72 protein-coding genes (1 of these 72 running past the window's edge) are annotated in these 57,671 nt (G+C 33.5%); 66 read left to right on the top strand and 6 right to left on the bottom strand.

The window, feature by feature from the left end; all coding sequences use genetic code 11:
- Both CM54_RS06715 and CM54_RS06710 read left to right on the top strand, forming a co-directional pair.
- Positions 1–292, top strand: partial view of a DNA topoisomerase III gene (locus CM54_RS06715; protein ID WP_037549984.1) — the end only. It extends 1,844 nt beyond the left edge of the window; only the last 292 of its 2,136 coding nucleotides appear in the window; its start codon lies beyond the left edge, outside the window; the stop codon is at positions 290–292.
- Between the two features lie 111 nt (positions 293–403).
- A complete protein-coding gene (locus CM54_RS06710) occupies positions 404–1,738 on the top strand; it encodes an NCS2 family permease (RefSeq protein WP_002432350.1) in 1,335 nt (444 codons plus the stop codon).
- Between the two features lie 55 nt (positions 1,739–1,793).
- On the opposite strand, the gene CM54_RS06705 is transcribed toward CM54_RS06710, so the two are convergent.
- Positions 1,794–2,201 carry a hypothetical protein gene (locus CM54_RS06705; protein ID WP_002432654.1) on the bottom strand — a complete coding sequence of 136 codons (408 nt, stop codon included), beginning with the start codon at positions 2,199–2,201 and terminating at the stop codon, positions 1,794–1,796.
- Between the two features lie 353 nt (positions 2,202–2,554).
- Here CM54_RS06705 and rpsJ point away from each other — a divergent pair, with 353 nt between their 5' ends.
- From rpsJ to rpsI, 35 genes are all read left to right on the top strand, one after another.
- The gene (gene rpsJ / locus CM54_RS06700) at positions 2,555–2,863 is read left to right on the top strand and encodes a 30S ribosomal protein S10 (RefSeq protein ID WP_001118667.1); all 309 of its coding nucleotides are present in this window, start codon (positions 2,555–2,557) and stop codon (positions 2,861–2,863) included.
- Between the two features lie 27 nt (positions 2,864–2,890).
- Positions 2,891–3,553, top strand: coding sequence for a 50S ribosomal protein L3 (gene rplC, locus CM54_RS06695; protein WP_002453788.1), 663 nt, complete (start codon positions 2,891–2,893; stop codon positions 3,551–3,553).
- Positions 3,554–3,582: 29 nt separating this feature from the next.
- Positions 3,583–4,206 (top strand): 50S ribosomal protein L4, encoded by a 624-nt coding sequence (rplD, locus tag CM54_RS06690; protein ID WP_002432772.1) that lies wholly within the window; start codon positions 3,583–3,585, stop codon positions 4,204–4,206.
- Complete coding sequence (gene rplW, locus CM54_RS06685; protein ID WP_002432715.1) at positions 4,206–4,481, top strand: 50S ribosomal protein L23; 276 nt, start codon at positions 4,206–4,208, stop codon at positions 4,479–4,481. The genes rplD and rplW overlap by 1 nt, the downstream gene beginning before the upstream one ends.
- Positions 4,482–4,512: 31 nt before the next feature.
- Positions 4,513–5,346, top strand: a complete 834-nt coding sequence (gene rplB, locus CM54_RS06680; RefSeq protein ID WP_002432890.1) for a 50S ribosomal protein L2 — start codon at positions 4,513–4,515, stop codon at positions 5,344–5,346.
- 67 nt (positions 5,347–5,413) lie between these two features.
- Positions 5,414–5,692 carry a 30S ribosomal protein S19 gene (rpsS, locus tag CM54_RS06675; RefSeq protein WP_001829710.1) on the top strand — a complete coding sequence of 93 codons (279 nt, stop codon included), beginning with the start codon at positions 5,414–5,416 and terminating at the stop codon, positions 5,690–5,692.
- Positions 5,693–5,719: 27 nt separating this feature from the next.
- On the top strand, positions 5,720–6,073 hold the full coding sequence (gene rplV / locus CM54_RS06670; RefSeq protein ID WP_002432623.1) for a 50S ribosomal protein L22: 354 nt from the start codon (positions 5,720–5,722) through the stop codon (positions 6,071–6,073).
- Positions 6,074–6,096: 23 nt separating this feature from the next.
- A complete protein-coding gene (rpsC, locus tag CM54_RS06665; RefSeq protein WP_002432339.1) occupies positions 6,097–6,750 on the top strand; it encodes a 30S ribosomal protein S3 in 654 nt (217 codons plus the stop codon).
- Positions 6,751–6,752: 2 nt separating this feature from the next.
- Positions 6,753–7,187, top strand: a complete 435-nt coding sequence (gene rplP, locus CM54_RS06660; RefSeq protein WP_002432945.1) for a 50S ribosomal protein L16 — start codon at positions 6,753–6,755, stop codon at positions 7,185–7,187.
- Positions 7,177–7,386 carry a 50S ribosomal protein L29 gene (rpmC, locus tag CM54_RS06655; RefSeq protein WP_000644737.1) on the top strand — a complete coding sequence of 70 codons (210 nt, stop codon included), beginning with the start codon at positions 7,177–7,179 and terminating at the stop codon, positions 7,384–7,386. The genes rplP and rpmC overlap by 11 nt, the downstream gene beginning before the upstream one ends.
- A 24-nt stretch (positions 7,387–7,410) precedes the next feature.
- Positions 7,411–7,674: a 30S ribosomal protein S17 gene (rpsQ, locus tag CM54_RS06650; protein ID WP_002432741.1), complete on the top strand. Its 264-nt coding sequence runs from the start codon at positions 7,411–7,413 to the stop codon at positions 7,672–7,674.
- Between the two features lie 30 nt (positions 7,675–7,704).
- Positions 7,705–8,073, top strand: coding sequence for a 50S ribosomal protein L14 (gene rplN / locus CM54_RS06645; protein ID WP_002432661.1), 369 nt, complete (start codon positions 7,705–7,707; stop codon positions 8,071–8,073).
- Positions 8,074–8,113: 40 nt separating this feature from the next.
- Positions 8,114–8,431: a 50S ribosomal protein L24 gene (rplX, locus tag CM54_RS06640; protein WP_002432326.1), complete on the top strand. Its 318-nt coding sequence runs from the start codon at positions 8,114–8,116 to the stop codon at positions 8,429–8,431.
- 25 nt (positions 8,432–8,456) lie between these two features.
- Positions 8,457–8,996, top strand: coding sequence for a 50S ribosomal protein L5 (gene rplE, locus CM54_RS06635; RefSeq protein WP_002432757.1), 540 nt, complete (start codon positions 8,457–8,459; stop codon positions 8,994–8,996).
- A gap of 23 nt (positions 8,997–9,019) precedes the next feature.
- A complete protein-coding gene (locus CM54_RS06630) occupies positions 9,020–9,205 on the top strand; it encodes a type Z 30S ribosomal protein S14 (protein WP_001829713.1) in 186 nt (61 codons plus the stop codon).
- 31 nt (positions 9,206–9,236) lie between these two features.
- Entirely contained in the window at positions 9,237–9,635 is a 399-nt protein-coding gene (gene rpsH, locus CM54_RS06625) for a 30S ribosomal protein S8 (RefSeq protein ID WP_002432853.1), read from the top strand.
- A gap of 25 nt (positions 9,636–9,660) precedes the next feature.
- Positions 9,661–10,197 carry a 50S ribosomal protein L6 gene (gene rplF / locus CM54_RS06620; RefSeq protein ID WP_002432506.1) on the top strand — a complete coding sequence of 179 codons (537 nt, stop codon included), beginning with the start codon at positions 9,661–9,663 and terminating at the stop codon, positions 10,195–10,197.
- Between the two features lie 31 nt (positions 10,198–10,228).
- The gene (rplR, locus tag CM54_RS06615; protein ID WP_002432656.1) at positions 10,229–10,591 is read left to right on the top strand and encodes a 50S ribosomal protein L18; all 363 of its coding nucleotides are present in this window, start codon (positions 10,229–10,231) and stop codon (positions 10,589–10,591) included.
- Positions 10,592–10,611: 20 nt separating this feature from the next.
- Positions 10,612–11,112, top strand: coding sequence for a 30S ribosomal protein S5 (rpsE, locus tag CM54_RS06610; RefSeq protein WP_002432477.1), 501 nt, complete (start codon positions 10,612–10,614; stop codon positions 11,110–11,112).
- Positions 11,113–11,128: 16 nt separating this feature from the next.
- Entirely contained in the window at positions 11,129–11,308 is a 180-nt protein-coding gene (gene rpmD, locus CM54_RS06605; RefSeq protein WP_002432330.1) for a 50S ribosomal protein L30, read from the top strand.
- A gap of 16 nt (positions 11,309–11,324) precedes the next feature.
- Positions 11,325–11,765: a 50S ribosomal protein L15 gene (gene rplO / locus CM54_RS06600; protein ID WP_001829796.1), complete on the top strand. Its 441-nt coding sequence runs from the start codon at positions 11,325–11,327 to the stop codon at positions 11,763–11,765.
- A complete protein-coding gene (gene secY, locus CM54_RS06595) occupies positions 11,765–13,057 on the top strand; it encodes a preprotein translocase subunit SecY (RefSeq protein ID WP_002432720.1) in 1,293 nt (430 codons plus the stop codon). The genes rplO and secY overlap by 1 nt, the downstream gene beginning before the upstream one ends.
- A 17-nt stretch (positions 13,058–13,074) precedes the next feature.
- On the top strand, positions 13,075–13,722 hold the full coding sequence (locus tag CM54_RS06590; RefSeq protein ID WP_002432905.1) for an adenylate kinase: 648 nt from the start codon (positions 13,075–13,077) through the stop codon (positions 13,720–13,722).
- Between the two features lie 188 nt (positions 13,723–13,910).
- Complete coding sequence (infA, locus tag CM54_RS06585; protein ID WP_001829792.1) at positions 13,911–14,129, top strand: translation initiation factor IF-1; 219 nt, start codon at positions 13,911–13,913, stop codon at positions 14,127–14,129.
- Between the two features lie 31 nt (positions 14,130–14,160).
- Entirely contained in the window at positions 14,161–14,274 is a 114-nt protein-coding gene (gene rpmJ, locus CM54_RS06580; protein ID WP_001829709.1) for a 50S ribosomal protein L36, read from the top strand.
- A gap of 22 nt (positions 14,275–14,296) precedes the next feature.
- Positions 14,297–14,662 (top strand): 30S ribosomal protein S13, encoded by a 366-nt coding sequence (gene rpsM / locus CM54_RS06575; RefSeq protein WP_002432712.1) that lies wholly within the window; start codon positions 14,297–14,299, stop codon positions 14,660–14,662.
- 22 nt (positions 14,663–14,684) lie between these two features.
- Positions 14,685–15,074, top strand: a complete 390-nt coding sequence (gene rpsK, locus CM54_RS06570) for a 30S ribosomal protein S11 (RefSeq protein WP_000101625.1) — start codon at positions 14,685–14,687, stop codon at positions 15,072–15,074.
- Between the two features lie 76 nt (positions 15,075–15,150).
- Positions 15,151–16,095: a DNA-directed RNA polymerase subunit alpha gene (locus tag CM54_RS06565; RefSeq protein ID WP_002453783.1), complete on the top strand. Its 945-nt coding sequence runs from the start codon at positions 15,151–15,153 to the stop codon at positions 16,093–16,095.
- A gap of 16 nt (positions 16,096–16,111) precedes the next feature.
- Positions 16,112–16,480: a 50S ribosomal protein L17 gene (gene rplQ / locus CM54_RS06560; RefSeq protein ID WP_002432926.1), complete on the top strand. Its 369-nt coding sequence runs from the start codon at positions 16,112–16,114 to the stop codon at positions 16,478–16,480.
- A 490-nt stretch (positions 16,481–16,970) separates the two neighbouring features.
- Positions 16,971–17,780, top strand: a complete 810-nt coding sequence (locus CM54_RS06555) for an energy-coupling factor transporter ATPase (protein ID WP_023351309.1) — start codon at positions 16,971–16,973, stop codon at positions 17,778–17,780.
- Positions 17,777–18,637: an energy-coupling factor transporter ATPase gene (locus tag CM54_RS06550; protein WP_037549975.1), complete on the top strand. Its 861-nt coding sequence runs from the start codon at positions 17,777–17,779 to the stop codon at positions 18,635–18,637. The genes CM54_RS06555 and CM54_RS06550 overlap by 4 nt, the downstream gene beginning before the upstream one ends.
- On the top strand, positions 18,627–19,433 hold the full coding sequence (locus CM54_RS06545; protein ID WP_037549973.1) for an energy-coupling factor transporter transmembrane component T family protein: 807 nt from the start codon (positions 18,627–18,629) through the stop codon (positions 19,431–19,433). The genes CM54_RS06550 and CM54_RS06545 overlap by 11 nt, the downstream gene beginning before the upstream one ends.
- 3 nt (positions 19,434–19,436) lie before the next feature.
- Positions 19,437–20,240 (top strand): tRNA pseudouridine(38-40) synthase TruA, encoded by an 804-nt coding sequence (gene truA / locus CM54_RS06540; protein WP_002432901.1) that lies wholly within the window; start codon positions 19,437–19,439, stop codon positions 20,238–20,240.
- A 259-nt stretch (positions 20,241–20,499) separates the two neighbouring features.
- Entirely contained in the window at positions 20,500–20,937 is a 438-nt protein-coding gene (gene rplM / locus CM54_RS06535) for a 50S ribosomal protein L13 (protein WP_002432528.1), read from the top strand.
- A 19-nt stretch (positions 20,938–20,956) separates the two neighbouring features.
- Positions 20,957–21,349 carry a 30S ribosomal protein S9 gene (gene rpsI / locus CM54_RS06530; RefSeq protein ID WP_002443706.1) on the top strand — a complete coding sequence of 131 codons (393 nt, stop codon included), beginning with the start codon at positions 20,957–20,959 and terminating at the stop codon, positions 21,347–21,349.
- Positions 21,350–21,567: 218 nt separating this feature from the next.
- On the opposite strand, the gene CM54_RS06525 is transcribed toward rpsI, so the two are convergent.
- Positions 21,568–22,299 (bottom strand): NAD-dependent protein deacylase, encoded by a 732-nt coding sequence (locus CM54_RS06525; protein WP_023351310.1) that lies wholly within the window; start codon positions 22,297–22,299, stop codon positions 21,568–21,570.
- 253 nt (positions 22,300–22,552) lie between these two features.
- On the opposite strand from CM54_RS06525, the gene CM54_RS06520 reads away from it, so the two are divergent.
- The 9 genes from CM54_RS06520 to CM54_RS06480 all read left to right on the top strand — a co-directional run bounded on the left by CM54_RS06520 (position 22,553) and on the right by CM54_RS06480 (position 31,007).
- Positions 22,553–23,308: a DeoR/GlpR family DNA-binding transcription regulator gene (locus CM54_RS06520; protein ID WP_037549967.1), complete on the top strand. Its 756-nt coding sequence runs from the start codon at positions 22,553–22,555 to the stop codon at positions 23,306–23,308.
- Positions 23,309–23,594: 286 nt separating this feature from the next.
- A complete protein-coding gene (gene lacA, locus CM54_RS06515; protein ID WP_037549964.1) occupies positions 23,595–24,023 on the top strand; it encodes a galactose-6-phosphate isomerase subunit LacA in 429 nt (142 codons plus the stop codon).
- A 14-nt stretch (positions 24,024–24,037) separates the two neighbouring features.
- The gene (gene lacB / locus CM54_RS06510) at positions 24,038–24,553 is read left to right on the top strand and encodes a galactose-6-phosphate isomerase subunit LacB (protein WP_002432294.1); all 516 of its coding nucleotides are present in this window, start codon (positions 24,038–24,040) and stop codon (positions 24,551–24,553) included.
- Positions 24,554–24,564: 11 nt separating this feature from the next.
- The gene (locus tag CM54_RS06505; RefSeq protein ID WP_037549959.1) at positions 24,565–25,497 is read left to right on the top strand and encodes a tagatose-6-phosphate kinase; all 933 of its coding nucleotides are present in this window, start codon (positions 24,565–24,567) and stop codon (positions 25,495–25,497) included.
- A gap of 3 nt (positions 25,498–25,500) precedes the next feature.
- On the top strand, positions 25,501–26,481 hold the full coding sequence (gene lacD, locus CM54_RS06500; protein WP_023351312.1) for a tagatose-bisphosphate aldolase: 981 nt from the start codon (positions 25,501–25,503) through the stop codon (positions 26,479–26,481).
- A 24-nt stretch (positions 26,482–26,505) separates the two neighbouring features.
- Positions 26,506–26,820, top strand: coding sequence for a PTS lactose transporter subunit IIA (gene lacF, locus CM54_RS06495; protein WP_002432608.1), 315 nt, complete (start codon positions 26,506–26,508; stop codon positions 26,818–26,820).
- A 5-nt stretch (positions 26,821–26,825) separates the two neighbouring features.
- The gene (locus tag CM54_RS06490) at positions 26,826–28,571 is read left to right on the top strand and encodes a lactose-specific PTS transporter subunit EIIC (protein ID WP_037549956.1); all 1,746 of its coding nucleotides are present in this window, start codon (positions 26,826–26,828) and stop codon (positions 28,569–28,571) included.
- A 15-nt stretch (positions 28,572–28,586) separates the two neighbouring features.
- Complete coding sequence (lacG, locus tag CM54_RS06485) at positions 28,587–29,999, top strand: 6-phospho-beta-galactosidase (RefSeq protein ID WP_037549953.1); 1,413 nt, start codon at positions 28,587–28,589, stop codon at positions 29,997–29,999.
- Positions 30,000–30,140: 141 nt separating this feature from the next.
- Entirely contained in the window at positions 30,141–31,007 is an 867-nt protein-coding gene (locus CM54_RS06480; protein WP_037549949.1) for an alpha/beta hydrolase, read from the top strand.
- Positions 31,008–31,201: 194 nt separating this feature from the next.
- On the opposite strand, the gene CM54_RS06475 is transcribed toward CM54_RS06480, so the two are convergent.
- Entirely contained in the window at positions 31,202–32,386 is a 1,185-nt protein-coding gene (locus CM54_RS06475) for an LLM class flavin-dependent oxidoreductase (RefSeq protein WP_037549946.1), read from the bottom strand.
- 147 nt (positions 32,387–32,533) lie between these two features.
- On the opposite strand from CM54_RS06475, the gene CM54_RS06470 reads away from it, so the two are divergent.
- From CM54_RS06470 to CM54_RS06445, 6 genes are all read left to right on the top strand, one after another.
- Positions 32,534–33,538, top strand: coding sequence for an NADP-dependent oxidoreductase (locus tag CM54_RS06470; RefSeq protein WP_037549944.1), 1,005 nt, complete (start codon positions 32,534–32,536; stop codon positions 33,536–33,538).
- Positions 33,539–33,626: 88 nt separating this feature from the next.
- A complete protein-coding gene (locus tag CM54_RS06465) occupies positions 33,627–34,640 on the top strand; it encodes a zinc-binding alcohol dehydrogenase family protein (RefSeq protein WP_037549941.1) in 1,014 nt (337 codons plus the stop codon).
- A gap of 211 nt (positions 34,641–34,851) precedes the next feature.
- Positions 34,852–36,426, top strand: a complete 1,575-nt coding sequence (locus tag CM54_RS06460; protein WP_030058570.1) for a BCCT family transporter — start codon at positions 34,852–34,854, stop codon at positions 36,424–36,426.
- Between the two features lie 183 nt (positions 36,427–36,609).
- Positions 36,610–37,146 carry an alkaline shock response membrane anchor protein AmaP gene (gene amaP / locus CM54_RS06455; protein ID WP_002432799.1) on the top strand — a complete coding sequence of 179 codons (537 nt, stop codon included), beginning with the start codon at positions 36,610–36,612 and terminating at the stop codon, positions 37,144–37,146.
- A 12-nt stretch (positions 37,147–37,158) separates the two neighbouring features.
- Positions 37,159–37,398: a DUF2273 domain-containing protein gene (locus tag CM54_RS06450; RefSeq protein ID WP_002432747.1), complete on the top strand. Its 240-nt coding sequence runs from the start codon at positions 37,159–37,161 to the stop codon at positions 37,396–37,398.
- Between the two features lie 73 nt (positions 37,399–37,471).
- A complete protein-coding gene (locus tag CM54_RS06445) occupies positions 37,472–37,984 on the top strand; it encodes an Asp23/Gls24 family envelope stress response protein (protein ID WP_002432778.1) in 513 nt (170 codons plus the stop codon).
- Positions 37,985–38,184: 200 nt separating this feature from the next.
- On the opposite strand, the gene CM54_RS06440 is transcribed toward CM54_RS06445, so the two are convergent.
- Complete coding sequence (locus CM54_RS06440) at positions 38,185–40,131, bottom strand: IucA/IucC family protein (protein WP_037549936.1); 1,947 nt, start codon at positions 40,129–40,131, stop codon at positions 38,185–38,187.
- A gap of 104 nt (positions 40,132–40,235) precedes the next feature.
- On the opposite strand from CM54_RS06440, the gene CM54_RS06435 reads away from it, so the two are divergent.
- The 7 genes from CM54_RS06435 (at position 40,236) to CM54_RS06405 (ending at position 49,120) form a co-directional block, all read left to right on the top strand.
- Complete coding sequence (locus CM54_RS06435; protein WP_002432777.1) at positions 40,236–41,417, top strand: MFS transporter; 1,182 nt, start codon at positions 40,236–40,238, stop codon at positions 41,415–41,417.
- Positions 41,407–43,164 (top strand): IucA/IucC family protein, encoded by a 1,758-nt coding sequence (locus CM54_RS06430; protein WP_037549933.1) that lies wholly within the window; start codon positions 41,407–41,409, stop codon positions 43,162–43,164. Before CM54_RS06435 ends, CM54_RS06430 begins: the two co-directional genes overlap by 11 nt.
- A gap of 3 nt (positions 43,165–43,167) precedes the next feature.
- Positions 43,168–44,223 (top strand): alanine/ornithine racemase family PLP-dependent enzyme, encoded by a 1,056-nt coding sequence (locus tag CM54_RS06425; RefSeq protein WP_037549930.1) that lies wholly within the window; start codon positions 43,168–43,170, stop codon positions 44,221–44,223.
- 289 nt (positions 44,224–44,512) lie between these two features.
- Positions 44,513–45,511, top strand: a complete 999-nt coding sequence (locus CM54_RS06420) for an ABC transporter substrate-binding protein (protein ID WP_037549927.1) — start codon at positions 44,513–44,515, stop codon at positions 45,509–45,511.
- Positions 45,512–45,522: 11 nt separating this feature from the next.
- Complete coding sequence (locus CM54_RS06415) at positions 45,523–46,554, top strand: FecCD family ABC transporter permease (RefSeq protein WP_002432915.1); 1,032 nt, start codon at positions 45,523–45,525, stop codon at positions 46,552–46,554.
- A complete protein-coding gene (locus CM54_RS06410) occupies positions 46,551–47,519 on the top strand; it encodes a FecCD family ABC transporter permease (RefSeq protein WP_023351324.1) in 969 nt (322 codons plus the stop codon). Before CM54_RS06415 ends, CM54_RS06410 begins: the two co-directional genes overlap by 4 nt.
- Positions 47,520–47,746: 227 nt before the next feature.
- Positions 47,747–49,120, top strand: a complete 1,374-nt coding sequence (locus CM54_RS06405; RefSeq protein WP_037549920.1) for a YjiH family protein — start codon at positions 47,747–47,749, stop codon at positions 49,118–49,120.
- 52 nt (positions 49,121–49,172) lie between these two features.
- Here CM54_RS06405 and CM54_RS06400 read toward each other — a convergent pair whose 3' ends face one another.
- Together CM54_RS06400 and CM54_RS06395 are read right to left on the bottom strand one after the other, a co-directional pair.
- Positions 49,173–49,484 (bottom strand): heme oxygenase, encoded by a 312-nt coding sequence (locus tag CM54_RS06400; RefSeq protein ID WP_002453758.1) that lies wholly within the window; start codon positions 49,482–49,484, stop codon positions 49,173–49,175.
- 148 nt (positions 49,485–49,632) lie between these two features.
- A complete protein-coding gene (locus tag CM54_RS06395; protein WP_002432344.1) occupies positions 49,633–49,893 on the bottom strand; it encodes a SunI/YnzG family protein in 261 nt (86 codons plus the stop codon).
- 177 nt (positions 49,894–50,070) lie between these two features.
- Between CM54_RS06395 and CM54_RS06390 the strand changes: the two genes are divergently transcribed.
- The 7 genes from CM54_RS06390 (at position 50,071) to CM54_RS06360 (ending at position 57,311) form a co-directional block, all read left to right on the top strand.
- Positions 50,071–50,577 (top strand): metal-dependent hydrolase, encoded by a 507-nt coding sequence (locus CM54_RS06390; RefSeq protein ID WP_037549917.1) that lies wholly within the window; start codon positions 50,071–50,073, stop codon positions 50,575–50,577.
- 34 nt (positions 50,578–50,611) lie between these two features.
- Positions 50,612–51,799 (top strand): UTP--glucose-1-phosphate uridylyltransferase, encoded by a 1,188-nt coding sequence (locus CM54_RS06385; protein WP_037549914.1) that lies wholly within the window; start codon positions 50,612–50,614, stop codon positions 51,797–51,799.
- 19 nt (positions 51,800–51,818) lie between these two features.
- Entirely contained in the window at positions 51,819–52,502 is a 684-nt protein-coding gene (trhA, locus tag CM54_RS06380; protein ID WP_002432569.1) for a PAQR family membrane homeostasis protein TrhA, read from the top strand.
- A gap of 143 nt (positions 52,503–52,645) precedes the next feature.
- On the top strand, positions 52,646–53,992 hold the full coding sequence (gene sdrM / locus CM54_RS06375; RefSeq protein ID WP_037549911.1) for a multidrug efflux MFS transporter SdrM: 1,347 nt from the start codon (positions 52,646–52,648) through the stop codon (positions 53,990–53,992).
- A gap of 117 nt (positions 53,993–54,109) precedes the next feature.
- Entirely contained in the window at positions 54,110–54,577 is a 468-nt protein-coding gene (locus CM54_RS06370; RefSeq protein WP_037549908.1) for a SepA family multidrug efflux transporter, read from the top strand.
- An 83-nt stretch (positions 54,578–54,660) separates the two neighbouring features.
- Positions 54,661–56,103 (top strand): MDR family MFS transporter, encoded by a 1,443-nt coding sequence (locus tag CM54_RS06365; RefSeq protein ID WP_037549905.1) that lies wholly within the window; start codon positions 54,661–54,663, stop codon positions 56,101–56,103.
- Between the two features lie 143 nt (positions 56,104–56,246).
- A complete protein-coding gene (locus tag CM54_RS06360; RefSeq protein ID WP_037549902.1) occupies positions 56,247–57,311 on the top strand; it encodes an Mrp/NBP35 family ATP-binding protein in 1,065 nt (354 codons plus the stop codon).
- Positions 57,312–57,671 lie beyond the last annotated feature (360 nt).

Raw genomic sequence — 57,671 nt, 5'->3', positions numbered from 1 at the left:
TCAAATGCTTGTATGCCAAGATCCTTCTTGTAAAACTAAGAAAAATGTTCAACGTAAAACGAATGCGCGTTGTCCTAATTGTAAGAAGAAAATGACTTTATTTGGAAGAGGGAAAGAGGCAGTATACAGATGTGTTTGTGGTCATTCTGAAACACAAGCTCAAATGAATAAGCGTATGAAAGAGAAAACTAACGGTAAAGTTTCACGTAAAGAAATGAAGAAATATATGAATAATACAGAAGAGATAGATAATAATCCATTTAAAGACGCTTTAAAAAATTTAAAACTTTAAAAAATAGCGAACGAAAAAAAATAAATATAGTTAAAGGTTCGCTTTTGGTATTGTTTTTTGTGAATTTAGGTATTAAAATATTAAAGTATTTCAAATAAAGGAGCATTTACCGTGAAAAAATACTTTCAGTTCGATAAGCATGGAACAAATTATAGAAATGAAATTTTAGGTGGTATCACGACGTTTTTATCTATGGCTTATATCCTTGCCGTAAATCCTCAAGTTTTAAGTTTGGCTGGGGTAAAAGGTGTTTCTAGCGATATGAAAATGGACCAAGGAGCAATTTTTGTTGCCACTGCATTAGCTGCTTTCGTTGGTTCTTTATTTATGGGACTTATCGCTAAATATCCAATAGCCTTAGCGCCAGGAATGGGATTAAATGCTTTCTTCGCATTTACTGTTGTGCTCACAATGGGAATTCCATGGAAAGTAGGTTTAACCGGCGTACTTTTCTCTGGGGTGTTCTTTGCTATCTTAACTGCCACAGGATTAAGGGAAATCATTATTAATGCTATACCTTATCAGATGAAAATGGCTGTTTCAGCAGGTATAGGATTGTTTATCACCTTTGTAGGACTTCAAAGTTCTGGAATCATTATTAAAAATGATTCAACACTTGTTACACTTGGTCACTTAACTAAAGCGCCAGTATTATTAGCGATATTTGGAATTATAATTACTGTTATTTTATACGCTAAAAAAGTACCAGGTTCTATATTTATAGGGATGATTATTACAGCGATTGTAGGTATGATTACAGGTCAAATCCATACTCCATCAGGAATTGTAGGTCATATTCCTAGTATTAAACCAACTTTTGGTGTAGCGTTTGAATCATTTAAAGATCCTGGTCAATTATTCACAGTTCAATTTTTAATCGTCATTTTAACATTTTTATTCATTGACTTCTTTGATACGGCAGGTACACTTGTAGCTGTTGCAACACAAGCTGGTATCATGAAAGATAATAAATTACCTAGAGCAGGAAGAGCGCTTTTCTCAGATTCACTTGCTACGATTGTGGGAGCAATTTTTGGTACAACAACAACTACTTCATACATAGAATCTACATCAGGTGTAGCGGTAGGTGCCCGTACAGGTTTTGCTAGTATTGTAACTGGTATTTGTTTCTTACTTGCACTATTCTTTAGTCCACTTATCGAAGTGGTTACAAGTGCTGTGACTACACCTGCTTTAGTAGTTGTAGGTGTGTTAATGGCTTCTAACTTTGCTGAAATCAATTGGAAACGATTTGAAGTTGCGGTTCCTGCATTTATTACCATTATTATGATGCCTTTATCATATTCTATTGCTACAGGTATTGCGTGTGGATTTATATTCTATCCACTTACAATGGTTATTACAAAAAGACATAAAGAAGTACATCCTATTATGTATGTACTCATGGCATTATTTATACTTTACTTTGTGTTTGTTCATAAATAATAAAAAAGGTCGACCCATATATGGGCCGACCTTTTTCTACTATTATAAGTGATATTTATCTATGAATTTCTTCTTTTTCTCTATTATCGTTCTTATATTGAGTGTAGATTACTCGAGCATCTTTATTTGGTAGATAAGTTGGAGCAGATAAAACAATGAATACAAAAAATATCATTAAGAAGAATAAAATCCAATGTACTACCATACCAACCACTGGGATAAATGCAATAAATGATCCTACGATACCTAAAATCGGTATAATAACCATTGGTTTAATAGAATTTTGAGTATCTACAAGTAAAATAATTGTAATAATAAGATAGAGGAATGCATTAAGTAATAATGGTTGCCAACCAAAACTTAAAATGACACTACCACCTAAAAAAGGAATCCCATAGAAAAATTCACAAATGATAAGGAAAACCCCTAAAATTGCTAAAGTCATTTTAACTCCGTTTTTCATCTAATCACTCCTATTCTCTTCCTATTATATTAAAGCTAACGTTATAAATATATTAATATGTTTCCATTTAGGAAATGAACTAAAATAAAAGTAAAAAATTTCAATAAAACGGTTGAACAAGCTCTTTATTTCAAGTACAATAATCAAGTATGTGTTAGACAGATATATAGAAAGTTACTGAAAAACCTTGATTTATCGGTGTTTTTCATGTAACATATCTAATGTTGGACTTTATGAAAAGCGATGAAGCGAAAGGTTACTGACACACCCGGCCGCTTTGCCATGGCGTTGTGTGAGATAGTTTTCGTGGAGAAGTCTATCACTTAAATGTAGACGAACAAGGAGGGAAAATTATGGCAAAACAAAAAATCAGAATCAGATTAAAAGCTTATGATCACCGTGTGATTGATCAATCAGCAGAGAAAATTGTTGAAACTGCAAAACGTTCTGGTGCAGATGTTTCTGGACCAATTCCGTTACCAACTGAAAAATCAGTTTATACAATCATTCGTGCCGTGCATAAGTACAAAGATTCTCGTGAACAATTCGAACAACGTACTCACAAACGTTTAATCGATATTGTTAACCCAACACCTAAAACAGTTGATGCTCTTATGGGCTTAAACTTACCTTCAGGTGTAGACATCGAAATTAAATTATAATAGAAATTTTTAGGAGGTGGACTTTCGATGACCAAAGGAATCTTAGGAAGAAAAATCGGGATGACACAAGTTTTCGGTGAAAACGGTGAATTAATCCCAGTAACAGTAGTAGAAGCAAGCCAAAACGTTGTATTACAAAAGAAAACTGAAGAAGTTGACGGTTACAACGCAATCCAAGTTGGATTTGAAGACAAACAAGCATATAAAAAAGGTTCTAAATCTAATAAATATGCAAATAAGCCAGCTGAAGGTCACGCTAAAAAAGCTGACACAGCACCTAAGCGCTTCATTCGTGAATTCCGCAACGTTAACGTTGACGAATACGAAGTAGGTCAAGAAGTCTCAGTTGATACATTTGAAACTGGTGACATCATTGATGTTACAGGTGTTTCAAAAGGTAAAGGTTTCCAAGGTGCTATCAAACGTCATGGTCAAGCACGTGGACCAATGGGTCACGGTTCTCATTTCCACAGAGCGCCAGGTTCTGTAGGTATGGCTTCAGACGCTTCAAGAGTATTTAAAGGACAAAAAATGCCAGGTCGCATGGGTGGAAACACTGTAACTGTTCAAAACTTAGAAGTCGTTCAAGTAGACACTGACAATAGCGTAATTTTAGTTAAAGGTAACGTACCTGGACCTAAAAAAGGCTTAGTAGAAATCACAACTTCAATTAAAAAAGGTAATAAATAATTCAAGAAGCGAAAGGAGGAAATTGCATAATGGCTAATTATGATGTTTTAAAAGTAGACGGATCTAAATCTGGTTCAGTTGAATTAAGCGATTCAGTATTCGCTATTGAACCTAATAATAGCGTTCTTTTCGAAGCTATTAACTTACAACGTGCGTCATTACGCCAAGGTACACACGCTGTTAAAAATCGTTCAGCTGTACGTGGTGGCGGACGTAAACCATGGAGACAAAAAGGAACAGGTCGTGCACGTCAAGGTACAATCCGTGCTCCACAATGGCGCGGTGGTGGTATCGTATTCGGACCAACTCCAAGAAGTTATTCATACAAAATGCCTAAGAAAATGCGTCGTTTAGCTTTACGTTCTGCATTATCTTTCAAAGTTCAAGAAAATGGATTTACAGTTGTTGATTCTTTCGGTTTTGACGCTCCAAAAACAAAAGAATTCAAAAATGTTTTATCTACTCTTGAACAACCTAAAAAAGTTTTAGTTGTTACTGAAGACGAAGATGTAAATGTTGAATTATCAGCACGCAACATCCCTGGAGTACAAGTTTCAACTGCACAAGGATTAAACGTTTTAGATATTACAAGCGCTGACAGTGTAGTAATCACTGAAGCTGCTGCTAAAAAAGTTGAGGAGGTGCTCGGATAATGGAAGCAAGAGATATTCTTAAGCGCCCCGTAATCACTGAGAAATCTTCAGAAGCTATGGCAGAAGATAAATATACTTTCGACGTTGATACTCGTGTTAATAAAACACAAGTCAAAATTGCTGTAGAAGAAATCTTCGATGTAAAAGTTGAAAGTGTTAATATCATGAACTATAAACCTAAGAAAAAACGTATGGGCCGTTATCAAGGCTATACAAATAAAAGAAGAAAAGCGATTGTTAAATTAAAAGAAGGTTCAATCGACTTATTTAACTAAAAATAAATTACCAATAAGGAGGTAAGCGACAATGGCTCTTAAAAAATATAAGCCAATAACAAATGGTCGTCGTAATATGACTACTTTGGATTTCGCAGAAATCACAAAGACAACACCTGAAAAGTCATTATTACAACCGCTACCGAAAAGAGCGGGACGTAACAACCAAGGTAAATTGACTGTTCGCCATCATGGTGGAGGACATAAACGTCAATACCGTGTTATCGATTTCAAACGTAATAAAGATGGAATCACTGCTAAAGTAGATTCAATTCAATATGATCCAAACCGTTCAGCAAACATCGCTTTATTAGTATATGCTGATGGTGAAAAACGCTATATCATCGCACCTAAAGGATTACAAGTAGGTCAAACTGTTGAAAGTGGTTCAGAAGCTGATATTAAAGTAGGTAATGCTTTACCACTACAAGACATTCCAGTTGGTACTGTAATTCATAACATTGAGTTAAAACCAGGAAAAGGTGGACAACTTGCTCGTTCAGCTGGTGCTAGCTCACAAGTATTAGGTAAAGAAGGTAAATATGTATTAATCAGATTAAGATCTGGTGAAGTACGTATGATCTTATCTACTTGCCGTGCTACTATCGGTCAAGTTGGTAACTTACAACATGAACTTGTTAACGTTGGTAAAGCTGGACGTTCTAGATGGAAAGGCGTTCGCCCAACAGTTCGTGGTTCTGTTATGAACCCTAACGATCACCCACACGGTGGTGGTGAAGGTCGTGCACCAATCGGTAGACCATCTCCAATGTCACCATGGGGTAAACCAACTCTTGGTAAGAAAACACGTCGTGGTAAAAAATCATCAGACAAACTTATCGTTCGTGGACGTAAGAGAAAATAATAATAACAACTTATTTGGGTGTGCGGCTTAAAAGCTGCACGCACACAATAAGAAGGGAGGCGCCCAAATGGCTCGTAGTATTAAAAAAGGACCTTTCGTCGATGATCACTTAATGAAAAAAGTAGAAGCACAAGACGGAAGTGAAAAGAAACAAGTAATTAAAACATGGTCTCGTCGTTCTACAATTTTCCCTAACTTCATCGGTCATACTTTTGCAGTATACGATGGACGTAAACATGTACCTGTATATGTAACAGAAGATATGGTAGGTCACAAATTAGGTGAATTTGCTCCTACTCGTACATTTAAAGGACATGCTGCAGACGACAAGAAAACTAGAAGATAATTTTAATAAGTAGAGGAGGAAATCCTAATGGAAGCAAAAGCGGTTGCTAGAACAATAAGAATCGCACCTCGTAAAGTAAGATTAGTTCTTGACTTAATCAGAGGTAAAAATGCTGCTGAAGCTATTGCTATTTTAAAATTAACTAACAAAGCTTCATCACCAGTAATCGAAAAAGTATTAATGTCCGCTTTAGCAAATGCAGAGCATAACTATGACATGAACACTGATGAATTAGTTATCAAAGAGGCATATGCAAATGAAGGACCAACTTTAAAACGTTTCCGCCCACGTGCACAAGGTCGTGCAAGTGCAATTAATAAACGTACAAGCCACATTACAATCGTCGTAAGTGACGGTAAAGAAGAAGCTAAAGAAGCTTAATAACTTTCTAAGGAGGGAATACTGTGGGTCAAAAAATTAATCCAATCGGACTTCGTGTCGGAGTTATCCGTGACTGGGAAGCGAAATGGTATGCTGAAAAAGACTTCGCTTCATTATTACACGAAGATTTAAAAATCCGTAAATTTATTGATAAAGAACTTAAAGAAGCATCAGTTTCTCATGTAGACATTGAACGTGCTGCTAACCGTATCAACATTGCTATTCACACTGGTAAACCAGGTATGGTAATTGGTAAAGGCGGTTCAGAAATTGAAAAACTTCGTAATAAATTAAACGCTTTAACAGATAAAAAAGTACACATTAACGTAATTGAAATCAAAAAAGTTGATATTGATGCTCGTTTAGTAGCTGAAAATATCGCACGTCAATTAGAAAATCGTGCTTCATTCCGTCGTGTACAAAAACAAGCTATAACAAGAGCTATGAAACTTGGTGCTAAAGGTATCAAAACTCAAGTATCAGGTCGTTTAGGCGGAGCTGACATCGCTCGTGCTGAACAATATTCAGAAGGAACTGTTCCACTTCATACTTTACGTGCTGACATCGATTACGCACACGCTGAAGCCGACACTACTTATGGTAAATTAGGCGTTAAAGTATGGATTTATCGTGGAGAAGTTCTTCCTACTAAGAACACTAGTGAAGGAGGAAAATAATAATGTTACTACCAAAACGTGTAAAATATCGTCGTCAACATCGTCCAAAAACAACTGGTCGTTCTAAAGGCGGTAACTACGTAACATTTGGTGAGTATGGTTTACAAGCAACTACAACGTCTTGGATCACATCTCGTCAAATCGAATCTGCTCGTATTGCAATGACACGTTACATGAAACGTGGCGGGAAAGTTTGGATTAAAATCTTCCCTCATACACCGTATACTAAAAAACCTTTAGAAGTACGTATGGGTGCCGGTAAAGGTGCGGTTGAAGGCTGGATTGCAGTCGTTAAACCTGGTAGAATCTTATTCGAAGTAGCTGGTGTATCTGAAGAAGTTGCACGTGAAGCATTACGTTTAGCAAGTCACAAACTTCCAGTAAAAACTAAGTTTGTAAAACGTGAAGAATTGGGTGGTGAAACAAATGAAAGCTAAGGAAATTAGAGACTTAACCACTTCAGAAATCGAAGAACAAATCAAATCTTCAAAAGAAGAGCTTTTTAACCTACGCTTTCAGTTAGCTACAGGTCAATTAGAAGAAACTGCACGTATTCGCACAGTAAGAAAAACGATTGCACGTCTAAAAACTGTTGCTCGTGAAAGAGAAATTGAACAAAGTAAGGCTAATCAATAATAATTGAAAGAGGAGGTTACGAAAGTGAGCGAAAGAAACGATCGTAAAGTTTATGTAGGTAGAGTTGTTTCAGACAAAATGGACAAAACTATTACAGTTCTTGTAGAAACTTACAAAACTCACAAATTATACGGTAAACGAGTAAAATACTCTAAAAAATACAAAACTCATGATGAAAACAATTCAGCTAAATTAGGAGACATTGTTAAAATTCAAGAAACTCGTCCTTTATCAGCAACAAAACGTTTTCGTTTAGTAGAAATTGTTGAAGAGTCAGTAATTATTTAATCAAGATTAGAGATAAGGGAGGTTTAACGAATGATCCAACAAGAAACACGTTTAAAAGTAGCAGACAACTCTGGTGCTCGTGAAGTTCTTACAATTAAAGTATTAGGTGGATCTGGTCGCAAAACAGCGAATATCGGTGATATCATCGTATGTACTGTTAAAAATGCAACACCAGGTGGCGTTGTTAAAAAAGGCGACGTTGTAAAAGCTGTTGTAGTTCGTACTAAATCAGGTGTTCGCCGTAACGACGGTTCATATATCAAATTTGATGAAAATGCATGTGTTATCATCCGTGATGACAAAGGCCCACGTGGTACTCGTATCTTTGGTCCTGTTGCTCGTGAACTACGTGAAGGTAACTTCATGAAAATCGTATCATTAGCACCAGAAGTACTATAATACAAAAATTACCAATCATACTATTTAAGGAGGTGCCCACATGCATATCAAAAAAGGTGACAACGTAAAAGTTATCGCAGGTAAAGACAAAGGTAAAGAAGGTAAAGTTGTAGCGACTGAACCTAAAAAAGACCGTGTCGTTGTGGAAGGTGTTAACGTAATTAAAAAACACCAAAAACCAACTCAATTAAATCCTGAAGGTGGAATCTTAGAAACAGAGGCAGCAATCCATGTTTCTAACGTACAATTATTAGACCCTAAAACAAACGAACCTACAAGAGTAGGATACAAAATTGTTGATGGTAAAAAAGTTCGCGTTGCAAAAAAATCAGGCGAAGAAATCAAATCTAATAATTAATAACTAGTTGAAAGGAGGATCCACTTTGAACCGTTTAAAAGAAAAGTATAACTCTGAAGTTACTGAGAACTTAGTTAAAAAATTCAACTACAGTTCAGTAATGGAAGTACCTAAAATCGAAAAAATCGTAGTGAACATGGGTGTAGGTGACGCAGTTCAAAACTCTAAAGTATTAGATAATGCTGTAGAAGAGTTAGAATTAATTACTGGTCAAAAACCATTAGTAACTAAAGCAAAAAAATCAGTTGCAACATTCCGTTTACGTGAAGGTATGCCAATCGGTGCTAAAGTAACACTTCGCGGTGAAAGAATGTATGAATTCTTAGATAAACTTATTGCAGTATCATTACCTCGTGTACGTGACTTCCAAGGCGTTTCTAAAACAGCTTTTGATGGACGCGGTAACTACACTTTAGGTGTTAAAGAACAATTAATTTTCCCTGAAATTGATTATGATAAAGTAAGTAAAGTTAGAGGAATGGATATTGTTATCGTAACAACTGCTAATACTGACGAGGAAGCTCGTGAGTTATTATCAAACTTCGGTATGCCATTTCGTAAATAATCTCTAAAAAGGAGGCTAATTAAGTGGCTAAAACTTCAATGGTTGCTAAGCAACAAAAAAAACAAAAATTCGCTGTACGTGAATATACTCGTTGTGAACGCTGTGGTCGTCCACATTCTGTATATCGTAAATTTAAATTATGCCGTATTTGTTTCCGTGAATTAGCTTACAAAGGCCAAATTCCTGGCGTACGTAAAGCTAGCTGGTAATAATTAAGAGTCTGAAAGGAGGCAACAATCAATGACAATGACAGATCCAATCGCAGATATGCTTACTCGTGTTAGAAATGCAAACATGGTTCGTCACGAGAAGTTAGAATTACCTGCATCTAATATTAAAAAAGAAATCGCTGAAATCTTAAAAAACGAAGGTTTCATTAAAAACGTTGAATACGTAGAAGACGATAAACAAGGTGTTATTCGTTTATTCTTAAAATATGGTCAAAACAATGAACGTGTTATCACAGGATTAAAACGTATCTCTAAACCAGGTTTACGTGTATATGCTAAAGCTAACGAAGTACCTAAAGTATTAAATGGTTTAGGTATTGCATTAGTTTCAACTTCTGAAGGTGTTATCACTGATAAAGAAGCAAGAAAACGTAACGTAGGTGGAGAAATTATCGCGTACGTTTGGTAATTAATTAATAAGGAGGTGCCATAACATGAGTCGTGTTGGTAAGAAAATTATTAACATTCCTAGTGACGTAACAGTAACTTTTGATAATAATCATGTAACTGTTAAAGGTCCAAAAGGTGAATTAGAAAGAACTTTAAATGAAAGAATGACATTCAAACAAGAAGAAAACACAATCGAAGTTGTAAGACCTTCTGATTCTAAAGAAGATAGAACAGACCATGGTACAACTCGTGCTTTATTAAATAATATGGTACTAGGTGTTTCTCAAGGTTTCGAAAAATCACTTGAACTTGTTGGTGTTGGTTACCGTGCGCAAATGCAAGGTAATGACTTAGTACTAAATGTTGGTTATTCTCACCCAGTTGAAATTAAAGCTGAAGACGGTATTACTTTTGCTGTTGAGAAAAACACAACTGTTAAAGTATCTGGTGTTTCTAAAGAACAAGTTGGTGCGATTGCATCTAACATCCGTTCAGTAAGACCTCCAGAACCTTATAAAGGTAAAGGTATTCGTTACCAAGGTGAATATGTTCGCCGTAAAGAAGGTAAAACTGGTAAATAATAGATAACACTCTAAAGAAAGGAGTATTGAAATGATCAGTAAAATTGATAAAAATAAAGTACGTTTGAAAAGACATGCTCGTGTTCGTACTAAATTATCAGGTACAGCTGAAAAGCCACGTTTAAATGTGTATCGTTCAAACAAACACATCTACGCTCAAATTATTGATGATGTTAAAGGCGAAACTTTAGCTCAAGCTTCATCACAAGATAAAGACATTGCAAACGAATCTGCGTCTAAAGTTGATTTATCAACTAAAGTAGGTCAAACAATTGCTAAAAAAGCAAACGATAAAGGTATTAAAGAAATCGTATTCGACCGTGGAGGTTATTTATACCACGGACGTGTTAAAGCATTAGCAGACGCTGCTAGAGAAAGCGGATTAGAATTTTAATTTAAAGGAGGGACACATTCATGGCTCGTAGAGAAGAAGAAACTAAAGAATTTGAAGAACGCGTTGTTACGATAAACCGTGTTGCTAAAGTAGTAAAAGGTGGTCGTCGTTTCCGTTTCACTGCATTAGTAGTTGTAGGTGATAAAAATGGTCGTGTAGGTTTCGGTACTGGTAAAGCTCAAGAGGTACCTGAAGCTATCAAAAAAGCTGTAGAATCAGCTAAAAAAGATTTAGTAGTTGTTCCACGTGTTGAAGGTACAACTCCTCACACTATTACTGGTCGCTATGGTTCAGGTAGCGTATTAATGAAACCAGCTGCACCTGGTACTGGGGTAATCGCTGGTGGACCTGTTCGTGCGGTATTAGAGTTAGCTGGAATCACTGATATCTTAAGTAAATCATTAGGATCAAATACTCCAATTAACATGGTTCGTGCGACAATCAATGGTTTACAAAACTTAAAAAATGCAGAAGATGTTGCTAAATTACGTGGCAAATCTGTAGAAGAATTATACAATTAAGGAGGGAAAATAAGTTATGGCTAAATTACAAATTACCCTCACTCGTAGTGTTATTGGTCGTCCTGAAACACAACGTAAAACTGTTGAAGCATTAGGTCTTAAAAAAACTAATAGTTCAGTAGTTGTTGAAGATAACCCTGCTATCCGTGGGCAAATCAACAAAGTTAAACATTTATTAACAATTGAAGAAAAATAATTAAGGAGGTGCCGAAATGAAATTACATGAGTTAAAAGCAGCTGAAGGATCACGTCGTGTACGTAACCGTGTAGGTCGTGGTGCTGCAACTGGTAACGGTAAAACTAGTGGCCGTGGTCAAAAAGGTCAAAAAGCACGTTCAGGTGGTAAAGTAAGACCAGGATTTGAAGGTGGACAATTACCTCTATTCCGTCGTTTACCTAAACGTGGTTTCACTAACATTAACCGTAAAGAATATGCTATTGTTAACTTAGACCAACTTAATAAATTTGAAGATGGTACTGAAGTAACTCCAGCTTTATTGGTAGAATCTGGTGTAGTTAAGAATGAAAAATCTGGTATTAAAGTACTAGGTAATGGTTCACTTGATAAGAAATTAACAGTGAAAGCTCATAAATTCTCAGCTTCAGCAGCAGAAGCTATTGATGCTAAAGGTGGAGCACACGAGGTGATCTAATGTTTCAAACGCTTGTGCGTTTCTTTACAACTAAAGAAGTGCGTAACAAGATTTTCTTCACTCTAGCAATGTTAGTAATTTTTAAAATAGGAACGTATATTCCTGCTCCAGGTGTAAATCCTGAAGCATTTAACCATCCGCAGGGTTCTCAAGGTGCCACTGAGTTATTAAATACTTTTGGTGGCGGTGCCTTGAAACGTTTCTCTATCTTTGCGATGGGTATCATGCCCTATATCACCGCATCCATTGTAATGCAATTATTGCAAATGGATATTGTGCCTAAGTTCTCTGAGTGGGCTAAGCAAGGTGAAATGGGTCGAAGAAAAATTAATAATGTAACACGTTATTTCGCTATTATTCTAGCTTTTATCCAATCAATAGGCATGGCTTTCCAATTTAACAATTATCTTGGTGGCAAATTGATTATGGATAAATCAATTATGAGTTATTTATTGATTGCAGTTGTTTTAACAGCAGGAACAGCTTTCTTAATTTGGCTTGGTGACCAAATCACTCAGTTTGGTGTTGGTAATGGTATTTCTCTTATCATCTTTGCTGGGATTTTATCTACATTGCCATCTAGTATAGAACAATTTGGCCAATCTTTATTTGTTGGTCAAGATGATACTTCACTAGCATGGTTAAAAATTGCTGGCTTAATCGTAGCATTAATCTTACTAACGGTTGGTGCTATATTCGTACTTGAAGCTAAGCGTAAAATTCCAATTCAATACGCAAAGAAACAATCTACTCAACGATTAGGTACACAAGCAACTTATCTACCTTTAAAAGTTAACTCAGCCGGGGTTATTCCAGTAATCTTTGCGATGGCGTTTTTCTTATTACCAAGAACGTTGACTTTATTCTTCCCTAAAGCTGAATGGGCACAGAATATTGCGGACACTGCTAATCCATCAAGTAATATTGGAATGATTGTTTATATTGTATTAATTATTGCTTTTGCATATTTTTATGCATTTGTTCAAGTTAATCCTGAAAAGATGGCTGATAACCTTAAAAAGCAAGGTAGTTATGTCCCAGGTATAAGACCTGGTGAACAAACCAAAAAATATATTACTAAAGTTCTTTACAGACTGACATTTGTAGGTTCTATATTCCTAGCAGTTATAGCTATTTTACCTATAGTAGCAACTAAATTTATGGGCTTACCACAATCAATTCAAATTGGTGGTACGAGCTTATTAATTGTTATCGGGGTAGCTATTGAAACTATGAAGACATTAGAAGCTCAAGTGACTCAAAAAGAGTACAAAGGCTTTGGTGGTAGATAATTTGTAGGAGGGCACTTATGAATATCATTTTAATGGGTTTACCTGGCGCAGGTAAAGGAACTCAAGCGAGTGAAATTGTTAAGAAATTCCCAATACCACATATTTCTACTGGTGACATGTTCAGAAAAGCGATTAAAGATGAAACTGATTTAGGTAAAGAAGCTAAATCATATATGGATCGTGGAGAATTAGTTCCTGATGAAGTTACTGTAGGTATCGTTAAAGAAAGAATTTCTGAAGACGATGCAAAAAAAGGATTCTTACTAGATGGATTCCCTCGAACTATCGAACAAGCTGAGGCATTAAATAGTATTATGTCTGAGCTTGATAGAGAAATTGATGCAGTTATCAATATCGAAGTTCCTGAGGAAGAACTTATGAATCGTCTTACAGGTCGTCGTATTTGTGAGAAATGTGGTACAACTTATCATCTTGTATTTAATCCTCCAAAAGTTGACGGTATTTGCGATATCGATGGTGGAAAGTTATATCAACGAGAAGATGACAATCCAGAAACAGTATCAAATCGTTTGAGCGTTAATGTAAAACAATCTAAACCTATTTTAGAGTATTACAATGAAAAAGGTGTCTTGAAAAACATTGATGGTTCAAAAGATATTGAAGAAGTAACCAACGATGTCATTGATATCTTAGATCATTTATAATAGATCAACACTATACGGTCTATTGCTTAGTGAATATTTGAGTAAAATTTAATAAAATGAGTGACAAATAACGATTTTTAATTCCCGTATTTTTGTTAAACTTATATTAATTAGTCACGAATAGATTCGTATCGTTAAGTTGTCTATTGACGATTACCTTACTATTGCAAAAAGGGGGAAGTTAATCAATGGCTAAACAAGATGTAATTGAATTAGAAGGTACTGTATTAGATACTTTACCAAATGCAATGTTTAAAGTAGAATTAGAAAATGGTCATGAGATTTTAGCGCACGTAAGTGGTAAAATCAGAATGAATTACATTCGTATTCTACCTGGCGACAAAGTAACTGTTGAGATGTCTCCGTATGATTTATCACGCGGTAGAATTACTTATCGTTATAAATAATCGTCACTCCATAATATAGGGAGGTATAAAAATGAAAGTAAGACCATCAGTAAAACCAATTTGCGAAAAATGCAAAGTCATTAAACGTAAAGGTAAAGTAATGGTAATTTGTGATAATCCTAAGCACAAACAAAGACAAGGTTAATAAAAGAGAGGTGTAAATTAATATGGCACGTATTGCAGGAGTGGATATCCCACGTGAAAAACGCATTGTTATCTCATTAACATACGTTTATGGTATCGGTACTTCAACTGCTAACAAAATTGTTGAAGAAGCTAACGTATCAGCAGATACTCGCGTTAAAGATTTAACTGATGACGAATTAGGTCGTATTCGTGAAGTTGTAGATAGCTACAAAGTAGAAGGTGACTTACGTCGTGAACAAAACTTAAACATCAAACGTTTAATGGAAATTTCATCATACCGTGGAATTCGTCACCGTCGTGGCTTACCAGTTCGTGGTCAAAAAACTAAAAACAACGCACGTACTCGTAAAGGCCCAGTTAAAACAGTAGCTAATAAGAAAAAATAATAGGTAAAGGAGGCAAAAAATAATGGCACGTAAACAAGTATCTCGTAAACGTAGAGTGAAAAAGAATATTGAAAACGGTGTAGCTCATATCCGTTCAACATTCAATAATACTATCGTAACTATCACTGATGAATTCGGTAATGCATTATCTTGGTCATCAGCTGGTGCATTAGGATTCAAAGGATCAAAAAAATCAACACCATTCGCAGCACAAATGGCTTCAGAAACAGCTTCTAAATCAGCTATGGAGCATGGTTTAAAAACTGTTGAAGTAACAGTTAAAGGACCTGGCCCTGGCCGTGAATCAGCTATCCGTGCATTACAATCTGCAGGATTAGAAGTAACTGCAATTAGAGACGTTACTCCAGTACCTCACAACGGTTGTCGTCCACCAAAACGTCGTCGCGTCTAATTTATGATTGTATTGTTACAGGTCACTGAGCAAACAGTTTAAATCTAGTCGACGTATTTAAGGAGGATATTTGTAAATGATAGAAATTGAAAAACCTAGAATTGAGACAATTGAAATTAGTGAAGATGCTAAATTCGGTAAGTTCGTTGTTGAACCACTTGAGCGTGGCTACGGTACTACACTAGGAAACTCCTTACGTCGTATCCTACTATCTTCATTACCAGGTGCAGCCGTTAAGTACATCGAAATTGAAGGAGTTTTACACGAATTTTCAGCAGTAGACAATGTTGTAGAAGATGTTTCAACAATTATTATGAACATTAAAAAATTAGCATTAAAAATTTACTCTGAAGAAGACAAAACTCTTGAAATCGATGTTAAAGATGAAGGCGAAGTAACTGCAAGTGACATTACTCACGACAGCGATGTTGAGATTTTAAATCCAGAACTTAAAATCGCAACAGTGTCTAAAGGTGGACATCTTAAAGTGCGTCTTGTTGCTAATAAGGGTAGAGGTTACGCATTAGCTGAACAGAATAATACTAGTGATTTACCAATTGGTGTAATTCCTGTTGATTCACTATATTCACCTGTAGAACGTGTTAACTACACTGTAGAAAATACACGCGTAGGTCAAAGTAGTGATTTTGATAAATTAACTTTAGATGTTTGGACTAACGGTTCAATCACTCCACAAGAGTCAGTATCATTAGCAGCTAAAATAATGACTGAACACTTGAATATCTTTGTAGGTCTAACTGATGAAGCTCAAAATGCTGAAATCATGATTGAAAAAGAAGAAGATCAAAAAGAAAAAGTACTTGAAATGTCTATCGAAGAATTAGACTTATCAGTACGTTCATATAACTGCTTAAAACGCGCAGGAATCAATTCTGTACAAGAGTTAGCTGATAAATCTGAAGCTGACATGATGAAAGTGCGTAATTTAGGTCGTAAATCTCTAGAAGAAGTTAAATATAAATTAGAAGATTTAGGATTAGGATTAAGAAAAGAAGATTGATAAAGGAGGTTAACTCATGGGTTACAGAAAATTAGGTCGTACTTCTGATCAACGTAAAGCAATGTTACGTGACTTAGCGACATCTCTTATCGTAAGTGAACGTATCGAAACTACAGAAGCTCGTGCTAAAGAAGTTCGCAGTGTTGTAGAGAAATTAATCACTTTAGGTAAAAAAGGAGATTTAGCTTCTCGTCGTAATGCAGCTAAAACTTTACGTAATGTTGAAATCTTAAATGAAGATGAATCAACACAAACTGCTCTTCAAAAATTATTCGGTGAAATCGCTGAACGTTATAATGAACGTCAAGGTGGTTATACTCGTATCCTTAAAGTAGGCCCACGTCGCGGTGACGGTGCTGAATCAGTAATTATCGAATTAGTATAATTTAAATAGGGTAGGATAATTTACAATTAGATTTCATTATCCTTACCCTTACCTTAATAAATACACTTACTACTTATATATAAAGCAAATGAGTGCAACGATAATGTTTGCCACATACAAATATTGTCTAGCTCAGAGTACCCCATCTAACTAAATATTTTCTATAAGCGTGAACTCAACAATTTGATGGGGTGCGCGCTTTTTTATTTGAATTGGACTAAAAATTCAGTTTTAACCTCTATTTCGTTGTCCAATTTTAGTAAATAAGACTGATATTATATAGAGGTTATAGTCATTCGGACTTAATATCAGTCACTTATTTTTTTATTTAAGCTGAGACATTTTTAATGCTATATGTCCCAGCTTTTTATTTTTATCTAATACCTATTTAGTTCGATGTAAATAACTCATATGTGATATACAGATAAATTGAATTATTGTAAAATATTTAAAGTAATATTCAATATTCGAGTTTAAGGAGTTGTTTAATGTGAAAAGTCTTGATAATATCATTGAATTTAATAATGTATCATTTCAGTATCAAAGTGATGCGGCTTTTACATTAAATAACGTTAGTTTTACAATTCCTTCTGGAAAATGGACTTCAATTGTTGGACACAATGGGTCAGGTAAATCAACTATTGCTAAATTAATAGTCGGAATTGAGAAAGCTAATGAAGGACATATACTATTTAAAAATAAAAAAATTGATATTAATAGTATTCAAGAAGTTAGAAATCACATAGGTATTGTATTTCAAAATCCTGATAATCAATTTGTTGGTTCTACAGTAAAGTTTGATGTGGCATTTGGCCTTGAAAATCATGCCGTACCTCATGATGAGATGCAAAAGATTGTCGATCGTTCCTTATCGGAAGTAGATATGTTAGATAAAGCTGATTATGAACCACATTCGCTCTCAGGAGGGCAGAAGCAACGCGTTGCTATAGCTGGAGTTCTAGCACTAAACCCGTCTGTTATAATTTTAGATGAGGCGACGACAATGCTTGATCCTAATGCAAAGGCATCACTTTTAAAACTCGTTCATGAAGTTAAAGAGGATAATGACGTTACGATTATTTCAATCACGCATGATTTAGATGAAGTTATTGAAGCAGATAATGTTATCGTGATGAATAATGGAACGGTATTCAAACAGGGGTCCCCTCAAGAAATATTTAAATATACAGATGAACTTACTGCTATAGGTTTGGATTTACCTTTCTCTATGAAAATAAATCAACGATTAGGTTTCGATTCGTCATTTGTTACTTACGAAGGGTTGGTCAAAAAGTTATGACTATACAGATGAATAATGTCAGCTACACTTATCAAAAAGGAACGCCATATGAGTATAATGCAATAGAAGATGTCAATTTAACATTTGAACAAGGTAATTATTACGCTATAGTCGGTCAAACAGGTAGTGGCAAATCTACTTTAATTCAGCATATCAATGCACTTTTAAAACCAACAAAAGGGTCTATTACATTTGATGAAATAGAAATATCTCATAAAACTAAAGATAAATACTTAAGACCTATTCGTAAAAAGGTAGGAATGGTCTTCCAATTTCCTGAATCTCAATTATTTGAAGATAGTGTAGAAAAAGAAATAGAGTTTGGCCCTAAAAATTTTAAATTGGACTTAGAAAAGGTAAAGAAAAAGTCTTATCAATTATTATTAGATTTAGGTTTTTCTAGAGATATTATGTCTCTTTCTCCTTTTCAAATGTCTGGCGGGCAAATGAGAAAAATAGCAATCGTATCTATATTATCTATGAATCCTGAAGTTATTATTTTAGATGAGCCGACAGCAGGTTTAGATCCACAAAGTAAAAAACAAATCATGTCTTTAATTAAACGCATCCAAATAGAAGAAAATAAGACAATCATTCTTGTTTCACATGACATGAATGATGTCGCACGTTATGCTGACGAGGTCATAGTCCTAAATAAAGGGCGAGTGGTAGAAACTAAAGAGCCGAGAGCGTTATTTAGGTCTACAAGCCAATTAGAAGATTGGCATATTACTTTGCCCAACATAGTAAAATTACAAAAAGACTTTGAATATAAGTATAATACTACTTTACCTAAATTAGCGTTAAACGAAGAAGAATTTGCGAGTTTATATAGGGAGTGGCAGAATGAAAAATAAATTAATCATTGGACGTTATCTCCCAAATCATTCGATTGTACATCATCTTGATCCTAGAGCAAAACTTATCTTTGTTTTTGTGTTTATAGTCTATATTTTCTTTTGCCATTCGTTTGGAACTTACGCATGGATATTTTTACTTATAATTGTTTTTATGAAATTAGCTAAAATACCATTCGGGTTTTTAATGAAAGGTCTCACGCCTATATTTTTCTTTTTAATATTTACTTTTTTTATGCATATTTTCTTTACTAATGGGGGTAAGATACTTTTTCATTGTGGAATCCTTACAATAGAATCTGATGGTGTTCTTGAAGGTATCTATATCTCTCTAAGACTTATATTTATTGTTATGATTGCGACAATAATGACATTATCTACTAGCCCTATAGATTTGACTGATGCATTTGAAAGATTATTATCACCTCTAAAGCTAGTTAAGGTGCCAGTGCATCAATTAAGCATGATGATGTCCATTGCATTAAGATTTATTCCTACGTTAATGGATGAATTAGAAAAAATTATCTTAGCTCAGAAATCAAGAGGTTCCGAAATAAGTTCAGGTAGTATAGTAACGAGAATAAAAGCATTCATCCCTTTAATGATTCCGTTATTTATTTCGGCTTTCCAAAGAGCCGAAGAATTAGCAATAGCGATGGAAGTTAGAGGATATGATATGAATGTTAAACGTACGAGTTATAGGTTATTACATTGGCGTCTAAGAGATACATTTGCTTTATTAACATTAATACCAATTGCAATTATCCTATATATTATTAAGTTCTCAGGAGTGTAGACATTGCGAATTTTAGTAGAAATAGCATACCAGGGTAATCAATTTTTAGGATTTCAAATCCAACAACAAGGAAGAACTGTACAGCAACAATTTGAAAAGATTTTAAAACGTATGCATAAACGGCATGTACGAATTCATCCTACCAGTCGTACAGATAGAGGGGTGCATGCGTATCAACAATTTTTCCATTTTGATACTGAGTTAAATATAGATAATCAACAATGGCAATATGCGATGAATCGTTTTTTACCTGATGATATTTACGTCAAAAACGTTCAAACAGTAGAAGAAAACTTTCATTGTAGATATGATTGTGTCGGCAAGAGATATCGCTATAAAGTTTATCAAGGTGAACATCGTAATCCCTTTAAAAGTGGTCTCGAAACATTTATAAATAGTGATTTAGATTTATCAAAAATGAATGAAGCTGCGCATCATTTTATTGGTACACATGACTTTACGGGGTTTTGTTCTCAGAAAACGGAAGTGGAAAGTAAAGTAAGAACGTTATACCAAAGTGAAGTGGTTCAAACTGAGACAGGTTTTGATTATGTGGTTACTGGTTCTGGATTTCTTTATAACATGGTTCGTGTTCTTGTAGCATTTTTAATAGAGGTGGGAAAAGGGAAGCGACAACCCGACGAAGTCCCGCAACTACTTGAAGAAAAAAATAGAAACAATGTGCCTTTTACTGCTCCGGCAGAAGGACTATACTTAGAAAAGATTTATTTGTCGCCAGAATCTTTAACAGAAGAGTTTGGAAATGATATTAAAATACATCTTAAAAAATCATTGGAAAATGACTGAATGTCATTGACAAAAGCATTGTGAAATTATAAGATTATTAACGGTATTGTTTTATATCACCCCACGATAAGCCCCGGAAACTTATTGTGTTACTAGATATATAAGCAAAGTAGAACAACAGTTAATAAAATAAATGAAATCTTACGCTTTTAAATCGTAACAAATATTAAAATTGTGCGTTTTCTGATCATAGGTTCGAATGTGATCAATTAACAAAACAATTAAGAATGAAGCATTTATTTTTAGGAGGACAATTATTATGCGTCAAACATTTATGGCAAATGAATCAAACATTGAGCGCAAATGGTATGTTATTGATGCTGAAGGCCAAACATTAGGTCGTTTATCATCTGAAGTAGCTGCTATCTTACGCGGTAAAAATAAAGTAACTTATACACCACACGTTGATACTGGTGACTATGTAATCATCATCAACGCTTCAAAAATCGAATTCACTGGTAATAAAGAACAAGATAAAATGTACCACCGTCATTCAAATCACCCAGGTGGTTTAAAATCAATCACAGCTGGTGAATTAAGAAGAACAAACCCAGAACGTTTATTAGAAACTTCTATCAAAGGTATGTTACCAAGTTCACGCTTAGGTGAAAAACAAGGTAAAAAATTATTTGTATATGGTGGCGCTGAACATCCACACGCTGCACAACAACCAGAAAACTACGAGTTACGTGGTTAATTAGAAGGAGGAAATTACATTGGCACAAGTTGAATATAAAGGTACAGGCCGTCGTAAAAACTCAGTAGCACGTGTACGTTTAGTACCAGGTGAAGGTAACATTACAGTTAATAACCGTGACGTACGTGACTACTTACCATTCGAATCATTAATCTTAGACTTAAACCAACCATTCGATGTTACTGAAACTAAAGGTAACTATGACGTTTTAGTAAACGTTCACGGTGGTGGTTTCACTGGACAAGCTCAAGCTATCCGTCACGGAATCGCTCGTGCTTTATTAGAAGCTGACCCTGAATACAGAGGTTCTTTAAAACGCGCTGGATTACTTACTCGTGACCCACGTATGAAAGAACGTAAAAAACCAGGTCTTAAAAAAGCTCGTCGTTCTCCTCAATTCTCAAAACGTTAATTTTGGCGAACGTACAAAAACACTTCCCATTATTTGGGAAGTGTTTTTTTTATTTTCAATTATCATTAGTTATAGAAATAAGTAATTAGAATCCGAGTGTTGTCGTTTATAACTTTTTATTTTATATATTCATTTTTAAGCGAGCTTTTCTATATTTTTAGTTACTAATTATTAAATTAAAAAGGTAGCATGATTGTTTCACGCTACTTGTATACGGTCTATTTTTTCATGATCTTTTCGACGACTTCTGTCATATCATCATGTATGACTAAGTCAGCACTTTGATCATATGGCGTGCGATCCCTATTGATTATTATTAAATTGTCACCTTTAAATTCTGAAACAAAGCCGGCTGCTGGTTGTACTACGAGTGAAGACCCTAGAACAACTAGCGTGTCAGCTTTTTGTAATTTTTCTAAAGCTCTAAATACTGTGTTTTGATTTAACATTTCTCCGTATAATACAATATCTGGTCTTATAATCTGCCCACATTTTTCACAATATCTTATGTGATTTTCCATCACTTGAGATTTTGAGTATTCATTGTAGCATTTGATACAGTAAAAGCGATTTAAAGTGCCGTGTAACTCATCGACATGACGACTTCCTGCATCTGAATGCAAGCCATCAATATTTTGAGTAATAACACCTAAAGATTTGTGTTCACGTTCTAAAGCAGCAATCCACTGATGTACAATATTAGGCTTTTTATCAGCTATTAATAATCTTTTATGATAAAAATCAATAAAACTCTCTTTATCATCATTTAAATGATCTACGCTTAGTAAATACTCAGGAGATTGACCATCCTTTGAAATCTCATCAAATAGACCTCCCATCGAGCGGAAATCTGGAATACCACTTGCTACTGAAACACCCGCGCCTGTAAAAAACACAATGTTATTGGATCTTTCTAAAATACTTTTTAACAGTTGAATTTCCTTTTCCATTGAATCACCTCAGTTTTTGATTTTTTTATAATTAATGGAAATCTGTAATTCTTATCTCAAATAACAGCAGGGATATTATTATAGATTCCATGTTATGATTTTTTAGTAGCAACAACTTCACATAAAATATTACTTTATCATTTTAAAGTATTTAAAGTATGTTATAAAATTATATTAAGACATAAGAAAAGTAATTTAAAGTTTAAACAAATTAAGATTGTAAATGATGTAATCGTAGGAAGTGGATATAGATATGAATAAATATGATAGACTCGACGAAATTACAAAACTCATCAACAAAAGAGGAACGGTTAGAACAAATGAAATTGTAGAAGGTCTTAATGTATCAGATATGACTGTTCGACGTGATTTAGCAGAGTTAGAAGAGAAAGGCATTCTCACTAAGATACATGGTGGAGCTCGTAGTAATTCTGCATTTCAATATAAAGAAATGTCTCACCAAGAAAAACATACGCACTACATTGAGGAGAAACGCTATATCGCCAAAAAAGCAGTAGAGCTTATAGAAAATGGTGACACAATATTCTTAGGGCCAGGTACTACTGTGCAAAAATTGGCAGAAGAAATTCACCACCATTCACTTACTGTTATCACCAATTGTTTACCAGTTTTTAAAATTCTTATGAATAAACAGAGCTTACATTTTAGAGTGTATCTGCTAGGTGGAGAAATGAGAGATTTAACTGAAGCTTTCGTGGGAGAAATGACGAATCAATTATTGAATAACTTGAGATTTAGTAAGATGTTTTTTAGTAGTAATGGAGTTAAAGATGGTGTAGCGATGACATCTTCAATAGATGAAGCTTACACCCAACAACTTGCTTTAAAACATTCAATAGAGAAATATTTACTTATTGATTCTTCAAAAATTGGAAAAGATGATTTTTCATCTTTCTGTGAATTAAAAGAATTAAATGCGGTATTAATGGATAATAATAATTCGGAAAAGACAGAACAAGTTGAAAAATATGTTGAGGTCATTGACTAAAATATAGAATTTAATATCTATTAATTAATTATCCTTTATAGAGCGGTAAATGAATTCATTCTTTGAGAATGAGATTTCATTTCCGCTCTTTTTTGTTGATTTACAAAGCCAGTATAAACACTAAGTTCACTAAATGTTTGAAAACAAACATTAAATAAACAAAGTTCAAACAATATATGTTGAATTATTGTTGTATAGTGTTTATAATTTAAACATAGGTAATTGAAAGCGCTTTTCTTAATTGATATGTGTTTGCTTTCAAAATCATTTTAAAAGGAGACTTAAAATGACAATTATTATTGGTTCTGATGTAGATGGTAAACGTCTTAAAGATTTAATTAAAGTTTATTTGAAAGAGAACGATTTCGAAGTATTAGATGTAACAGAGGGTAAATATTTAGATTTTGTAGATTCAACAGTATCTGTTGCACGTGAAGTTCAAAAGTCTGACGACAATTTGGGTATTGCCATCGACGCTTATGGTGCAGGTAGTTTTATAGTTGCTACAAAAATTAAAGGGATGATTGCAGCTGAAGTTTCAGATGAACGTTCAGCATATATGACTAGAGGTCATAATAATTCAAAAATGATTACTCTAGGTTCAGAAATTGTTGGGGACACATTAGCTAAGAATGTAGTTAAAGGTTTCGTTAATGGACACTACGATGGTGGGCGTCACCAAATTCGCGTAGATATGCTCAATAAAATGTGCTAATAGGAGGAGAATAAATGAAAATTGCTTTAGGTTGTGACCATATTGTCACTGATACAAAAATGGAAGTATCTCAGTTTTTAAAGTCAAAAGGACACGAAGTTATTGATGTTGGAACATATGACTTCACACGTACGCATTATCCTATTTTCGGTAAAAAAGTAGGAGAAGAAGTTGTAAACGGTAATGCTGACTTAGGTGTATGTATTTGCGGTACTGGTGTTGGTATTAATAATGCGGTTAACAAAGTTGCTGGCGTTCGTTCTGCACTTGTACGTGATATGACTTCAGCTTTATATGCGAAAGAGGAATTAAATGCAAATGTTATTGGTTTTGGTGGTAAAATCATCGGCGAACTTTTAATGTGCGACATTATTGAAGCATTTATCAATGCTGAGTATAAACCAACAGAAGAAAATAAAAAATTAATTGCAAAAATTAATCATCTTGAAAGTCATAATGCTAAACAAGAAGATCCACATTTCTTTGATGAATTTTTAGAAAAGTGGGATAAAGGCGAATATCACGATTAAGGAAGTACAACATGATTTTAACTTTAACATTAAATCCTTCGGTAGATATCTCTTATCCATTGGATGAATTACATATCGATACAGTTAATAGAGTTCAAAACGTTAGTAAGACAGCTGGTGGAAAGGGACTCAATGTAACTAGGGTGTTATCACAACTCAATGAACAAGTTGTTGCCACTGGCTTTTTGGGTGGTAAAATAGGCGATTTTATAGCAGAAAAGTTGAATCACAATCAAGTGAAACATTCATTTTTCAAAATTAAAGGTGAAACTAGGAATTGTATTGCTATATTGCATAATGGCAACCAAACAGAGATTTTGGAGCAAGGACCAATAATAACTGTGGATGAATCAACCGGGTTTTTGAAGCATTTAAAAGATCTAATACCAAAAGCTAAATCGGTTGTTATTTCTGGGAGCTTACCAAAAGGTGTAGATTCAAATTATTATTCAAAAATAATTGATATATGTAATGAAAATGATAAACCAGTCGTGCTGGATTGTGCTGGAGAAACATTAAAGGAAGCGTTACAAAATAATCACAAACCGACAGTGATAAAGCCAAATATTGAAGAATTATCACAATTGATTTCTACGGAACTTAATGAATCAACTGAAGAGCTGAAAAAAGCTTTAAATCATCAATTATTTAAAGGTATTGAGTGGATTATTGTTTCTTTAGGTGCGAATGGTGCGTTTGCTAAACATAATAATCAATTTTATAAAGTAAACATTCCTTCGATTAAAGTACTTAATCCAGTGGGTTCTGGAGATTCAACAGTTGCAGGAATAGCTTCAGCAATTGTTCATCATGAAAGTGATGAGAATCTACTTAAGAAGGCGAACACTTTAGGAATGTTAAATGCTCAAGAGGCACAAACAGGTTATGTAAATATGTCTAATTATTCTCAGCTCTTTGACCAAATTGAAATTATAGAGGTGTAAAACATGGTAAAAACAACTCAAAAAACGGCATCAATTGAACATCTAAGTAATGATAAAGGTGTCATCTCAGCTTTAGCTTTTGACCAACGTGGTGCGTTAAAACGTATGATGGCAAAACATCAATCAGATGAACCTACAATTGAGCAAATTGAACAATTAAAAGTTTTAGTATCAGAAGAGTTAACGCAATACGCGTCATCTATTCTTTTAGACCCTGAATATGGTTTACCTGCATCAGAAGCTCGTAATAAAGAGTGTGGTTTATTACTTGCCTATGAAAAAACAGGATATGACGTTAACGCAAAAGGTCGATTACCTGACTGTTTAGTAGAATGGTCAGCTAAACGACTTAAAGAGCAAGGTGCAAATGCCGTTAAATTCTTGCTTTATTATGATGTCGACGATGCAGAAGAAATTAATATTCAGAAGAAAGCTTACATTGAACGAATTGGATCTGAATGTGTAGCTGAAGATATTCCATTTTTCTTAGAAGTTCTCACTTATGACGATAATATTCCAGATAATAGTAGTCTAGAATTTGCGAAAGTGAAACCAAGAAAAGTAAATGAAGCGATGAAACTATTCTCAGAAGATCGCTTTAATGTTGATGTCTTAAAAGTAGAAGTACCAGTAAATATGAAATATGTTGAAGGATTCACTGATGGAGAAGTAGCTTATTCTAAAGAAGAAGCAGCACAATATTTTAAAGACCAAGACGCTTCAACAAAATTACCATATATTTACTTAAGTGCAGGCGTTTCTGCTGAACTTTTCCAAGAGACTTTAAAATTTGCACATGACGCAGGAGCTCAATTCAATGGAGTACTTTGTGGTAGAGCTACTTGGGCAGGCGCAGTTCAAGTATATATCGAAAAAGGTGAAGAAGCGGCTAGACAATGGCTTCGTACTACAGGATTCAAAAACATTGACGAGTTGAATAAAGTTTTAGAAACGACTGCAACATCATGGAAAGAGAGAGTTTAATTCTCGAAAGGGGACAGACACATCATGAATAGAGAAGAAGTACAATTATTAGGTTTTGAAATTGTTGCTTACGCTGGAGATGCACGGTCTAAGTTTTTAGAGGCATTAACAGCCGCACAAGAGGGAGAGTATGATAAAGCCGAATCTTTAATAGAAGAGGGTAATCAGTGCATTGCTGATGCACATCGTGCTCAAACTAGTTTATTACAAAAAGAAGCTCAAGGAGACGACATTGCTTATAGTGTAACGATGATGCATGGTCAAGATCATTTAATGACTACTATTTTATTAAAAGATCTAATGAAGCATTTAATCGAATTATATAAAAGAAAGAGTTGACCTTTATGAATAAGTTAATAGCATGGATAGAAAAAGGAAAGCCGTTCTTTGAAAAAATATCTCGTAATATTTATTTAAGAGCGATTCGTGATGGATTTATTGCAGCAATTCCTATTATCTTGTTCTCAAGTATATTTATTTTAGTCACTTATGTACCGAATGTATTTGGATTTACTTGGAGTAAAACAATGGAAGGTATATTAATGAAACCCTATAACTTTACGATGGGAATTGTTGGTTTCATTGTAGCAGGGACAACAGCCAAATCACTGACTGATTCATTTAATCGACGATTGGAAAGCACGAATCAAATTAACTTTATTTCAACAATGATGGCTGCAATGTGTGGTTTCTTGTTCTTAGCAGCCGATCCTGTAAAAGATGGAGGGTTTTTAAGTGCTTTCATGGGAACAAAAGGCTTATTAACAGCCTTCTTATCAGCGTTTATAACTGTTAATGTTTATAGTTTCTTTATCAAACATAATATTACAATAAAAATGCCTAAAGAAGTGCCACCTAATATATCACAAGTTTTCAAAGATATATTCCCATTATCAGCAGTAATCGTTATTCTTTATGCGTTAGATTTAATTGCTAGAGCCTTTATTCATACCAATGTAGCTAACGCAGTATTAAAAATCTTTGAACCATTATTTACAGCAGCTGATGGTTGGGTCGGAGTGACAATTATCTTTGGTGCATTCGCTTTCTTCTGGTTTGTAGGTATTCATGGACCATCAATCGTTGAACCAGCCATTGCCGTAATTACTTACGCTAACCTTGAAGCGAACTTACATTTAATTCAAGCAGGCGAACATGCTGATAAAGTCATTACACCTGGTACTCAAATGTTTGTTGTAACTATGGGAGGTACTGGTGCAACATTAGTCGTACCTTTCATGTTTATGTGGCTAACTAAGTCTAAACGTAATAAAGCAATTGGACGTGCCTCAGTAGTTCCTACTTTCTTTGGTGTAAATGAACCTATCTTGTTTGGTGCGCCTTTAGTATTAAACCCAGTGTTCTTTATTCCATTTATTTTAGCGCCAATTGTCAATGTATGGATATTTAAATTTTTTGTTGATGTTCTGAATATGAATAGTTTTAGCATCTTCTTACCTTGGACTACTCCAGGTCCTCTAGGTATCGTGATGGGTACTGGTTTTGCGTTTTGGTCATTTGTATTAGCCATTGTCTTAATCGTAGTAGATGTCATTATTTATTATCCATTCGTTAAGGTTTATGATGAGCAGATTTTGGAAGAAGAGTTAGGTAATAAAGAAGTTAATAATGAATTAAAAGAAAAAGTTTCAGCTAACTTTGATACTAAAAAAGCTGATGCTATTTTAGCAACTGCCGGAGCGAATGAAGCTTCGCAAAGTCATGATTCACAACCAGAAGTGATTCAAGATCATTCTGACAGCAATATTACTGAACAAACAAATGTCTTAGTATTATGCGCAGGAGGAGGTACAAGTGGTTTATTAGCTAATGCTTTGAATAAAGCAGCAGATGAATACGGTGTACCTGTTACAGCAGCGGCTGGTGGTTATGGTGCACATATGGATATTATGAAAGAATATCAATTAATTATATTAGCACCACAAGTAGCCTCAAATTATGAAGACATTAAACAAGACACTGACAAATTAGGTATAAAATTAGCTAAAACACAAGGCGCTGAATACATTAAGTTAACTAGAGATGGTCAAGCAGCACTCGAATTTGTAAAACAACAATTTAAAAATTAGATAGGAGTTTTATTCATGACTAAGAAATTACCTGAAGATTTTATTTTTGGTGGAGCAACAGCAGCTTATCAAGCAGAAGGAGCAACTCAAACTGATGGTAAGGGGCGTGTCGCTTGGGATACATATCTTGAGGAAAATTATTGGTATACAGCAGAACCAGCAAGTGATTTCTATAATAAATATCCAATCGATTTAGAATTAAGTGAGAAATTCGGAGTTAACGGTATAAGAATTTCAATTGCATGGTCAAGAATTTTTCCTAAAGGCTATGGAGAAGTAAACCCTAAAGGGGTAGAGTACTATCATAAGCTATTTAAAGAATGTCATAAACGTCATGTTGAACCATTCGTTACTTTACACCATTTTGATACACCAGAAGTACTTCATAAAGATGGAGATTTCTTAAATCGTAAAACCATTGATTATTTCGTAGATTATGCAGAATTTTGCTTTAAAGAATTCCCAGAAGTTAATTTCTGGACTACTTTCAATGAGATAGGGCCAATCGGTGATGGTCAATATTTAGTAGGTAAATTCCCTCCAGGTATTAAATATGACTTTGAAAAGGTTTTTCAATCTCACCATAACATGATGGTTGCACATGCTCGAGCTGTAAAGTTATTTAAAGATGGGCAATATTCAGGTGAAATAGGGGTAGTTCATGCCTTACCTACAAAATATCCATTTGATTCTTCTAATCCTGAAGATGTTAAAGCAGCAGAACTAGAGGACATTATCCATAATAAATTTATTTTAGATGCCACATACTTAGGTAAGTATTCTCGTGAAACAATGGAAGGTGTTCAACATATCTTATCTGTTAATGGTGGTAAATTGAATATCCCTGACGAAGATTATAAAATTTTAGATGCTGCTAAAGATTTAAATGACTTCTTAGGTATCAATTATTACATGAGTGATTGGATGAGAGGTTATGAAGGTGAATCTGAGATTACGCACAATGCGACTGGAGATAAAGGTGGTTCTAAATACCAACTTAAAGGTGTCGGTCAAAGAGAATTTGATGTAGATGTACCTAGAACAGATTGGGATTGGATGATTTATCCTCAAGGATTATACGATCAAATTATGAGGGTTGTGAAAGATTATCCAAATTATCATAAAATCTATGTTACTGAAAATGGTTTAGGATACAAAGATGAATTTGATGAAAAAGAGAAAACTGTACATGACGATGCCCGTATTGATTATGTTAAGAAACATTTAAACGTGATTGCTGATGCAATTGCAGATGGTGCTAATGTGAAAGGATACTTCTTATGGTCATTGATGGACGTATTCTCATGGTCAAATGGTTATGAAAAACGTTACGGTCTTTTCTACGTCGATTTTGATACACAAGAAAGATATCCTAAGAAAAGTGCTTATTGGTACAAAGAATTAGCTAAAACAAAAGAAATCAAATAATTTCCTTTTAAAAATTTATCATTTAAATACAGCTTGTATGTTCCAAAGACTCATTACATTTGATGTAGTGAGTCTTTAAATATGAGCAAATACCTCTCTAATCGTATATAATATATAAAATAAACAAAATGAGGTAAGATGATGAAATCAAAATCTTCTGCGATGGTCTTTATACTTATTATTATTGTTACTTTGATATTATTTACTGTACTTTGTAGCCGTCAATCGGGCAAACATATTCCGTCTTCTGTTACTCAACATCAACATAAACTTGTGGCCACTCTATTTATGCATGGATATGGAGGAAGCGAAAAATCAGAAAGTTTCATGGTTAATCAAGCAGTTAAAAAGGGCGTTACAAAGGATGTGATGATAGCAAAAGTATCTCGCAATGGTAATGTGACCTTTATTGGTTCTATAGATAAAAATGTAAAAAATCCAATTATAAAAATCGAATTTGAAAATAATCGCAATGGTGATTTTAATAAAAATGCACGATGGATTAAAAATGTCTTGTCTCAATTAAAATCCCAATATAATATCAATAAATTTAATTTTGTAGCACACTCAATGGGGAATATGTCATTTGCTTATTATATGAATAACTATGGAAATGATAAATATTTGCCACACCTTCAAAAAGAAGTAAATATTGCAGGTACTTATAATGGCGTACTAAATCTTAATGAAAAGATAAATGAAATAAACCTAGATCGAAATGGTAAGCCAAATAAAATGAACGATGATTTCAAAAAGTTATTATCTTTAAAAGAAGTTTATAAAGATAAAAACATTGATGTACTCAATATTTATGGAGATATTCAAGATGGCACACATTCAGATGGTCGTGTATCTAATAGTTCATCAAAATCTTTGAAATATTTACTAGGAAATAGTCCAAAATCTTACACGGAAAATAAATTCACCGGTAAAACAGCTCAACATAGCCAATTACACGAAAATAAAAATATCGCAAACGACATCATTCAATTTCTATGGAGCAAATAATTCATATAGTTGAAGCGCACTCATGCATTTGGCTCCTCACAATTTTAATGCATCAGTGCGCCTCTCTATTAAAACCATATCATCTAAAACACCATCATGGTGAACCAACAGCCCACACACTCCATACAGTTATCTAGTCCTACTCTGTTCAACAAATAAAATGATTCAATATTGTGCCTAATCATGCAAACACACTAAATATCTAATTCTCGTGCCAATAATTCAATTAACTCAAAACGCGCATCTTCTCCGTAAACATTTGGCAATATCATTAACTCGTCTACTCCAAATAAACTTTTAATATCCTTTAACTGACGTGATACCTCGCGAGGCGAGCCATAAATAATTCTACGCTTATTCTGTTCAAGTTTCTCTTTCTCGCGCTCGCTATAAACTCGATTCTTAGCGGTTTCAATAGATGGGTAAAACTGAGGTTGATCTAAATAATTAATACGTAACAACCAAAGTTGTAATGCGCTTAAAAGCTCTTCAACTTCAACCTCATTATCACCCGTTACTACAAATGTAGCTAATATCACATAAGGTTCCACACCACCAGAAAGTTCTTCAAAAGCTTCATGCACATGGCCTCTAGAATCTTCCTCAGAAGCTTCATGCACATGGTCGTCAGAATAATCCTTAACACCTCTATGTGAATCCCCAGCAAAATCTTCCTCTGAACTTCCATGAGATGTCCTACCAAAAGCACGATTATCGCCATCACCAGACGATTTCCAATATCTTCCATGCCAACGTGCAAACTCATTTTTGTAGACATTTATAACTTCTTCAATAGCACTTGACGATTGTCCCATTTTAGCAATAACAAATGGCAAACCGCGTCTGCCAGCTAACTTTGCACTTCGTTCACTCATACCTAAAATATACATTTCAGGCTTGGTCGGGATTAACGGGGTAGCTAATAACGTCTTGAAGCGGTGCGCTTTATCAATGTCATCATTAAAGTATTTATTCAAATCATCTAATTGTGTATCAAAATCTAGTTTTCTTTCTTTATTCTCATTTAATGCAGCGTTCACGTTGTTGAAACTTGGAGAGCGTCCTATGGCCATATCTACACGATGAGGATGGCGTGCTTCCATCATCTTAAATTGTTCAGCTACTTTATACGGGCTGTAGTGTGGCAACATGACACCACCACTTCCAATCTTGATATTACTCGTCTGTTCCAATAATGTCATCATGACCATTTCAGGGGCGCTTGATGCCACAGAACGAACTTGATGATGCTCAGCCACCCAATATCTCACATAACCTATTTGTTCAGCTCGTTGTACTAACTCTACACTATGCTGAAATGCTTCGTGTGCACTTCTACCTTCAAATATCGGTACATAATCTAATATGCTTAATTTCATTTTAGGAAAATTAAACCTCCCATACGTTACGATTCAACCAATTTCTCAACGCTTGCTCTTATTATACAAGTGATTTTCTATGATTGCGATGACCTTGTTCGAGGTATGATATTTACAGAATTAATATTCAAAAAAGGGTGATATCATATGAAAAATGAACAAATCGTATTTAACAAAGTTCCAGATGGAATGCCACAAGATGATACATTCAAATATGAGGAAACTGATGTACAAGAACCCAAAAATAATGAAGTTCAATTAGGAACATTATACATTTCAGTGGATCCATATATGAGAGGCCGTATGACGAATGCAGATTCCTATGTCCAGCCTTTTAAAAAAGGAGAGCCATTTAATGGACATATCGTAGCTAAAGTTATTCAATCAAATGCTAAGGATTATAATGAAGGTGACATTGTCGTGGGCATGCTTCCGTGGAAGAAAATAAACACTGTATCAACAGAGCATATCGATAAAGTACCTTCAACAGATGTGCCACTTGACTTATATTTAAGCGTACTAGGAATGCCAGGGCAAACTGCTTATCATGGCCTTTTAGACATTGGACAGCCTAAAGAAGGTGAAACCGTAGTTGTTTCAGCAGCTTCAGGTGCAGTAGGTTCAGTTGTCGGCCAAATTGCTAAAATTAAAGGATGTAGAGTTGTAGGTATCGCAGGAGGAGATAAGAAAGTAAATTATCTTACTAAAGAATTAGATTTTGATGCAGGTGTAGATTATAAGAAAGATGATTTCGCCCAAACATTAGCAGATGCTGTTCCAGATGGCATCGATGTCTATTATGAAAATGTAGGCGGTGAAATAGGTGATGAAGTATTTAAACACCTAAACACACATGCACGTATTCCTGTTTGCGGTGCCATTTCTTCTTATAACCATCCTGAAGAAGATATTGGTCCACGTATTCAAGGGACACTCATCAAGAAACAAGCGATGATGAGAGGTTTCTTAGTTGCCGAATTCGCTGATGACTTTAAAAATGCAAGCGAACAACTCGCTAAATGGGTACAAGAGGGTAAGATTAAGACCCAAGTATCTGTAGAAGAAGGTTTCGATAAAGTACCTCAAGCATTTAGAAATTTACTCACTGGTGATAATTTTGGTAAACAAGTAATTAAAGTCTCTGACGTTTAGTATCTTCATTTTCAAAAAAACTGTTCAAATGAGTGAATTGAATTAAATGCTATAATTAATTTAATAAAATCAACATAGAGGTGGAATCATGAAAGCAATAGGATTTAATGCACCGTTCAATCTAGAAGATGGTAATCAATTTCAAGAAATTGAATTTAATATTCCAAATCCAACTAGGAATCAGTTATTAATAAAGGTTCAAAGTATAAGTGTCAATCCGGTTGATGCGAAACAACGCATCTTATCAGTTAACCATGCACCACGTATATTAGGATTTGATGCGGCAGGTATTGTCGAACAAGTTGGAGAAGATGTCACAATGTTTGAGCCAGGAGACTATGTGTTTTATTCAGGTTCTCCAAATCAGCATGGCTCTAATGAAGAATATCAGTTAATTGAGGAAGAATTAGTAGCGAAAGCACCATCTAATCTTAAGCCTGAACAAGCGGCAAGTTTACCTCTCACTGGTCTCACAGCATCTGAAACATTATTTGATGTGTTTCAAATATCTCATGACCCTGAAAAGAACAAAGGTAAATCTCTTCTTATCATTAACGGGGCCGGTGGCGTAGGTAGTATTGCTACACAAATTGCTAAAGCACATGGCTTAAAGGTTATTACCACTGCATCTCGTGAGGAAACGATTGAATGGACGAAGTCTATGGGTGCTGATATTGTAATCAATCATAAAGAAGATTTAAAGACACAACTTGAGCATCACGATATTAATGAAGTAGATTACATTTTCTGCACATTTGATACAGATTTATATTATGAGAAAATGATTGAACTTATTAAACCATTAGGTCATATCGCAACGATTGTTGCATTTAAAGAAAAGCAAGACTTAAATCTACTCAAACCAAAGAGTGTTAACTTTACTCATGAATTTATGTTCGCCAGACCAGTCAATCGCACGAATGACATGATTAAACATCATGAGTATTTGAAAGATATTTCTGAAAGGGTTGAACGAGGCCAATATCACCATACAACTACGAAGGTGATTAATGGATTAACCACCGAGACACTTTACCAAGCTCATCAAATTTTAGAATCAAATACGATGATAGGTAAATTAGTTATTAATGTGGAAAAATAATTACCATAAATAATTATCGACATATTTCTTAGAGAGAATAGCAGTAAGATGATTTTAATTACGAATCATCTTACTGCTAATTTTATATTCAATTTTGTCGCCATCATAACTATACAATTAAAAAGTTATATATTTTAAAAATACAAAGTATAAATGATTGATAATACTTGGGATGGGTAATAAACATAGGAAAGAGGTGATTGTTTTATTTATGAAATCAACAAATACAAGTAAAATCAGCATTGTATTTTGGGTAGCATTAGCAATTTGTACAGCATTTGTTATTTATGGTGCGATTCTACCTAAACAACTTGAACAAGTTACGCAAACTGTAACTTCATTTATAGCAGTTCATTTTTCATGGTATTATCTTCTACTTGTCCTACTCATACTTATAGTAAGTGTTTATTTATTATTCTCTAGATATGCATCAATTACATTAGGTAAAGAAGGAGAAGATCCTGAATTCTCACTTCCTTCATGGTTTGCTATGTTATTTAGTGCAGGTATGGGTATCGGATTAGTATTCTGGACCACTGCGGAGCCTATAAGTCACGCGTTTACTTTAACTCCAATACATAAAGCTGGAACGCAGTCAGCCATTAATGACGCCATGCAATTTTCTTTCTTCCATTGGGGTATACATGCCTGGGCAGTTTACGGCATTGTAGCGCTCGTCTTTGCGTATTTTAGTTTCCATAAGGGATATCCCGGTCTTGTAAGTGCAACATTAACGCCCATTTTCGGTGAAAAAGCTATGCGAGGTCCGATAGGTGGTGCGATAGATGTATTAGCAGTCATAGCGACTGTAACTGGTGTTGCAGCAACATTAGGATTTGGAGCATTACAAATTAATGAAGGCCTTAACTTCTTGTTTAAAGTGCCAAATAACTTTGGAACACAAGTTATCCTTATTATCGTTGCTACTATATTATTTACTTGGTCAGCATGGTCAGGTATTGATAAAGGTATTAAAACTTTAAGTAACATCAATATGGGATTAGCATTTCTAGTTTTAGTCGGATTATTCATTGTTGGACCGACACTTTATATTTTGAACACATTTACGAATGGTTTAGGGAATTACATAGCCAATTTCTTTAAAATGAGTTTGAGAATTCCATCAGGTGGAGAGAAATTTAAATGGTTACAACAATGGACAATTTTCTATTGGGCATGGTGGATTTCATGGGCGCCATTTGTTGGAATCTTTATCGCACGTGTCTCAAGAGGTAGAACAATCAAAGAATTTATTTTAGGCGTACTATTTGTTCCAGCACTAGTATGCTTCTTATTCTTTGCAGTCTTCGGTGCTTCAGCAATTTATTTACAAGATCATCATATAGCTAATATTGCTAAAGCAGCTACAGAGACAGCTACATTTGCAACGTTAGAACAATATCCACTTGGATTTATATTAAGTATTATTACTCTAGTAGTGATTATGATTTTCTTTGTGACTTCAGCCGACTCCGCTACTTATGTACTGGGCATGTTAAGTGCTCGTGGAGATATAAATCCTGCTTCATTTGTAAAAGTAAGCTGGGGTATTATCATGGCACTATTTGCAATAATTATGATTTACACTGGTGGCACACAAGCAATACAAAACTTACTTATCATAGCTGCATTACCATTTTCACTCGTAATCATAGTTATGATTTGGTCGCTCTTTAAGTCGCTTAGTGATGAAAAGCCACGTCCTAGCAATAAGGTATTAGTTAAGGATAAGAATTCTGACATTCTAGAATACCGTAGTTCTAAAAACGAAAAAAATTTAACATAATAATAAAAATATACGTTTTTCATCTAATTAGAATGGGAATAATGTATTATAAGTAGTGCTTCTTTAAATATTTTTAAAAATAGAATAAAAAATTGTTTTATTTATGTTTCAAAAAAATATTTATAGGGTACTCATTTAAAATGTAAACAAATTCAACAATGACATAAGGAGGTGCCGTGCGAGGTGAAAAGATTAAAAAATTTCATCCTCGGCCTTTTAATAGTCGCAATTGTTGGGTTCCTATTGTTTATGTACATAAAGGATAGTCGTATTAAAAGCTATCAAGACTACTTCCTTCATTTCAATTGGTTCCAACCACTATTAATTGGACTTGCGGGATTACTAATATTGATTGGACTCATATTAGTATTAAGCATATTCAAACCTACGTATCGTAAACCTGGACTTTATAAAACTTTTGATGATGGTCATATTTATGTATCAAGAAAAGCAGTTGAAAAATCTGCGTACGATACATTAACTAAATATGATCAAGTAAGACAACCTAATGTAGTAAGTAAGCTTTATAGTAAGAAAAAGAAATCATTTATCGACATTAAAGCAGATTTCTTCGTACCAAATGATGTTCAAGTGAAATCATTAACTGAAAGTATTCGCTCTGACATTAAGAAAAATGTTGAACATTTCACAGAAATTCCAGTACGAAAATTAGAAGTTAATGTTCGTGACCAGAAAACGTCTGGTCCACGTGTGTTGTAAGGGAGGGATATCATGGCTGAAAATAATAATCAAAACGGACAAGACTCTACACAACAATTAATCAATATATTTAAAGCATTTAAGTGGCGTATTATTGGATTTTTAGCATTTTTACTTATAGCTATATTATTCCTAACTCTTGGATTTTGGAAAACAATTTTAATCATTGTCTTGTGTTTAATTGGAATTGGTATCGGGTATATTAAAGACCGTACGCAAGACTTTATGAATTTCCTCAATAGATGGAGCTAGTCCAGTTCTAAAGGAATTAATTAAATCTAATTATTAATAATAACTAAATTTTGAAAGTAAAGGAGAATTTACTATGGCAGTAGATAATAACAAAGCAAAACAAGCATACGATAACCAAACTGGTGTAAATGAAAAAGAAAGACAAGAACAACAAAAAGAAGTTCAAGAAAATCAACAACCACAATTCGAAAACAAATTAACTTTCTCTGATGAAGTAGTTGAAAAAATTGCTGGTATTGCTGCTCGTGAAGTTAAAGGTATCTTAGATATGAAAGGCGGATTCACTGACAACTTCACTAATGCATTCTCAAGTGGTAATAACGTGACTACTGGCGTGTCAGTTGAAGTTGGCGAAAAACAAGCAGCTATCGACTTAAAAGTTATTTTAGAATATGGTGAATCAGCACCAAAAATCTTCCGTAAAGTAACTGACTTAGTTAAAGAACAAGTGAAATACATCACTGGCTTAGAAGTTGTTGAAGTGAACATGCAAGTTGACGATGTAATGACTAAAAAAGAATGGCAACAAAAAAATGAAAAAGACAATAAAGACAACAACCACAGTGATAGACAAGGTTTACAATAATTTATAATTGCAATTTGATAAATCATTTAAGTTGAACCTTATATGATATTAGCCTATAAATGGAAAGTGTTCTCACACCATTTATAGGCTTTTTGTTTATTAATAATTAATTTTCCTCAAAAAATAAGCAGTCTGTGTAAAAGATGACTTTCTTAAACATAGACTGCTTATTATAAACTACAATTACATTAATATTTTAATTAGTGAAGCGGATTGTTTACTTTAATATACGTATATTCATGTGCTTGATCTTCTAATCGCATAGTCGTCACGCATTTATAATCAATTGTTGGGGCAAAGATAACTTCTTCGATTTCACTACGACGACCTTCAGATAATTCTGTGATATTACTTAAAATATCCTTTAATATGAGTGCCATATCCTTCCAGATTTCATTTTCAAGTGAAGAAGAATGAGATGACTTAGCTATTGTAAGCACAAGCTCTCCTAAGTGATTCTGAACTGTAGAATAAAATGCTTTATTAAAAACGGAAGTCTTAGAATTTGTTAAAATTCTAGATTTCTCATGAAAATGGTTCGTCTCATAACCCGATTGATTTAAGCGCTCAGTATCAATACGTAAGCCTTCGAAATCTCTAATATATAGTTTATTAAGTGAACCGTCTTTGTTAAAGGTTGCAACAGAATTCTGTAGGTGTGCCTCTAAAGCAATACCATATTTAGAATATAAAGGAATGACTAAACCTAGTAACGCTTTACTATATTCATTCATCCAAGTTTTAGCTGCTTCTTCAAATGACTGAAATCCCTTAGAAATTTGATATGTTTGTATTAATGTTTGAATAGGCGTTTCGGAGTTGTAAGGATACGTTGCAACTAAACATGATGGAATGACAGGTACCACATCATTCGTTATAGAATGATAGAAATTATTTCTAAATAACGTACCTAGTTGTTCACTACGATCCGTTTGTATCTCATCACTATCATTAGAATTATAAAAATGAATTCCTGCCACTTCATCAATTACAGTAGAAGCATACTGTTTAAATGTTGAATCTTTAGTCAAGATATCGTTTAAGATGTGTGTAACTAAAGGTCCATTATGAGTTGTTTGTTCTGAAAGTGTACGAATTTCGCCAGTAATATGTACATTTGTTGATAATTTAATATGTGGCGCTTTATTAGGTAATTCAGGAACCAACGTTCTAAATGATAAGCCAGCATAATATGGGATAGAATATTCACTCACAATCATAAGTCGTTGATCAAGTTCTTCCATGTAATCTTGATGTAGGACATGGTCGTATTGCCATGGATGCATAATCATCAATTGATAGTCGTCTAAATTTACTTGTCCGCTAAATTCTTTTTCTAAGTGTGAGTATATATCAGGAAACATATGTTTCATCGTATCATTGTAATTTGCATCTAAAGCTTGAACACGAGCCACTGAATGATGCAATAATACAATTTTTAATTCGATGGGCTGAGTAAATTCAGAAGAGTATCTAAATGTTTCAAACGCATCCATACCTTTACGCAGTTTTGCTCCCGGATGAAGAGGGTGGCCTTCTACTACGGCTTGCTCAGACCTTAGATAACTATCTTGATGATTTTTAATAATATCGTATAGAGGTGCTCGATCATCCTTCATTTTAAAATATTGATAGCTTAGCGCAAATGTCATATTAGCTGCACTGTTCGTTTGGTCATCTCTGAATTGTTGGCTCGCTTCATTATCCAACTCTGGTGATTCAGTAAGAATCCAGTCTAAAATGTCATTAGGATGTAAAATACGCTTAAATTCATCTTGATATTGTTCACGTTTATAATAAAAGGGGCCTTCAACATCTATACGATTAAATGCATGCTGACCAGTTACTGGTGCGTATAAGTATAGCTTTGATTTAGGAAAATGAATTTCTAAAATGTCAGTTACATGAGTGTCATAACCAGCAAATTTACGTCTATTAAGTAACTGACTATGATCATTACCATGAACTAAATTCTCTCTATGTATAGAAGTAACTAAACGCTTTGTTACTTTATCTCGACCAGTTAATAATTTATCTTGGAAAATAGATGCCCATTGTTCATCATATTGTTGTAAAAACTGAAAGACATTTTGCTCATCTTGGGTCATCTCAATGTCTTGTTTGTTAATAAATTGATTGAAATTCATAATTCACCTCTAAAAAAATATTTTACAAAAATAAATAAGATTTGTATAATCCATATTAATGATAATGATAATTATTATCAATAAAAAAGACAGGTGGAAATTAAATGGCAAAATTTTTCTTTTCCAGTTCTTTTCTTCTGTTTTTGGGGAATTGGATTGGGCAAATAGGATTAAACTGGTTTGTACTTACTACATATCATAACGCAGTTTATCTGGGATTAGTTAATTTTTGCCGACTCGTACCAATTTTATTGCTAAGTGTATGGGCAGGCTCAATTGCTGATAAATATGATAAAGGAAATTTACTTAGAATAACCATTTCCTCTTCATTTATAGTCACTGCGGTATTGTGTGTTTTGACATTTACTATTGATTCTATCCCAATCGCTGTAATACTCATTTATGCATCGTTAAGAGGTATTCTAAGTGCAGTAGAAACACCAGTAAGACAAGCGGTGTTACCTGATTTATCAGATAAAATTTCTACAACACAGGCAGTATCGTTTCATTCGTTTATCATTAACATCTGTCGTTCGATAGGTCCTGCAATCGCTGGAGTCATTCTAGCAGCTTATCATGCGCCTTCAACTTTCTTAGCACAAGCGATATGTTATTTAGTTGCTGTACTTTTTAGTCTGCCTCTTCACTTTGAAGTTGTTTCAAATCAACTCGAAAATAAAGAATTCTCATTAAAGATAGTTATGAATTATTTCAAACGTAATCTAGAGGGAAGTAAGATATTTATTACTTCTCTATTAATCATGGCTACAGGATTCTCTTATACAACAGTATTACCCGTACTTACGAATCATATTTTTCCAGGAAAATCAGAAGTATTTGGTATAGCGATGACCTTCTGTGCTATTGGTGGTATCGTAGCAACAATTATTTTACCTACCATTTTAAATCATCTAAGCGCAGTTAAAATGTATTATTTAAGTTCTTTGCTATTTGGGTTAGCTTTACTAGGCGTCGTTATACATAATTTGGTTATTATGTTCATTTGTATCACTTTAATTGGACTATTTAGCCAATGGGCAAGAACAACGAATAGAGTTTATTTTCAACATAGTGTTAAAGACTATGAGAGAGGGAAGGTATTAAGTATTATTATGATGGACCGTGGTATGATACCTCTCGGTAGTTTAGTTATGAGTTTCTTTGCAGATGTATTCGGAATACTGACGACATTCATGATCATGGGTATAACTACCGTAGCCATTTCAGTAATATTTTACCTAATACAGCGTATGACGAAGTTGGAGGAAAGTAATAATGGAGCGTAATGAATGGCTGTTAGCAGATAAAAATATACAATACCGTATCATGAACGCAATAATTAAAGAACGTATTTCACCAGAGGGCATGAAAATAACGAAAGATGATAGTGTGGTGGAAATTCAGTACCAAGGCAAAAGATTAACTGTTCAAGTAAAACGTAAAAGTGCTATGGAAAGATATGTGTTTAAAGGCGATATTATGTATGGTTGTGGTCAAAAGTCACAACCTATTGAAAGCTTAGAAGATCTGCTCGAAACATTAACACAGGATTTTAATATTGAAATTTCAGAACGTTTGAATGAAGAATTGATTCATAGTAGAGACAGTTTTATTGAAACATATAAACATTTTAACAATAGACAGTCACTTATACATCAAAGTATGAAATTTTCAAGATTGCCTGAATCATTGAACTTTATATCTTGGCTGCAACATTTACAAGATAGTGGCATTATAGATGATTTAAGTTATTCGGAGAGTTTGATTGTTGAAGGACATCCTACCCATCCTTTAACTAAGACAAAACTTCCATTAAATAAAAGCGAGTTGAAAGCGTATGCTCCAGAGTTTGAAAAGGTTATTCCTCTAAAAATTATGCTTATTGAAAAGACGCACATTGTCACTACGTCAATGGAAGACGATGACCAATATATTTTAAATCGTGTCATTCCGGAATATCGTCATCAACTTAATTCATTTTTGGAGCCTTTAAATTTAAATTTAGAGGATTATAGAGTCATGATTGTTCATCCTTGGCAATACGATCACACTATAGGCGGAAAATTTAGTCAGTGGATTGCTAGTAAAATACTAATACCAACACCATTCTCAGTAGAATCTAAAGCAACGTTATCATTTAGAACGATGGATTTAATTCATAAACCTTATCACGTTAAACTTCCTGTGAATGTTCAAGCAACTAGTGCAGTAAGAACTGTTTCTACGGTTACTACGGTAGATGGACCTAAATTAAGTTATGCATTACAAGGACTACTTGATCAATATCCAGGACTCCAAGTGGCCATGGAACCCTTTGGTGCATATGCCGATGTGGATTCTGATTTGGCAAGACAACTTGCATGCATTATTCGTCAGAAACCCGTTATCTTTGAAAATGGCTCAACAGTGGTCACAGCAAGTTTAGTTAATCCTAATCCAATTGATCGTAAAGCGATTGTAGATAGCTATTTAGAATGGCTTGAAACTGAAATAACAATTGACCACATTAAACATTTTATTGCAACTTACACACAAACATTAGTCCAACCACTCATTGCATATATTCAAGATTATGGAATTGCATTAGAAGCACATATGCAAAATACGATTGTCAATCTAGGTCCTAACTATCAAATGAAATTCTTAGTACGTGATTTAGGTGGTTCACGTATAGATTTAGATACTTTACAACAGAAGGTAACAAATATTGAAGTAACGAATGAAAGTTTATTAGCTCAATCCATTGAGGAAGTTATTGCAAAGTTTCAACATGCTGTTGTACAAAATCAATTAGCAGAGTTGATTCATCACTTTAATCAATATGAAGATGTTAAAGAAGAAGAGTTATTTGATATCGTTCGTGAAGAGATTGATCTAGCGATTGATGATGATAAATCCCATGCCGACATTTTGAGGAAAGTATTATTTGGTCCGACAATAACAGTTAAAGCGTTATTGAGTATGAGGATGGAAAATAAAGTTAAAAAATATTTGAACACTGAATTAGAAAATCCTATTAAAAAAGAGGTGTAGTACATGGCTAGAATCAAAGTTAACTTATCAAAAATACAATACAATGCCAAAGTACTTCAGACATTACTTGAACGTAGACAGATTCACTTTACCCCTGTAGTAAAATGTGTTGCCGGAGATGAACGCATCGTTTCTACAATAAAATCTCTTGGAATTACACACTTTGCTGAATCAAGAATTGATAATATTGAAAGACTAAGAGATTTAAATATCACATTTACACTATTACGCCCCACGACAGAATTTGAAACTATGATTTCTACTGTAAAACTGAGTATTCAAACAGAACTTGATACGATTAAACAATTGAATGTAATTGCAAAAAGAATGAATGTAAAGCATCAAATCATGTTAATGGTAGATTGGAAAGACGGCCGTGAAGGTGTCTTAACTTATGATGTATTAGATTATATTAAAGAAATTATGAGTATGAGTCATATACAACTAGTAGGATTAGCATTTAATTTTATGTGCTTTAAATCCAAAGCTCCAGAAGAAAATGATGTCTTTATGATTAATAAGTTCATTAGTGCCGTTGAAAAGGAAATAGGTTACAAGTTTAAAATTATTTCAGGAGGTAACTCAAGCATGTTACCTCAAACAATGTACAATGATCTTGGCAAGATTAATGAATTAAGAATAGGAGAAGCACTCTTTAGGGGAATAGATACTACCACGAATGAACCTATTGCCAGTCTCTATCAAGATGCGATTGTACTTGAAGCGGAAATTATTGAAATTAAACCACGTATTAATCAAGTGACACACCAATCCTATTTACAAGCAATAGTGGATATAGGTTATTTAGATACATTTACAGATGGTATCAAGCCTATCGCCAATGATCTGAAAATGGTTGGCGCCTCAAGCGATCATTTAATGATTGATTTGAATAATCAAGATCACTATCAAATTGGGGATAGAATTCAATTTAGTTTAAATTATGAAGCTTTGTCACAGAGTATGTATATGAAAAATTTAACTAAATCATATTACGACGATTCAAAGATTCAAACTTTGATTGAAAATTTTAACACAAACATATTTACCAATACGTAGAGAAGACTCAATTTTATTCATTAAATTATATTTCACTTTAAACTGCTCTTTAATTTTCTATTTTAAAGAGCAGTTTTATTTATTTTAGTTAGTTATTGTTCTCTAAATTGTATATAAGGCAAATATAAAGTGATATTCAGATTTATCTTTCATAGTAGTTAGTCTGACTTATGAATTAAATTATATTTGAGTAAAATATATTCATAAAACAATACAAAATAATATTGACAATGAGAATCGTTATCAATAAACTATATATGTAAGCATATACATATTAAGGAGTGGAACAATGAGAGGTCTAAAATTTTTTAGTGCTGTTGGCTTAATGCTAGTATTAGTTCTTGTTGCGGCCTGTGGAAGTAATGGTTCTAATAATTCAAGTAATAAATCTGCATCTAAAGATGGTGTAGAAATTAAACACGAAGAAGGAAAAAGTAAAGTACCTAAGCACCCTAAACGTGTCGTGGTACTTGAATATTCATTCGTAGATGCATTAGCTTCACTTGATGTAAAACCTGTAGGTATAGCAGATGATAAGAAAAAGGAACGTATCATCAAACCATTAAGAGATAAAATTGGTAACTATACGTCTGTAGGTGCACGTAAACAACCTAACTTAGAGGAAATTAGTAAACTAAAACCAGACTTAATTATTGCAGATAGTAATAGACATAAAGGAATTTATAAAGATTTAAGTAAAATTGCTCCAACAATTGAACTTAAGAGTTTTGATGGAAACTATAATCAAAACATTGATGCCTTCAAAACAATTTCTAAAGCATTAGGTAAAGAAGATGAAGGTAAAAAACGTCTAAAAGAACATGATGAAAAGATTGAAAAATATAAAAAAGAAATTACAATGAATAAAGATGAGAAAGTGTTACCTGCAGTTGCATCTAAATCAGGTTTATTAGCACACCCTAGTTATTCATATGTAGGACAATTCTTAAATCAACTTGGATTCAAAGAAGCATTAACTGATGATGTGACAAAAGGTTTAAGTAAGTATCTTAAAGGACCTTACTTACAAATGAACACTGAAACATTATCTAAAGTAAATCCAGGCCGTATGTTCATCATGACTGATAAAGCAAGTCCTAATGAACCTTCTCTTAAAGAATTAGAAAAAGATGCTGTATGGAAAAAATTAGACGCTGTTAAACATAATCGTGTAGATGTGTTAGATCGTGACCTATGGGCTAGATCACGTGGTTTAATTTCTTCTGAAGAGATGGCAAAAGAACTTGTAGAACTTTCAAAGAAAGATAGTAATAAAGATAATAAGTAAGGTGGAAAATAATGACTATGGGTATTAAAAATAGTCAATCCGCTATTGAACAAAAAAAGAGAAAGCGCACTACACTCACTTATATAGTGGGTGTGTGCTTTCTTTTTATTTCAATCTATTTGAATTTAGCGATTGGTTCTTCAAAAATACAATTTCATGATATTTTAAGTTACTTCACTGGACATATTGAATCAGAACAAACATTTTTAATTCATAACGTACGCATGCCTCGAATGCTTGCAGGGTTAGTGATAGGTGGTGCATTGGGGATAGCCGGTCTACTTATGCAAGCAATAACTAGAAATCCACTTGCTTCACCTCAAATATTTGGTGTAAATGCTGGAGCGTCCTTCGTCATTGTTTTAATTACAGTTTTAATACCATCCCTAGGTTCTTATTCAACTATCCTAGCAATTATTGGAGCCTTTTTTGGTGGATTTACTGTTTATACGTTGTCAGGATCTACGAAATCAATTACGCCAGTGAAACTTGCTTTAGCAGGTATGGCGATACATCTATTCTTTAGTAGCATGACCCAAGGTATCATTCTTTTAAATGAGGATTCTAATGATACTGTCATGTTTTGGTTAGTAGGATCATTAGCTGGGATAAAATGGAATCAAATTATGATGATTTTACCTTGTATAGTCATTGCTGTAATTGTAACTATTTTTATGGGGAGACAGCTTACAATTATGGAACTCGGAGACGACATTGCAAGAAGCCTTGGTCAACGTACTGAAATTGTAAGAATGATTATTGGATTGCTAGTGATAGTATTAGCAGGGATGTCTGTTTCAATTGCAGGCCCCATCGGTTTTGTGGGCCTCATTGTTCCTCATATAGTTAAACGTTATGTAAGTAAAAATTATCTAGTTATGCTACCTCTCACGTTTATTTTTGGTGCAGATTTATTGCTAATATCTGACGTTTTATGTCGTTTAATCACTTATCCATTTGAATCTCCAGTTGGTATAGTGACTTCATTTGTCGGCGCCTTTTACTTCTTATTCATTACTGTAAGAGGGGTGAATCGCGTATGATTAAGAGTAGCAATAGTATACGTTATGGAATCGTGATTATTTTATTAGTCGTTAGTACAATATTTAGTTTATGTATAGGTTCAGTTATGATAGACCCTATACATGCTATTGTTGGTTTTTTCACACAAGATGACTTTATTTTAAATGAATATCGTATACCTCGAACATTATTGGGATTAGTAATAGGTAGCAGTTTAGCTATATCTGGTGCTGTCATTCAAGGTGTAATTAGAAATCCGCTTGCATCTCCGGATGTTATTGGAATTACTAAAGGAGCAAGTCTAGCAGCGGTGATTATTATTATGATATTTCCGTCGGCACCTTTATTTGTATTACCTTTAGGATCGTTTGTTGGAGCATTGGTGATTAGTTTAATATTGTCCTTCCTTATTTCCAAATTTGATGTAAAAGGATCGAAACTTGCTCTTATAGGTTTAGCCATAGGCGCAATTTGTACGGCTATCGTACAGTTCTTACTTATTCGTAATCCTATGGATGCAAATAATGCATTAGTTTGGTTAACTGGTAGTTTATATGGACATAATATTTCTAACTTCTATAGTGTCTTACCTTGGTTTATTATCACTGTACCGGTAGTATTATTACTCGGTTACCAGCTAGATATCTTAAACTTGGGAGATAATGTCGCTACAGCTCTTGGTGCACGTGTTCGATTTTTAAAAATGATATTACTCATCTTGGCTGTAATGTTAGCTGGAGCTTCTATTGCAGTTGTCGGTGGTATTAGTTTCTTAGGACTTATAGCACCTCATATAGCAAGACAACTCGTCGGACACAAAAATATACATGTCATTATCATGTCAGGTTTAATAGGCGCTATACTATTAACGCTTGGTGATGGGTTAGCTAGGGGAATTCAACCGCCACTTGATATTCCAGTAGGTGTAGTTATTGCAGTTATTGGAGCACCATATTTCTTATTCTTACTACGTAGAATGAAATGATTTATTCATTAAATATGAATTTGAGCGCTCTTAGGTATGCTATGGCCGATTTCAATTTATAGTTTATTGAAATCGGCCTTTTTTTAAATTTTTAATTGCGAAAAGTGATAGATTAGCGTATAGTATTTATACGTAATTATTCATATTTTTGTATATATAAACATTTGTGTAGATGAATCTTGATTACTTCAAGTTGATATAAATAGATAGAAACGGATTGAAAAGTAATGAACGGATATACTAAAAGCGAAATTATAAAAGGTAGAATTAAATTTATAACAATGTCCATTCTAGGTATCATATTATTTTTAATTCCTATACCAGTTGTTCAAGATGGACAAAAACAAACAACATTACCTGTGGCATTTCTTGCAAATTGTTTAAAAGATCTGTTAGGGAATATTATGCCTATATTAATTGTATTAATTATTACAATTTCAGGTGTATTAACTCTTTTGTGCTCAACAATTTATAAACACAAGTTAAATCCACAAGGCCTAATGTATAATGCATTTAATGTCAAACTAGGTTGGCTAGTATTAAGAGTATTATCAGTTGTATTTGTATGGCTTACTTATTTGAAGGTAGGGCCTAAAATGATTTATTCAGAAGATACGGGGGGGCTAGTCTTTTATAGTCTATTACCAACTCTTGTGGCCGTATTTTTATTTGCGGCCTTATTTTTACCGTTATTGATGGAATACGGACTATTAGAATTATTAGGACCTGTGTTTAGACCAGTAATGAGACCGCTATTTACTCTACCTGGTCGATCAACTGTAGATAATCTAGCATCATTTATTGGTGATGGAACGGTAGGCGCCTTAATTACAAGTAGACAGTATGAAGAAGGCTATTATTCTAGAAGAGAAGCAACAGTCATTTCTACTACGTTTAGTGTGGTATCTATTACTTTCGCTATAGTTATTGCTTCAACTATAAAAATGCAAGATCAATTCTTTTATTTTTATATCACTGTAATTGTTTCTTGTTTAATTGCAGCAATGATAATGCCAAGAATTTGGCCTTTAAAAAATATTCCAGATGAATATGCTAAAGATGTTTCAGAGGATGCAAGAACGGAGCAATTACCAGAAGGAAAAACGGCATTAAGACATGGATATGACATGGCGACAGAGGTTGGTATAAAAGCTCCAGGATTCAAAAAGTTCTTTATTTCTGGATTTAAAACCGTTGTAGATATGTGGTTTGTCATTTTACCAGTAGTAATGAGTATAGGAACAATCGCAACAATTATCGCGAATTATACACCTATTTTTGAAGTTATTGGAAAACCATTCGTTCCACTACTAGAATTATTGCAAATTCCAGAAGCTTCACACGCTTCTCAAACTATTCTCATAGGTTTTGCCGATATGTTTTTACCATCTATATTAATTGAAGGGGTCAAAAGTGACATAACACGTTTTGTTATTGGAGCATTAAGTATATCCCAATTAATATACTTGTCAGAAGTAGGTGGTGTTATTTTAGGTTCAAAAATTCCTGTCAGCATAGGTAAACTATTTATGATTTTCTTGATACGTACTTTAATCACGCTTCCTATTATTGCATTACTTGCGCATTTATTTATCCATTAAAAAGATTGCTTATTAATAGACTTTATTATAATAAGCAATCTTCTATTAAAAATTATTTATCTAATTTTGATAATACATTGGCTTTAACAATTTCACTTTTAATTACTGGAGAATCTTCGGATTTTCCAGTATTTTTATGAGCTTCTTTAAAAGCATCACTATTTACCCAATTTTTAAAATCTTTTTCAGTATTCCACCATGTATTTACATACATATCTTCACTATAGTCATCTCTATCAATTTGCCAAACTTCAATACCATTAAAACCTTGTAAGGATTGGATTTGACCACCTTTTGTAAATCTAGGTGCCATTTTTTCTGCAAAACCTTTTTTCACGGTTATTCTATTTGTTACGACGAACAATAACTTCACCTCCATCATCATTATTGATTCCAATATAATAGGATTGTTTATACTTATCAATTTTCATATATCGAAAATGAGAGCCACCAACCGTAATAGATACATAGTTGGTGGTTTTTGCATGGATTATTAATTATATATATTTTAATTACTTAGTCAGTTCATTGTAAACTTTTTGATCATTTTGAGTATAAATAATGTATTCATGGTCATCAGTATCGATAATTACGCGGTTTGTTTTACCAAATGTAGAACCAATACGAGAGATTTCTTTACCATTTTTTTCAGGTACTGCATGGATATCTTGGTCTTGTGAGATATTTTTAATTTCATTATTAGGTATTTTAATATCTGCTACTCTCCATTGAATACGTACTTCATTATCGTTTTTCTTTACTGTCATTGCCATTCAAAACACATCCTTTAAATAATTTGTATAATCATCATAAATGATTTTGAAATCGTTTTCAAGGATTTATGTGATACTTTTGAATATAATATGTCATACTAATAAAATATTAATACGAAAGTATGTTCGCTTTATATGTAATTGTGTGTTAAAATGTTTTGAAAAGGAGAACTAGAAATGACAGGTAAAACACATGCCTCCTGTGGGGCTTTAACAGGAGCTTTGACAACTCAATATTTTCATACTGATTTATTTACTTCAGTCACTATATTGGTATTATCAACTCTAGCAAGCCTATTGCCAGACATATGTCATACCCAAAGTAAAATTGGCAGACGTTTCAGAGTTTTAAGTTTTGTTATTAGGCTTCTATTTGGCCATAGGACATTTACTCACTCTCTTGCTTTCATCATTATCATTGGTTTTTTACTGTACTTAATTCAAACACCCATTTATTATATGGTTGCAATTGTTATTGGAATAGCTTCACATGTTATACTAGATATATTAACACCTAAAGGGGTTAAATTATTCTATCCTTTACCATTGAATGTTGTATCGCCGCTTCATTTTAAAACAGGCGGATTAGTTGATTTATCTTTAGCTACAGCTTTTAGCTTTGGAACAGTATACACGTTGTTTAAACCCTTTTTTAATGAATTTATGTTACAGTGGCTAAATTAATTCTTTGAATCATTTATACATAAGGAGAGTAATCATGTTAGATAAAAACCAATTGGAGAAATATAACCAAGAGCATTTGTATGAATATGAAAAATTAATGAGTAAAAATGAAAAAGATGCACTTGAAAATAAAGTTGATGAGCTTGATTTAGAAGGAATTCAAAAACTATATCATGATTTATATGTTAATAGAAAATCAATAGATGATGTATCATCGGTATCAGAAGTTAAGTATGAAGTGAAATCTCAACTTTCTGATGAAGATAAGCATACATATGAACAAAAGGGTTATGAAGCGATTAGAAATGGTGAATTCGCGGTACTTCTTATGGCTGGCGGTCAAGGAACGCGATTAGGTTATAAAGGGCCTAAAGGTTCTTTTGAAATTGAGGGTGTAAGTTTATTTGAGTTACAGGCTCGCCAACTCATTAATTTAAAGAATCAAACGGGTCATACAATTAATTGGTATATAATGACTAGTGATATAAATCATTATGAAACAATAGAGTATTTTAAGAAACATCAATATTTTGATTATGATCCAGAACATGTACATTTCTTTAAACAAGCAAATATTGTAGCCTTAGGTGAAGACGGCAAACTTGTACTTGACAGAGATGGTCATATTATGGAAACACCAAATGGTAATGGTGGAGTATTTAAATCTCTTAAAGAGGCTGGATACTTAGATAAAATGGAAAAGGATCATGTAAAATATATCTTCTTAAATAATATTGACAATGTTCTTGTGAAAGTCTTAGATCCATTATTTGCTGGTTACACTGTAAGTAATAATAAAGATGTTACATCTAAAACAATTCAACCTAAACATGGAGAGAGTGTTGGACGTTTAGTCAACATTGATAGTAAAGATACAGTTCTTGAGTATTCAGAATTGGATCCCGAAGTAGCCAATGATTTTGATAATGCTAATATTGGTATCCATGCATTTAAACTGGCCTATATTAAAAGTGCAGTAGATAGGGAACTACCATATCATTTAGCTATTAAAAAATTAAAACAACTAGATGAAGACTTTGGCGTTGTAGAGTTACCAACATTAAAATTTGAATTGTTTTATTTCGATATTTTCAAATATGGAACAAGTTTTGTTACATTACAAGTTCCTAGAGAAGAGGAGTTTTCACCACTGAAAAATAAAGTAGGTAAAGATAGTGTGGAAACTGCTACAGAAGATTTAAAACGTATGAGTTTGATTTAAATAAAAGGTGGTGGAATAGATGTCTCATACATCTAAGCATAAAAAAGCATCGGTAGTTGAATCATTTAAGGACATCATTCCCTTATCTTTTGGCGAGGAAATAGGTAATGCAGCCTCACATGGTGCGGCTGCATTATTAACATTGTTTGTATTACCTTATGCAGCTGTTCATAGCTACAATCATGGTGGCACATTGGAATCGGTAAGTGTGTCTATTTATATTATTAGTATTTTTATGATGTTTATTTCTTCAACTATTTATCATTCTATGCAGAATTATACAGCTCATAAGTATATTTTACGTATTATCGATCATAGCATGATTTACGTAGCTATTTCAGGTACTTATACGCCAGTATTACTTACTATAGTAGGTGGATGGATAGGATGGGTAGTGACCCTATTTTTATGGGGGACTACATTATGGGGAATATTATATAAATCCATTGCTACGAAAGTTAATCATAAGCTCAGTCTTATTGTTTACCTAGTGATGGGATGGGTTGGTGTGATATTTATACCAGTGATTATCATGCGCACCTCTTGGTTATTTATTTTATTTATATTCCTGGGTGGCCTTTCTTATACAATAGGAGCCTGGTTTTACGCGCAAAAGAATAGACCTTATTTTCATATGATATGGCATATTTTTATTGTGATTGCATCGGTTTTACACATGATAGGGATATTATATTTTATGTAAAGTAAGTTTACGGTAGAGTTTAAATAGCTCTGCCGTTTTATTTTAACCTAGAAAATTAATACTATTGCATGATTGCGAACTAAACATAATCGTATTAATATTTTAAGGGTTCGAAATAGATAGAACAAAAGGAGTAAATATAAATGAAGTTTAGGTCGATATTAACAGTAACCGCATTGATACTAATCATGTTTATGGCTGCAATTGAGACATCTATTATATCTCTAGCCTTACCAACGATTAAGATAAATTTACATGCAGGTAATTTAGTATCTTTAGTTTTTACTGTTTATTTTATTGCTTTGGTCATAGCTAACCCTATTGTAGGTGAGCTGTTATCTCGTTTTAAGATATTATATATTGCCGTTGCAGGTGTTTCTTTATTTGCAATTGGTAGTTTGATGTCAGGTTTAAGTGAAACATTTACTTTTTTAATTATCTCAAGAATGATTCAAGGTTTTGGGGCAGGGGTCATGATGTCTTTATCTCAGATAGTCCCTAAACTAGCGTTTGAAATTCCTTTAAGATATAAAATTATGGGAATTGTAGGTAGTGTTTGGGGAATTTCCAGTATCATTGGACCCATACTCGGTGGTGCGATTTTAGAATTCGCGACATGGCACTGGCTGTTCTTTATTAATATACCTATAGCAATTATTGCTATTGTATTAGTACTAATGACATTTCATTTTCCAGAGGAAGAACATGGTAATCAAACACACTTTGATGTGAAAGGATTATCAATCTTTTATATGTTTATAGCATTGCTTATGTTTGGATTATTAAATCAACAACATTTATATCTCAATATTATTGCAATCATCTTGGCTTTATTAGTATTGATTGGCTTGTTTAAAATAGAACAAAAACAAAATAATCCATTTCTTCCGACTAATGAGTTTAATAGATCAATAATGCTTGCTTTCATTACTGATTTATTTATAGCTATGTCATTAATAGGATATAACCTGTATATACCAGTATATTTACAAGAACAATTAGGTTTATCACCTCTTCAAAGTGGGTTTGTTATTTTACCACTATCAGTTGCATGGATTATATTAAACTTTAATTTAGCGAAGATTGAAGCAAACTTTACTAGAAAAGCATTATATATTAGTGCGTTTACAGTTCTCTTAATTTGCAGTGTTATTATTTTATTTGGCATGAAAGTGCCATTGTTGATAGCATTTTCAGTTATCTTTGCTGGACTTAGTTTTGGATATGTATACACTAAAGATAGCGTAATTGTACAAGAGGAAAGCTCTCCTAGAAATATGAAGAAGATGATGTCATTTTATGCATTAACTAAAAACCTAGGTTCATCTGTAGGTTCTACAATTATGGGATATATGTATGCTTTAAAATCAGGTTTATTCGGCACTCATCTACACAATGTATTAGGTTTGATTGCCGTCATTTCAATTTGCTTGTCAATGATGTGGATTTTATTTTATAAATCTAATAAAACTTCAAATTTTAATAATTAAAAAGGTTTTCAAATACAAAAAACGTCTACTATAAGAGTAGGCGTTTTTAAATTTTATAAGGTGATGAATACGTGATACTATAAATATGTATTAAAAAAGAGGGGAGGACAATGAGTGATGAAATTCTTTAAAAATAAATTTTATAATTTAGCTGTAACACTTATTGTTCTCGCTATTTTTGTATTATCCGGGGCGATATTCTTAACATTTCTTGGTTTTGGATTATATGGATTAAGTAGGATTTTAATATTTTTTCATTTAGGTTATTTTGTCTACAATAAAGGATTTTATGACAATTTGTTTTACTATGGTAGTTATATAGTATTGGGATATTTTACTCTCTTTGCTGTTGAGCATTTAATGGACTACTTTAAGAAGAAATTGCCTAACAATCCTTATTTTCAGGGTATTACATTTCATCTTATTTCTTATATAGTAACGACAGTGATGTTTTATTTTATAGTACATATTCACTATGTATATATTAATATTCAATTTTGGGTAATTATGTTAATCATAGGATTTCTATTTATTTGTAAGGAGATATTTTATCCTGAAAGTGAGAACTTGAATAACAAGAAATAGTAATTAAGCATTTATTTTGCTTTGATAATTATAATTTGATTGAATATAACACTGTTATAAAAATAATAAAGGAGTAAACGTTCATGTCTAGTATCGATTTACCCAAAACGAAGCGGAATTTAATTGTAGCAGTGATGTTAGTGAGTGCGTTTGTAGCAATTTTAAATCAAACTTTACTCAACACTGCTTTACCTCACATTATGCGAGAATTAAAAATTGATGAAAGCACTTCCCAATGGCTAATTACTGGATTTATGCTTGTAAATGGTGTCATGATACCACTTACAGCTTTTCTAATGGATAGAGTTAAAACTAGACCTTTATATTTAGGAGCTATGGGTACATTTTTATTAGGGTCAATTGTAGCTGCGGTTGCGCCTAATTTTGGTGTGTTGATGACAGCAAGAGTTATTCAAGCAATAGGCGCCGGTGTGTTGATGCCTTTAATGCAATTTACACTTTTCACTTTATTCTCCAAAGAACATCGTGGCTTTGCTATGGGACTAGCTGGTTTAGTCATACAGTTCGCTCCAGCTATTGGACCTACATTCACAGGCTTAATCATTGATAATGCAAGTTGGAGAGTGCCATTTATTATTATAGTCGGTATCGCCTTAATTGCTTTTATCTTTGGTTTAATTTCAATTTCTAGTTATAACGAAACGAAGGATTCAAAATTAGATAAACGCTCTGTTGTATACTCGACTATAGGTTTTGGTATTATGCTGTATGCATTTAGTAGTGCTGGAAATTTAGGTTTTTCTAATCCAATAGTTATAGGATCGTTGATCATAAGTATTATTATTATCTCAATATTTGTTAGAAGACAACTAACGATTTCCAACCCATTACTTAACCTCAATGTATTTAAAGGTAGAATCTTTTGTTTCAGTACAATTACATCAATGATTATTATGTTATCTATGGTTGGACCTGCACTACTTATTCCTCTATATGTACAAAACGCTTTAGGTTTATCTGCGTTGTTATCAGGTTTAGTGATTATGCCAGGTGCGATTATAAATGGAATAATGTCAGTATTTACTGGACGTTTTTATGATAAATATGGTCCGAGACCATTAATATATGCTGGTTTTAGCTTATTAACGATTTGCACATTATTGCTTTGTTTCTTAAAAGCAGACACATCTTATATTTATCTTATTGTCATTTATGCGATTAGGATGTTTGCTGTTTCTCTACTAATGATGCCTATTAATACAACTGGTATTAATGCATTAGACAATAAAGATATTTCACACGGTACTGCTATTATGAACTTTGGTCGTGTGATGGCTGGTTCATTAGGAACCGCATTAATGGTAACGTTTATGAGTATTGGTTCGAAATGGATTGGACCATCCTCGTCTGAACATGCTAGTAAAGAATTATTACAAAGACAAAGTGTTGCTGCCGGAGTTGATGTTTCATTCGCTCTAGTTACAGGTTTTGTTGTTGTTGCATTCTTATTTGCGTTATTTATTAAAGAACCTAATAGAAAATCTCAAAATATGAGAGAAGTCTAAATTATATATGAAGTTAGCCTATTATTATGGGCTAACTTCTTTTTTTATAATAAAAAAAGACTTATAATAAAAAAGATAAACTACGTAATCGAATAACTTTTGTTATTATGTAGATAAATTATTATATTTAAGGGGGATTTACTTTGTTAACGGTAAATCAAGTTGAAGAAATAGTAGGTGCATTAAAAGACCCAATTATTGATGTACCTTTGAAAGAAACTGATGGTATAGTTAACGTTACCATCAAAGAAGATATTGAGCACGTTAGTGTTAAAGTTGCAATGGCTCAATTAGGGGGACAACCACAATTAGATTTACAAATGGCAATTGTAAAAGCTCTAAAAGAAAATGGTGCTAATACAGTAGGTATTCGTTTTGAAGAATTACCACCGGAGACAGTAGAAAAGTATCGTGGTAAAGGAACAGAAAAACCTAAAACTATTGAAGGTTTACTTTCTCAAAATAATCCAGTTGAATTTATTGCAATTGCTTCCGGTAAAGGTGGTGTAGGTAAATCAACTGTAGCTGTTAACCTAGCTGTAGCTTTGGCAAGAGAAGGTAAAAAAGTTGGACTCGTAGATGCTGATATTTATGGTTTCAGCGTTCCAGATATGATGGGGATTGATGAAAGACCGGGAGTAGATGGCAAAGAAATTATTCCGGTTGAACGTCATGGCGTTAAAGTTATTTCAATGGCTTTCTTTGTAGAGGAAAACGCACCTGTTATTTGGAGAGGTCCAATGTTAGGAAAAATGCTTACTAATTTCTTTACAGAGGTTCAATGGGGAGATTTAGATTATCTTTTACTTGATTTACCACCTGGCACTGGAGATGTAGCCTTAGATGTACATTCAATACTACCTTCTAGTAAAGAGATCATAGTTACTACTCCGCACCCTACAGCAGCGTTTGTAGCAGCTAGAGCTGGAGCTATGGCTAAACATACAGAACACTCTATTTTAGGTGTAATCGAAAATATGAGTTATTTCGAAAGTAAAGAAACTGGTAATAAGGAATATGTATTTGGTAAAGGTGGAGGTACTAAACTTGCTGATGAATTAGAAACACAGCTATTTGGAGAGTTGCCTCTTGAACAACCTACGTGGAACCCTAAAGATTTTTCACCATCTATTTATCAGCCTGAAGATCGTTTAGGAGAAATTTATACATCAATCGCCAGAAAAGTTATAGCCAGTACTCAAAAATAGTATCTCAATGTAATTTAACCAAAGGTATACTGATCACACAGAAACAAATTTTGTTTTTGTGTGATTTTTCTATTGCAAAATTTAGAAATCGTGCTAGAATATTTCTTTGTGAGCTACGAATTAGCTGTTCACAAAATTAAAAAATAATTCAATTTAAATGTTGACTTAAAAACATGAAATTGATATTATATAAAAGTCGCTGAAAAGCGATTGTAAAGTATTTAATTTAATTGTTAAGCGAGTGTAAAAATTACCCTTGCAAACATTATAAAAACACTTTAAAATAAATAAAGTAATCTTAAGAAATCATTGACATTTCTTCTCAGAAAAGATATGATTGAAAAGATTGATTTTATTGAG

Origin of the sequence: Staphylococcus sp. TE8 (genome assembly GCF_000692055.1) — a bacterium.
In the GTDB taxonomy this organism is placed as follows: Bacteria; Bacillota; Bacilli; order Staphylococcales; family Staphylococcaceae; genus Staphylococcus; species Staphylococcus capitis.
The sequence above is the reverse complement of the archived record's forward strand: the minus strand, read 5'-3'. Positions and strand labels throughout refer to the sequence as shown.

Bases quoted from the DNA above. Each gene is read 5' to 3' on its own strand.
- CM54_RS06705 (WP_002432654.1), bottom strand. From the start codon at position 2,201: ATGAAAAACGGAGTTAAAATGACTTTAGCAATTTTAGGGGTTTTCCTT.
- rpsJ (WP_001118667.1), top strand. From the start codon at position 2,555: ATGGCAAAACAAAAAATCAGAATCAGATTAAAAGCTTATGATCACCGT.
- rplC (WP_002453788.1), top strand. From the start codon at position 2,891: ATGACCAAAGGAATCTTAGGAAGAAAAATCGGGATGACACAAGTTTTC.
- rplD (WP_002432772.1), top strand. From the start codon at position 3,583: ATGGCTAATTATGATGTTTTAAAAGTAGACGGATCTAAATCTGGTTCA.
- rplW (WP_002432715.1), top strand. From the start codon at position 4,206: ATGGAAGCAAGAGATATTCTTAAGCGCCCCGTAATCACTGAGAAATCT.
- rplB (WP_002432890.1), top strand. From the start codon at position 4,513: ATGGCTCTTAAAAAATATAAGCCAATAACAAATGGTCGTCGTAATATG.
- rpsS (WP_001829710.1), top strand. From the start codon at position 5,414: ATGGCTCGTAGTATTAAAAAAGGACCTTTCGTCGATGATCACTTAATG.
- rplV (WP_002432623.1), top strand. From the start codon at position 5,720: ATGGAAGCAAAAGCGGTTGCTAGAACAATAAGAATCGCACCTCGTAAA.
- rplP (WP_002432945.1), top strand. From the start codon at position 6,753: ATGTTACTACCAAAACGTGTAAAATATCGTCGTCAACATCGTCCAAAA.
- rpmC (WP_000644737.1), top strand. From the start codon at position 7,177: ATGAAAGCTAAGGAAATTAGAGACTTAACCACTTCAGAAATCGAAGAA.
- rplN (WP_002432661.1), top strand. From the start codon at position 7,705: ATGATCCAACAAGAAACACGTTTAAAAGTAGCAGACAACTCTGGTGCT.
- rplX (WP_002432326.1), top strand. From the start codon at position 8,114: ATGCATATCAAAAAAGGTGACAACGTAAAAGTTATCGCAGGTAAAGAC.
- rpsH (WP_002432853.1), top strand. From the start codon at position 9,237: ATGACAATGACAGATCCAATCGCAGATATGCTTACTCGTGTTAGAAAT.
- rplF (WP_002432506.1), top strand. From the start codon at position 9,661: ATGAGTCGTGTTGGTAAGAAAATTATTAACATTCCTAGTGACGTAACA.
- rplR (WP_002432656.1), top strand. From the start codon at position 10,229: ATGATCAGTAAAATTGATAAAAATAAAGTACGTTTGAAAAGACATGCT.
- rpsE (WP_002432477.1), top strand. From the start codon at position 10,612: ATGGCTCGTAGAGAAGAAGAAACTAAAGAATTTGAAGAACGCGTTGTT.
- rpmD (WP_002432330.1), top strand. From the start codon at position 11,129: ATGGCTAAATTACAAATTACCCTCACTCGTAGTGTTATTGGTCGTCCT.
- rplO (WP_001829796.1), top strand. From the start codon at position 11,325: ATGAAATTACATGAGTTAAAAGCAGCTGAAGGATCACGTCGTGTACGT.
- secY (WP_002432720.1), top strand. From the start codon at position 11,765: ATGTTTCAAACGCTTGTGCGTTTCTTTACAACTAAAGAAGTGCGTAAC.
- CM54_RS06590 (WP_002432905.1), top strand. From the start codon at position 13,075: ATGAATATCATTTTAATGGGTTTACCTGGCGCAGGTAAAGGAACTCAA.
- infA (WP_001829792.1), top strand. From the start codon at position 13,911: ATGGCTAAACAAGATGTAATTGAATTAGAAGGTACTGTATTAGATACT.
- rpmJ (WP_001829709.1), top strand. From the start codon at position 14,161: ATGAAAGTAAGACCATCAGTAAAACCAATTTGCGAAAAATGCAAAGTC.
- rpsM (WP_002432712.1), top strand. From the start codon at position 14,297: ATGGCACGTATTGCAGGAGTGGATATCCCACGTGAAAAACGCATTGTT.
- rpsK (WP_000101625.1), top strand. From the start codon at position 14,685: ATGGCACGTAAACAAGTATCTCGTAAACGTAGAGTGAAAAAGAATATT.
- CM54_RS06565 (WP_002453783.1), top strand. From the start codon at position 15,151: ATGATAGAAATTGAAAAACCTAGAATTGAGACAATTGAAATTAGTGAA.
- rplQ (WP_002432926.1), top strand. From the start codon at position 16,112: ATGGGTTACAGAAAATTAGGTCGTACTTCTGATCAACGTAAAGCAATG.
- CM54_RS06550 (WP_037549975.1), top strand. From the start codon at position 17,777: ATGACTATACAGATGAATAATGTCAGCTACACTTATCAAAAAGGAACG.
- CM54_RS06545 (WP_037549973.1), top strand. From the start codon at position 18,627: ATGAAAAATAAATTAATCATTGGACGTTATCTCCCAAATCATTCGATT.
- rplM (WP_002432528.1), top strand. From the start codon at position 20,500: ATGCGTCAAACATTTATGGCAAATGAATCAAACATTGAGCGCAAATGG.
- CM54_RS06525 (WP_023351310.1), bottom strand. From the start codon at position 22,299: ATGGAAAAGGAAATTCAACTGTTAAAAAGTATTTTAGAAAGATCCAAT.
- CM54_RS06520 (WP_037549967.1), top strand. From the start codon at position 22,553: ATGAATAAATATGATAGACTCGACGAAATTACAAAACTCATCAACAAA.
- lacA (WP_037549964.1), top strand. From the start codon at position 23,595: ATGACAATTATTATTGGTTCTGATGTAGATGGTAAACGTCTTAAAGAT.
- lacB (WP_002432294.1), top strand. From the start codon at position 24,038: ATGAAAATTGCTTTAGGTTGTGACCATATTGTCACTGATACAAAAATG.
- CM54_RS06505 (WP_037549959.1), top strand. From the start codon at position 24,565: ATGATTTTAACTTTAACATTAAATCCTTCGGTAGATATCTCTTATCCA.
- lacD (WP_023351312.1), top strand. From the start codon at position 25,501: ATGGTAAAAACAACTCAAAAAACGGCATCAATTGAACATCTAAGTAAT.
- lacF (WP_002432608.1), top strand. From the start codon at position 26,506: ATGAATAGAGAAGAAGTACAATTATTAGGTTTTGAAATTGTTGCTTAC.
- CM54_RS06490 (WP_037549956.1), top strand. From the start codon at position 26,826: ATGAATAAGTTAATAGCATGGATAGAAAAAGGAAAGCCGTTCTTTGAA.
- lacG (WP_037549953.1), top strand. From the start codon at position 28,587: ATGACTAAGAAATTACCTGAAGATTTTATTTTTGGTGGAGCAACAGCA.
- CM54_RS06480 (WP_037549949.1), top strand. From the start codon at position 30,141: ATGAAATCAAAATCTTCTGCGATGGTCTTTATACTTATTATTATTGTT.
- CM54_RS06475 (WP_037549946.1), bottom strand. From the start codon at position 32,386: ATGAAATTAAGCATATTAGATTATGTACCGATATTTGAAGGTAGAAGT.
- CM54_RS06470 (WP_037549944.1), top strand. From the start codon at position 32,534: ATGAAAAATGAACAAATCGTATTTAACAAAGTTCCAGATGGAATGCCA.
- CM54_RS06465 (WP_037549941.1), top strand. From the start codon at position 33,627: ATGAAAGCAATAGGATTTAATGCACCGTTCAATCTAGAAGATGGTAAT.
- CM54_RS06460 (WP_030058570.1), top strand. From the start codon at position 34,852: ATGAAATCAACAAATACAAGTAAAATCAGCATTGTATTTTGGGTAGCA.
- CM54_RS06450 (WP_002432747.1), top strand. From the start codon at position 37,159: ATGGCTGAAAATAATAATCAAAACGGACAAGACTCTACACAACAATTA.
- CM54_RS06445 (WP_002432778.1), top strand. From the start codon at position 37,472: ATGGCAGTAGATAATAACAAAGCAAAACAAGCATACGATAACCAAACT.
- CM54_RS06440 (WP_037549936.1), bottom strand. From the start codon at position 40,131: ATGAATTTCAATCAATTTATTAACAAACAAGACATTGAGATGACCCAA.
- CM54_RS06435 (WP_002432777.1), top strand. From the start codon at position 40,236: ATGGCAAAATTTTTCTTTTCCAGTTCTTTTCTTCTGTTTTTGGGGAAT.
- CM54_RS06430 (WP_037549933.1), top strand. From the start codon at position 41,407: ATGGAGCGTAATGAATGGCTGTTAGCAGATAAAAATATACAATACCGT.
- CM54_RS06425 (WP_037549930.1), top strand. From the start codon at position 43,168: ATGGCTAGAATCAAAGTTAACTTATCAAAAATACAATACAATGCCAAA.
- CM54_RS06420 (WP_037549927.1), top strand. From the start codon at position 44,513: ATGAGAGGTCTAAAATTTTTTAGTGCTGTTGGCTTAATGCTAGTATTA.
- CM54_RS06415 (WP_002432915.1), top strand. From the start codon at position 45,523: ATGACTATGGGTATTAAAAATAGTCAATCCGCTATTGAACAAAAAAAG.
- CM54_RS06410 (WP_023351324.1), top strand. From the start codon at position 46,551: ATGATTAAGAGTAGCAATAGTATACGTTATGGAATCGTGATTATTTTA.
- CM54_RS06405 (WP_037549920.1), top strand. From the start codon at position 47,747: ATGAACGGATATACTAAAAGCGAAATTATAAAAGGTAGAATTAAATTT.
- CM54_RS06395 (WP_002432344.1), bottom strand. From the start codon at position 49,893: ATGGCAATGACAGTAAAGAAAAACGATAATGAAGTACGTATTCAATGG.
- CM54_RS06390 (WP_037549917.1), top strand. From the start codon at position 50,071: ATGACAGGTAAAACACATGCCTCCTGTGGGGCTTTAACAGGAGCTTTG.
- CM54_RS06385 (WP_037549914.1), top strand. From the start codon at position 50,612: ATGTTAGATAAAAACCAATTGGAGAAATATAACCAAGAGCATTTGTAT.
- trhA (WP_002432569.1), top strand. From the start codon at position 51,819: ATGTCTCATACATCTAAGCATAAAAAAGCATCGGTAGTTGAATCATTT.
- sdrM (WP_037549911.1), top strand. From the start codon at position 52,646: ATGAAGTTTAGGTCGATATTAACAGTAACCGCATTGATACTAATCATG.
- CM54_RS06370 (WP_037549908.1), top strand. From the start codon at position 54,110: ATGAAATTCTTTAAAAATAAATTTTATAATTTAGCTGTAACACTTATT.
- CM54_RS06365 (WP_037549905.1), top strand. From the start codon at position 54,661: ATGTCTAGTATCGATTTACCCAAAACGAAGCGGAATTTAATTGTAGCA.